The organism is Acetobacterium wieringae (genome assembly GCF_023700225.1).
In the GTDB taxonomy this organism is placed as follows: domain Bacteria; phylum Bacillota; class Clostridia; order Eubacteriales; family Eubacteriaceae; genus Acetobacterium; species Acetobacterium wieringae.
Map to the genome: position 1 here is coordinate 115,344 of NZ_CP097897.1, position 57,671 is coordinate 173,014.

49 protein-coding genes, 1 pseudogene and 3 riboswitches (2 of these 53 cut by a window edge) are annotated in these 57,671 nt (G+C 46.1%); of the genes and pseudogenes, 33 read left to right on the forward strand and 17 right to left on the reverse strand.

Annotated elements, in window-relative coordinates; translation table 11 throughout:
• The 4 genes and pseudogenes from fdhF to CHL1_RS00620 all read right to left on the reverse strand — a co-directional run.
• On the reverse strand, positions 1-1,396 hold the 5' portion of the coding sequence (gene fdhF / locus CHL1_RS00605) for a formate dehydrogenase subunit alpha (protein WP_250934339.1). The gene continues 1,298 nt to the left of window position 1, outside the view; the window shows 1,396 of its 2,694 coding nt (coding positions 1-1,396); the start codon lies at positions 1,394-1,396; its stop codon lies off the left edge, out of view.
• A gap of 26 nt (positions 1,397-1,422) precedes the next feature.
• Positions 1,423-3,231, reverse strand: a pseudogene (gene nuoF / locus CHL1_RS00610) (NADH-quinone oxidoreductase subunit NuoF); the annotation flags it as partial.
• A gap of 15 nt (positions 3,232-3,246) precedes the next feature.
• The gene (locus tag CHL1_RS00615) at positions 3,247-3,612 is read right to left on the reverse strand and encodes a (2Fe-2S) ferredoxin domain-containing protein (RefSeq protein ID WP_228877964.1); all 366 of its coding nucleotides are present in this window, start codon (positions 3,610-3,612) and stop codon (positions 3,247-3,249) included.
• The gene (locus CHL1_RS00620; protein WP_070371700.1) at positions 3,609-4,118 is read right to left on the reverse strand and encodes an NADH-quinone oxidoreductase subunit NuoE family protein; all 510 of its coding nucleotides are present in this window, start codon (positions 4,116-4,118) and stop codon (positions 3,609-3,611) included. The genes CHL1_RS00615 and CHL1_RS00620 overlap by 4 nt, the downstream gene beginning before the upstream one ends.
• A 172-nt stretch (positions 4,119-4,290) precedes the next feature.
• Positions 4,291-4,423: riboswitch (molybdenum cofactor riboswitch) on the reverse strand.
• 1,569 nt (positions 4,424-5,992) lie between these two features.
• On the opposite strand from CHL1_RS00620, the gene CHL1_RS00625 reads away from it, so the two are divergent.
• The 8 genes from CHL1_RS00625 to CHL1_RS00660 all read left to right on the forward strand — a co-directional run bounded on the left by CHL1_RS00625 (position 5,993) and on the right by CHL1_RS00660 (position 15,141).
• Positions 5,993-6,715, forward strand: coding sequence for a response regulator transcription factor (locus CHL1_RS00625; RefSeq protein WP_070371699.1), 723 nt, complete (start codon positions 5,993-5,995; stop codon positions 6,713-6,715).
• 49 nt (positions 6,716-6,764) lie between these two features.
• Positions 6,765-8,075 carry a HAMP domain-containing sensor histidine kinase gene (locus CHL1_RS00630; RefSeq protein WP_250934341.1) on the forward strand — a complete coding sequence of 437 codons (1,311 nt, stop codon included), beginning with the start codon at positions 6,765-6,767 and terminating at the stop codon, positions 8,073-8,075.
• A 156-nt stretch (positions 8,076-8,231) separates the two neighbouring features.
• Positions 8,232-8,990 (forward strand): ABC transporter ATP-binding protein, encoded by a 759-nt coding sequence (locus CHL1_RS00635; RefSeq protein ID WP_228877945.1) that lies wholly within the window; start codon positions 8,232-8,234, stop codon positions 8,988-8,990.
• A 1-nt stretch (position 8,991) separates the two neighbouring features.
• Positions 8,992-11,361, forward strand: a complete 2,370-nt coding sequence (locus tag CHL1_RS00640; protein WP_250934342.1) for an ABC transporter permease — start codon at positions 8,992-8,994, stop codon at positions 11,359-11,361.
• 182 nt (positions 11,362-11,543) lie between these two features.
• Positions 11,544-12,578 carry a macro domain-containing protein gene (locus CHL1_RS00645; protein ID WP_070371695.1) on the forward strand — a complete coding sequence of 345 codons (1,035 nt, stop codon included), beginning with the start codon at positions 11,544-11,546 and terminating at the stop codon, positions 12,576-12,578.
• Positions 12,579-12,654: 76 nt separating this feature from the next.
• Positions 12,655-13,314, forward strand: coding sequence for a vWA domain-containing protein (locus CHL1_RS00650; RefSeq protein WP_250934343.1), 660 nt, complete (start codon positions 12,655-12,657; stop codon positions 13,312-13,314).
• 25 nt (positions 13,315-13,339) lie between these two features.
• Positions 13,340-14,206, forward strand: a complete 867-nt coding sequence (locus CHL1_RS00655; protein ID WP_250934344.1) for an AraC family transcriptional regulator — start codon at positions 13,340-13,342, stop codon at positions 14,204-14,206.
• Between the two features lie 80 nt (positions 14,207-14,286).
• Entirely contained in the window at positions 14,287-15,141 is an 855-nt protein-coding gene (locus tag CHL1_RS00660; RefSeq protein WP_250934345.1) for an SDR family NAD(P)-dependent oxidoreductase, read from the forward strand.
• A 217-nt stretch (positions 15,142-15,358) separates the two neighbouring features.
• Here the strand turns inward: CHL1_RS00660 and lpdA are convergent, their stop codons facing one another.
• The 5 genes from lpdA to CHL1_RS00685 form a co-directional block, all read right to left on the reverse strand.
• Positions 15,359-16,741, reverse strand: a complete 1,383-nt coding sequence (gene lpdA / locus CHL1_RS00665) for a dihydrolipoyl dehydrogenase (RefSeq protein ID WP_250934346.1) — start codon at positions 16,739-16,741, stop codon at positions 15,359-15,361.
• 22 nt (positions 16,742-16,763) lie between these two features.
• Positions 16,764-18,074, reverse strand: coding sequence for a dihydrolipoamide acetyltransferase family protein (locus tag CHL1_RS00670; RefSeq protein WP_070371691.1), 1,311 nt, complete (start codon positions 18,072-18,074; stop codon positions 16,764-16,766).
• A 43-nt stretch (positions 18,075-18,117) separates the two neighbouring features.
• On the reverse strand, positions 18,118-19,092 hold the full coding sequence (locus CHL1_RS00675; protein ID WP_250934347.1) for an alpha-ketoacid dehydrogenase subunit beta: 975 nt from the start codon (positions 19,090-19,092) through the stop codon (positions 18,118-18,120).
• Complete coding sequence (locus CHL1_RS00680) at positions 19,089-20,075, reverse strand: thiamine pyrophosphate-dependent dehydrogenase E1 component subunit alpha (RefSeq protein ID WP_250934348.1); 987 nt, start codon at positions 20,073-20,075, stop codon at positions 19,089-19,091. Before CHL1_RS00680 ends, CHL1_RS00675 begins: the two co-directional genes overlap by 4 nt.
• Positions 20,076-20,295: 220 nt before the next feature.
• Positions 20,296-22,257 (reverse strand): sigma-54-dependent Fis family transcriptional regulator, encoded by a 1,962-nt coding sequence (locus CHL1_RS00685; protein ID WP_250934349.1) that lies wholly within the window; start codon positions 22,255-22,257, stop codon positions 20,296-20,298.
• A gap of 350 nt (positions 22,258-22,607) precedes the next feature.
• On the opposite strand from CHL1_RS00685, the gene CHL1_RS00690 reads away from it, so the two are divergent.
• Positions 22,608-23,093 carry a GNAT family N-acetyltransferase gene (locus CHL1_RS00690; RefSeq protein ID WP_250934350.1) on the forward strand — a complete coding sequence of 162 codons (486 nt, stop codon included), beginning with the start codon at positions 22,608-22,610 and terminating at the stop codon, positions 23,091-23,093.
• 33 nt (positions 23,094-23,126) lie between these two features.
• The gene (locus CHL1_RS00695) at positions 23,127-23,666 is read left to right on the forward strand and encodes a GNAT family N-acetyltransferase (RefSeq protein ID WP_250934351.1); all 540 of its coding nucleotides are present in this window, start codon (positions 23,127-23,129) and stop codon (positions 23,664-23,666) included.
• Positions 23,667-23,712: 46 nt separating this feature from the next.
• Here the strand turns inward: CHL1_RS00695 and CHL1_RS00700 are convergent, their stop codons facing one another.
• From CHL1_RS00700 to CHL1_RS00720, 5 genes are all read right to left on the reverse strand, one after another.
• Positions 23,713-25,140 (reverse strand): sensor domain-containing diguanylate cyclase, encoded by a 1,428-nt coding sequence (locus CHL1_RS00700; RefSeq protein WP_250934352.1) that lies wholly within the window; start codon positions 25,138-25,140, stop codon positions 23,713-23,715.
• A 118-nt stretch (positions 25,141-25,258) separates the two neighbouring features.
• Positions 25,259-25,585 (reverse strand): hypothetical protein, encoded by a 327-nt coding sequence (locus tag CHL1_RS00705; RefSeq protein WP_250934353.1) that lies wholly within the window; start codon positions 25,583-25,585, stop codon positions 25,259-25,261.
• Entirely contained in the window at positions 25,539-26,396 is an 858-nt protein-coding gene (locus CHL1_RS00710) for a hypothetical protein (RefSeq protein ID WP_250934354.1), read from the reverse strand. Before CHL1_RS00710 ends, CHL1_RS00705 begins: the two co-directional genes overlap by 47 nt.
• A 122-nt stretch (positions 26,397-26,518) precedes the next feature.
• On the reverse strand, positions 26,519-27,811 hold the full coding sequence (gene thiC / locus CHL1_RS00715; protein WP_250936199.1) for a phosphomethylpyrimidine synthase ThiC: 1,293 nt from the start codon (positions 27,809-27,811) through the stop codon (positions 26,519-26,521).
• A gap of 107 nt (positions 27,812-27,918) precedes the next feature.
• A riboswitch (TPP riboswitch) is annotated at positions 27,919-28,015 on the reverse strand.
• Between the two features lie 90 nt (positions 28,016-28,105).
• Positions 28,106-29,890, reverse strand: coding sequence for a putative bifunctional diguanylate cyclase/phosphodiesterase (locus tag CHL1_RS00720; protein ID WP_250934355.1), 1,785 nt, complete (start codon positions 29,888-29,890; stop codon positions 28,106-28,108).
• Positions 29,891-30,198: 308 nt separating this feature from the next.
• On the opposite strand from CHL1_RS00720, the gene CHL1_RS00725 reads away from it, so the two are divergent.
• The 17 genes from CHL1_RS00725 (at position 30,199) to CHL1_RS00805 (ending at position 45,436) form a co-directional block, all read left to right on the forward strand.
• Positions 30,199-32,682, forward strand: coding sequence for an HD domain-containing phosphohydrolase (locus CHL1_RS00725; protein ID WP_250934356.1), 2,484 nt, complete (start codon positions 30,199-30,201; stop codon positions 32,680-32,682).
• Between the two features lie 28 nt (positions 32,683-32,710).
• On the forward strand, positions 32,711-33,166 hold the full coding sequence (locus CHL1_RS00730; protein WP_228877897.1) for a redoxin domain-containing protein: 456 nt from the start codon (positions 32,711-32,713) through the stop codon (positions 33,164-33,166).
• Between the two features lie 156 nt (positions 33,167-33,322).
• Positions 33,323-33,640: a phytoene desaturase family protein gene (locus tag CHL1_RS00735; RefSeq protein ID WP_250934357.1), complete on the forward strand. Its 318-nt coding sequence runs from the start codon at positions 33,323-33,325 to the stop codon at positions 33,638-33,640.
• Positions 33,568-33,924, forward strand: coding sequence for a phytoene desaturase family protein (locus CHL1_RS00740; protein WP_250934358.1), 357 nt, complete (start codon positions 33,568-33,570; stop codon positions 33,922-33,924). The genes CHL1_RS00735 and CHL1_RS00740 overlap by 73 nt, the downstream gene beginning before the upstream one ends.
• A complete protein-coding gene (locus tag CHL1_RS00745; protein ID WP_250934359.1) occupies positions 33,854-34,825 on the forward strand; it encodes a phytoene desaturase family protein in 972 nt (323 codons plus the stop codon). The genes CHL1_RS00740 and CHL1_RS00745 overlap by 71 nt, the downstream gene beginning before the upstream one ends.
• Complete coding sequence (locus tag CHL1_RS00750) at positions 34,822-35,682, forward strand: phytoene/squalene synthase family protein (RefSeq protein WP_250934360.1); 861 nt, start codon at positions 34,822-34,824, stop codon at positions 35,680-35,682. The genes CHL1_RS00745 and CHL1_RS00750 overlap by 4 nt, the downstream gene beginning before the upstream one ends.
• A gap of 23 nt (positions 35,683-35,705) precedes the next feature.
• On the forward strand, positions 35,706-36,368 hold the full coding sequence (locus CHL1_RS00755; protein ID WP_228877890.1) for a diacylglycerol/polyprenol kinase family protein: 663 nt from the start codon (positions 35,706-35,708) through the stop codon (positions 36,366-36,368).
• A gap of 13 nt (positions 36,369-36,381) precedes the next feature.
• Positions 36,382-37,236, forward strand: coding sequence for a DUF92 domain-containing protein (locus tag CHL1_RS00760; RefSeq protein WP_250934361.1), 855 nt, complete (start codon positions 36,382-36,384; stop codon positions 37,234-37,236).
• 42 nt (positions 37,237-37,278) lie between these two features.
• The gene (locus tag CHL1_RS00765; protein WP_250934362.1) at positions 37,279-38,256 is read left to right on the forward strand and encodes a tocopherol cyclase family protein; all 978 of its coding nucleotides are present in this window, start codon (positions 37,279-37,281) and stop codon (positions 38,254-38,256) included.
• Between the two features lie 87 nt (positions 38,257-38,343).
• Positions 38,344-38,518: riboswitch (cobalamin riboswitch) on the forward strand.
• Between the two features lie 116 nt (positions 38,519-38,634).
• On the forward strand, positions 38,635-39,666 hold the full coding sequence (locus tag CHL1_RS00770) for an alcohol dehydrogenase catalytic domain-containing protein (RefSeq protein WP_250936201.1): 1,032 nt from the start codon (positions 38,635-38,637) through the stop codon (positions 39,664-39,666).
• Positions 39,667-39,740: 74 nt separating this feature from the next.
• Positions 39,741-40,853: an anthranilate phosphoribosyltransferase gene (trpD, locus tag CHL1_RS00775; protein WP_250934363.1), complete on the forward strand. Its 1,113-nt coding sequence runs from the start codon at positions 39,741-39,743 to the stop codon at positions 40,851-40,853.
• A gap of 9 nt (positions 40,854-40,862) precedes the next feature.
• On the forward strand, positions 40,863-41,069 hold the full coding sequence (locus CHL1_RS00780) for a hypothetical protein (RefSeq protein ID WP_228877883.1): 207 nt from the start codon (positions 40,863-40,865) through the stop codon (positions 41,067-41,069).
• A 325-nt stretch (positions 41,070-41,394) separates the two neighbouring features.
• On the forward strand, positions 41,395-42,300 hold the full coding sequence (locus CHL1_RS00785; protein ID WP_228877880.1) for a 5'-nucleotidase: 906 nt from the start codon (positions 41,395-41,397) through the stop codon (positions 42,298-42,300).
• A 351-nt stretch (positions 42,301-42,651) separates the two neighbouring features.
• A complete protein-coding gene (locus CHL1_RS00790; RefSeq protein WP_250934364.1) occupies positions 42,652-43,236 on the forward strand; it encodes a GTPase family protein in 585 nt (194 codons plus the stop codon).
• Positions 43,188-43,820: a YcjF family protein gene (locus CHL1_RS00795; RefSeq protein WP_250934365.1), complete on the forward strand. Its 633-nt coding sequence runs from the start codon at positions 43,188-43,190 to the stop codon at positions 43,818-43,820. The genes CHL1_RS00790 and CHL1_RS00795 overlap by 49 nt, the downstream gene beginning before the upstream one ends.
• Positions 43,813-44,937: a GTPase family protein gene (locus CHL1_RS00800; protein WP_250934366.1), complete on the forward strand. Its 1,125-nt coding sequence runs from the start codon at positions 43,813-43,815 to the stop codon at positions 44,935-44,937. The genes CHL1_RS00795 and CHL1_RS00800 overlap by 8 nt, the downstream gene beginning before the upstream one ends.
• Positions 44,938-44,998: 61 nt before the next feature.
• Positions 44,999-45,436: a flavodoxin domain-containing protein gene (locus tag CHL1_RS00805; protein ID WP_070371666.1), complete on the forward strand. Its 438-nt coding sequence runs from the start codon at positions 44,999-45,001 to the stop codon at positions 45,434-45,436.
• 184 nt (positions 45,437-45,620) lie between these two features.
• On the opposite strand, the gene CHL1_RS00810 is transcribed toward CHL1_RS00805, so the two are convergent.
• The 3 genes from CHL1_RS00810 to CHL1_RS00820 form a co-directional block, all read right to left on the reverse strand.
• Positions 45,621-46,889 (reverse strand): ammonium transporter, encoded by a 1,269-nt coding sequence (locus CHL1_RS00810; RefSeq protein WP_250934367.1) that lies wholly within the window; start codon positions 46,887-46,889, stop codon positions 45,621-45,623.
• 153 nt (positions 46,890-47,042) lie between these two features.
• Positions 47,043-47,384: a P-II family nitrogen regulator gene (locus tag CHL1_RS00815; RefSeq protein ID WP_070371664.1), complete on the reverse strand. Its 342-nt coding sequence runs from the start codon at positions 47,382-47,384 to the stop codon at positions 47,043-47,045.
• Positions 47,385-47,470: 86 nt separating this feature from the next.
• A complete protein-coding gene (locus CHL1_RS00820; RefSeq protein WP_250936203.1) occupies positions 47,471-49,504 on the reverse strand; it encodes a glutamine synthetase III family protein in 2,034 nt (677 codons plus the stop codon).
• Between the two features lie 548 nt (positions 49,505-50,052).
• On the opposite strand from CHL1_RS00820, the gene CHL1_RS00825 reads away from it, so the two are divergent.
• From CHL1_RS00825 to carB, 6 genes are all read left to right on the forward strand, one after another.
• Positions 50,053-50,280: a hypothetical protein gene (locus tag CHL1_RS00825; protein WP_070371663.1), complete on the forward strand. Its 228-nt coding sequence runs from the start codon at positions 50,053-50,055 to the stop codon at positions 50,278-50,280.
• A gap of 433 nt (positions 50,281-50,713) precedes the next feature.
• On the forward strand, positions 50,714-52,042 hold the full coding sequence (gene glnA, locus CHL1_RS00830) for a type I glutamate--ammonia ligase (protein WP_070371662.1): 1,329 nt from the start codon (positions 50,714-50,716) through the stop codon (positions 52,040-52,042).
• A gap of 35 nt (positions 52,043-52,077) precedes the next feature.
• Entirely contained in the window at positions 52,078-52,650 is a 573-nt protein-coding gene (locus CHL1_RS00835; RefSeq protein WP_026393392.1) for an ANTAR domain-containing response regulator, read from the forward strand.
• A 356-nt stretch (positions 52,651-53,006) separates the two neighbouring features.
• Positions 53,007-54,275 (forward strand): adenylosuccinate synthase, encoded by a 1,269-nt coding sequence (locus tag CHL1_RS00840; RefSeq protein WP_250934368.1) that lies wholly within the window; start codon positions 53,007-53,009, stop codon positions 54,273-54,275.
• 289 nt (positions 54,276-54,564) lie between these two features.
• Positions 54,565-55,683, forward strand: coding sequence for a glutamine-hydrolyzing carbamoyl-phosphate synthase small subunit (gene carA / locus CHL1_RS00845; protein ID WP_250934369.1), 1,119 nt, complete (start codon positions 54,565-54,567; stop codon positions 55,681-55,683).
• A protein-coding gene (gene carB, locus CHL1_RS00850; protein ID WP_250934370.1) for a carbamoyl-phosphate synthase large subunit crosses the window boundary here: on the forward strand, positions 55,674-57,671 show its 5' portion. It continues 1,203 nt past the right edge of the window; the window shows 1,998 of its 3,201 coding nt (coding positions 1-1,998); it begins with the start codon at positions 55,674-55,676; its stop codon lies beyond the right edge, outside the window. Before carA ends, carB begins: the two co-directional genes overlap by 10 nt.

Below are 57,671 nucleotides of genomic sequence, written 5' to 3' on the forward strand. Positions count from 1 at the left end.
CATCAAAATTATCACAGTGATCCTGGACAAAGTCTTTGTCATATAAATCTTCGGTGATTAATACATTCATCAAACCGTTGAGGAAGGCCACATCGGAACCGACTTTAATCTGGGCAAATTCATCAGCATAGTCAGCCAGTTTGGCTTTTCGGGGATCAACCACAATCAGTTTAGCGCCATTACGCTGACCATTTTTAACAAAGGTTGAGGCAATCGGATGGGCTTCTGTCATATTGCTGCCGATGACAAAGAGGCAATTGGTGTCGGCGAATTCTTCAATCGAGTTGGTCATCCCACCGGTACCGAAGGATTTAATTAAACCGGCAACCGTTGGAGCATGACAGACCCGGGCACAATGATCGATATTGGGGGATTTAAAGGCAGCCCGAAATAGTTTTTGCATCTGGTAGGAATCTTCGTTGATGCTGCGGGCGCAACTGATGCCGCCCACGGCATCGGGACCATCAGCAGCAATAATTTCTTTGAATTTATTGGCAACCAGATCCAGTGCTTCGTCCCAGGACGCTTCCCGGAATTTACCGTTTTCTTTAATCAGTGGTGAAGTCAATCGTTCAGGGGAATAGATAAAGTCATAACCATAGCGACCTTTAACGCAGAGACGGCCTTTGTTGGGATAAGCATCTTCGACGCCGGTTACTTTAACGATCTTGTCACCTTTTACGTGCAGGTTCAGCTGACAGCCAACACCGCAGTAGGGGCAGGTGGTACGGACTTTTTTAACTTCCCAGGAGCGGGCTTTGCCAATCGATTTTTTATCAGTTAAAGCACCGACCGGACAGGCTTGAACACATTGGCCACATTGCACACAGGATGAGGATCCCATGTCAATATTGTTATCGCAGATCACCGTGGTATCGCTGCCTCTAAAACCAAGTGATAAAACGTCGTTGCAGACAATATCATTACAGGCGGTCACACAGCGGCGGCAGAGGATACATTTGCGGTTATCGCGAACAATCATCACGGAAGAATCGTCCACGGTTGGTTTTTCGATGCTTTCCATGATAAATGGTGGCGCTTCGATGCCCAACTCATAGGCAATGCTCTGCAGGCTGCACTCGCCGCTTTTTTCGCAGGATAAACAATTGTGTTCACCGTTGGATAAGAGCAGATTGACGATGTTGCGACGGGCACTGAGGACACTTTCGGTAGCCGTGTTGACGACCATCCCATCAGCGACTTTGCCGGCACAGGCCGGAATCAGGGTTCTGGCACCGACTACCTCAACCACGCAAATTCGACAGGAAAAAGAATCATGGATGCCATCCATGTGACAGAGGGTGGGAATATGAATGCCGTTATCAGTTGCCACTTGCAGAATGGTTTGATCTGCTTCGGCTTGACATAGTTTATTATTAATTGTTACTGTAATCATTACTAACCTCCTTAATTCAATTCTTATTATTTTTTGATTGCTTCAAACGGACATTTTTCAAAACAGACACCACACTTGACACACACAGTCGGGTCGATGACAAAGGGGATTTTTTCTTTTTTGTTACCGCTAATGGCGTTAACTGGACAGTTTTTCGCACAAAGTCCGCAGCTCTTACAGTTATCTTCGATGATTTCATAGGATAATAACGCCTTACAGGAGCCAGCCGGACATTTTTTATCGCGGATATGGGCTTCATACTCATCCCGGAAATAATGCAGGGTACTTAAAACCGGGTTAGGAGCAGTTTGCCCCAGGGCGCACAAAGAAGATGCTTTGATATCCCGGGCCAGAGTTTCCAGTTCGTCAATATCACTCATGACACCTTTACCCTTGGTAATCTTTTCCAGAATATCTTTCATGCGTCGGGTTCCTAAGCGGCAGGGGGTACATTTTCCGCAGGATTCATCAACAGTAAATTCCAGGAAGAATTTGGCGATATCAACCATACAGGTGTCTTCATCCATAACAATCAGCCCACCGGAGCCCATCATCGCACCCAATTCGATTAACGATTCATAATCGATGGGGGTATCAATATGGCTGGCCGGAATACATCCACCAGAAGGTCCACCAGTTTGTGCGGCTTTAAATTGCTTGCCGCCAGGGATACCACCGCCGATTTCATAAACAACTTCCCGCAGGGTCGTGCCCATGGGGATTTCCACTAAACCAGTGTTATTGATTTTGCCACCAACGGCAAATACCTTGGTACCCTTGCTTCTTTCAGTACCCATGCTGGCAAACCAGTCGGCACCTTTTAATAAGATAACCGGAATATTGGCAAATGTTTCAACATTGTTCAGGATGGTCGGCTTTTGCCACAGTCCTTTAACCGCTGGGAATGGCGGTCGAACCCGTGGCTCGCCACGTTTGCCTTCAATGGAAGTCATCAGGGCGGTTTCTTCGCCACAGACGAATGCGCCAGCACCCAAGCGGATTTCCAGATCAAATTTAAAACCGGTATCTAAAATATTATCGCCTAATAAGCCATATTCACGGGCCTGATCAATGGCAATTTGCAGACGATGAACCGCAATCGGATATTCGGCCCGGACATAGACAAAACCATGAGTGGCACCGATGGCGTAGCCAGCAATGGTCATCGCTTCAATAACTGAGTGGGGATCGCCCTCTAAAACACTTCGATCCATAAAAGCCCCGGGATCGCCTTCATCGGCGTTACAGCAGACGTATTTTTCATCGTTAATCTGCTGGGCTGCAAAATCCCATTTAGTACCGGTGGGGAATCCAGCCGCCGCGGGACCTCGCAGACCAGAATCTTTGATGGTCTGGATAACCTCGCCAGGAGACATTTCAGTCAGGGCTTTGGTCAACGCCTTATAACCATCAAAGGCAATGTATTCATCAATTTCTTCAGGATTAATCCGGCCGCAATTTCTCAGGGCAACTCGTAATTGTTTTTTGAAGAAACTGGATTTTTCAATATCTTGTTCGTCTTCCTGAACCTGGCTGCTGGCTTCCAGCAAGCGGGTCACCAGACGGCCTTTTAAAAGATGTTCTTCGACGATTTCAGGGACATCTTTCACATCCACCCGGCAGTACATCGTACCTTCCGGGTAAATAACCATAATTGGGCCTTCTTCACACAGCCCAAAGCAGCCGGTTTGAACAACCTTCACTTCAGCATCAAGTTGATTTTTAACCAGCTTTTCATTTAATTCAGTCATTATTGCTTCAGAATTTGAAGAGGTACAACCTGTACCACCACAAACTAAAACATGGGAACGAAACAATTGCATGTAGTTTTCCTCCTCGTAAAATTTATATTATTGATTTTCTTTTAGGGTGTATTCTGAGCAAACCTTGCCGTTGGCCAGATGCTCCAAAACAACTTTGGCAACCTTTTCGGGTGTCATATTTACGTAGGTAACCTTATGACCTTCTTTATCGATGATATCAACAAGCGGTTCTAAACTGCAAACACCAATACAACCGGTAGCAGTGACCGTCACATTATGGATATCACGTTTTTGGGTTTCGGTTAGAAAAGCTTGCATGACTGGACGAGCGCCAGCGGCAATCCCACAGGTCGCCATGCCCACAACCACTCGGATTGAATCATTGTCAGTACGCATGCCCACTTCTTTTAACGTTTTTTCTCTGATGGCCTCTAGTTCGGCAATGGTTTTCATAGGACACTTCCTCCTTCAGTTTTACAGCCTTCAATAATTTCGGGAATATCGTCTTTAGTCAGACGACCAAAAACTTTTCCATTAATGGTCAAAACTGGTGCCAAGCCACAGGCACCCAAACAGCGACAGTCTTCAAGGGTAAATTCACCATCCTCGGTTGTTTCACCGACCCCAATTGCCAGAGTTTCTTTTAACTTGTCCAAAATCGGGCCAGAGCCTTTGACGTAACAGGCTGTTCCCATACAGATGGAAATCTTGTGCTTGCCCTTTGGATTCAAAGAAAAGAATGAGTAAAATGAAATTACCCCAAACACCTCTGAAATAGGGACATTCATTTCTTTGGCAATGGTTTCTTGGGCTTCTACTGGTAAATAGCCATATAGTTCCTGGACCTCATGTAAGATCGGGATTAGTGCTCCCTTTGAATTCTTGTGCTTGGCAACGATGTCGGTAACTAAATGAGTTCGTTCATCTTTTTCCATGCAACCACGTGCATTTGCGTTCATAAAACCGCCTCCTTAAAGTTTTTTGTTTAATGAATTATAAAAATTCAAAAAAATAAACTCTAATCTGTGGAGATTAGAGTTTAAAACTAATGTAAAGGATTGCATGCCGGGCAATCCAAATAAAACAGCAAAATACAAATATTAGGAGTTACAGAATACAAATATTTTGCCCTTTTATTTTATAGTTTCTCCTTTCCACAATGGGAGGCATTACCGTTTCCAGTAATACCCTACGGATCAATGGTTCATAGATCGCAAAACAACGCAAACCCTTAGACTCCATTGATTTGGAGTAAATTCAATATTTGGTCACATTATACATGGGTACATATTCTTTGTCTAGCAAAGGATAACACGGAAAATATCGTAAAAATATAATATGTACGAAAATAAGAAAATAATACGAGGACTTTTTTGCGTCAGAAAGATTTTAGAATTGCTCAAAAAATGGTCGTAAATATGGGTTTTTAAATAAAAATATGCCAAAATAAGATTGAGTACGATCATTTTTGGAGATTGGTGATTTTCGTGATCAGCTAGAATCTCAAATCGGCGAGGCGCTTACAAGAGCTATAGACACGAAAACAGAAAAGCTTTAAAATCGATATTAATGAAATAAAGTGCAATGAGTTATTTTACTCGTTTTTTTTCCTAATTTTAGAATTCCAGAATTTAGAGGAAAATTTTTCCAGATTTCGAAGAACTGCAAATGATAATTTAATTTTTTTACACGGACTAATAAAATTTTTTAAACTTCCCATTTTTGAATCCCAAATTCTTCAAAGTGGAGGATGACGAACGGACACAAAACAAGATGGTCGAAAATTAAATTAAATAGTCGGAATAGATTTCACCTGAGAAAAGAGAGCGACACCCATAATTATTAAAGGTTGAAATAGTATTTTAAAGCCATTTGTCAGATAATGATCAGGAAATAAAAAGCTGTTTGTTACATAACAAACAATATTTTGGCGAAAAATATCGTTATCGATGAATTTAAGTAATCCAAATAATTCCTTGTTAAACATTTGACAAAAAAAGTGCTTTAATTTTAATTGCAAATTCATGCTACATTCGATATAGTTATTTATAGTTACGTTTTATATTGTATTACTTTGAATGAAATGTTATTGTCATTTTGTTGCTGTGAGATTGTTAATTTTAAGCCAAAGTACAAAAAAATCCTGATGGGGTAAAATTTCAATGGTTTTGGGGTGACGGCGATGTTATTTCTGATAAAAAATTTGACAGTTACGGACATCGAGTTTATAATTCAAAAGTTAAAAAGGCGAACGATAACATCGTTAAATAAATAATTAACAATGTTTAAATTTTGATATTTTGTTAAGTTTCTTTTGTCTGACAATTAACAAACAAATTATTGTTGGAGATAAAAAAATTCTCGATAGGTAATCATAATTATGAATGATGGTGTAAAATTTAGTAATCACTGCCTCCAATAAATGCGGAAAGTTTCAACAAATACCCTGATATTATGTCGCTTTTTAAGCAATATAACTTAAGAAACTTTAAGTAAAGTCGAAAAATACATAAAAATTAGGGTATTTTTGAATGAAATCACACGTACTGGGAATAAGATTTCCCTGAATAATCGTAAAAATCAAATTGTTAAATATCGGGTTTATTCAGATTAGAAAGATCCAGAGAATAATATTAAATGCATTTAATGTTATGGAGCAATGCCGTTCGAAAAAAATTTTTTGGAAAAAAGCAGTGTTTCATTAGCAGAATTCAATTCTAAAGAAAGCTGATAGGGATGCAATTATAACGGAACAATGGTATGATTTATTTAGAATGATCGGATAATCAAAGCGAATGACTTTCTCGACTCAGTCGAGAGGATGGGAGTACGTGTGAACTGGGATTGTTTAATTGTCGATGATGAAGTGGAACTGGCGAAAGCAACCTGTGAATATTTTGAAATGTTTGGCCTGAGCTGTGCTGTTGTAACGAATTCTGATGATTGCGTTATGTTCATGGAAAATAATCAGGTTAAACTGATTTTGCTGGATATCAATCTGGGAAATGACAGCGGTTTTGAATTGTGCAAAGCACTTCGAAAAAATACCGACGTGCCAATTCTTTTTATCAGCGCCCGACAGAGTGATGATGACGTTCTGATTGCCCTGAATATCGGTGGGGATGACTATATCAAAAAGCCTTATTCTCTGAGCGTTTTGCTGGCCAAGGTAAAGGTCATCATCAAACGCTATGATGGGGTGGGGCAAAAAAACTGGAGCAGTGATGAGTTCAGCTTGCAATCAGACGGGCCGGATCGTTGCGGCAACCTGAGAATTGATAAGGACGCCATGAAGGTCTATCGCAATGAAGAAGATGTCGGTTTTAAAACCAAGGAATTCAAGCTGTTTTTATACCTTTATGAAAATAAAAACCGGGTGATCGCCAAAGATGAGTTGTTTGCCAAAATTTGGGGGGATGCATTTTTCAGTGACGGTACCCTGAATGTCCATATCCGCAAAATTCGCGAGAAAATTGAAGAAAATCCCAACCAGCCGCAGTTGATTAAAACTATCTGGGGGATCGGATATATGTTCGAGACTCAGGAAAACCAATAGCACTGGTTGCGCTTTTTACATAAAAGAGAATATTCAGTCGAGGAAATGTATGAAAATAAGAAATATGGTGATTCTGTTTACGGTGATAATAGTTGGCGCTTATCTAGTCGCAATCACCACCATCAATACCAGCCAGATCAATCAAGTGGATATTACCGAGATTAACCAGGTCACTAAAACCATTGAGCAGGACTGGAACGCTGGCGATACAAAAAAATCCGGTACGAAGGGGGAACTGGCCTACCAGATCGCCCTGGTGACGGAAGAAACCTATCAGGCTGTCTTATTTGACGCTATTAAGAATCATCAGACGATCATCGATTTGACCAAAACTGCAGCAGATGGCCAGCAAGAAATGCTGGGAAAGATCATCTTTTTGACTGACGGCAGTGAAGAAGCAACCATGAAAAAAAATCTGACGATCCTGATTACCCTTACCTTTGGGCTGGTCATGATCATGGTTTATCTGCTTTTGGGGCGGGTGCATATATCAATTCTTAAGCCCTTTGGGGTAATGAAAGAGTTTGCCCAAAAAATTGCCGACGGCGATCTGGAGTTCCGGCTGCCGATGGACCGGGGCAATTATTTTGGGGCTTTCACCGAAAGTTTTGATCTGATGCGGGAAGAACTGAGAAAGGCCCGGCAGGGCGAATATCAGGCCAATATCAGCAAGAAAGAGCTGGTGGCGGAACTGTCCCATGACATTAAAACCCCGGTGGCTACCATTAAAGCCATCTGTGAGCTGCTTGAGATCAAGCTGGCAACCGTGAAAAAAGAGGATTTGCCGGGGTCAACGGCAACAACGACCCTCACCGAAAGTCTTGAAAAAATTGCGGTGATCGATGCCAAAGCAGATATCATTGATGCGCTGATCAGTAATCTGTTTCATGCCACCCTGGAAGAACTGGAAATGCTGAAGGTCAATGTCAGCGAGCAACCCAGCACCGTGATTATTAAAATGTTCAAGGAAATGGATCATTTCGGGAAAATCCGCTTTAAAAATGACTTGGCGGAGTGTCTGATTTTTTGTGATCCGCTACGGCTGGGTCAGGTGATTGACAATGTCCTCAGCAACTCCTATAAGTATGCCAATACCGATATCGATATCTGGTTCGATCTGGACAAAACAGACAAAAACCTGACCATAAAGATCAAAGATTACGGGGCGGGAGTGGAGCCCGATGAATGTCCGCTGGTATGTGAAAAGTTTTTTCGGGGGTCCGGGGAAACGGTCCAGAATACCCCCGGTTCCGGGCTGGGCCTCTATCTGGCCAGGCAGTTTATGGCCGCCATGGGTGGTAGCATCCGCTGCTATAATGAGGAGGGCTTCACGGTGGAACTGGACATCAGGGTGGTGTAAGAATCTTCCCAGTTAAGAAATAGATAAGGATTTAATAAGAGTTGGCAAAAGACCGATTAAGAACATATGAAATATAATTAGGCCATGGAAAGCAACAGCCGACCATGGTCTTTTATCTTTGGGATAAAGATCCAATCAATCAATCGGGAGGAAGATATGTCAAACACCATTTTAAAAGCAGAAATGCTCAGTAAAACCTATTCAAACGGCAGCATCATGCAGCACGTTTTAAAAAATCTCAACATTGAAATCAAAGCCGGTGACTTTACTGTCATCATGGGGAGCTCGGGTTCGGGAAAATCGACCCTGCTTTATGCCCTGTCGGGGATGGACAAGCCGACCCTGGGAACCATCGATTTTAAAGGCGAAGCGATTTCCAACTATTCCAATGATCAACTGGCGGTGTTTCGTAGAAAGCATTGCGGCTTTGTGTTTCAGCAGATCTATCTCAATGATACCATGACGGTGCTCGATAATATTATGATTTCGGGCTTGCTGGTCAGTCGCAACAAAAAGGCCGTCGCCGCCCGGGCTAAGGAACTCCTCCAGCAGGTGGGGTTAAGTGATGCCAGCTATCATAAATATCCCTCCCAGCTTTCCGGCGGCGAAGCCCAGCGGGTGGCGATTGTCCGGGCGCTGATCAATGCCCCGGAAATTGTCTTTGCCGATGAACCCACCGGGGCGCTCAATTCGACCAATGCCATCAACGTACTGGATGTGATGACTGAGGTCAATGCCGCCGGTCAAAGCATTATCATGGTGACCCATGATATTAAAACGGCCCGCCGGGCCAACCGCATTCTGTATTTAAAAGATGGGGTCATCATCGACGAGCTGAGTCTGGGAACCTATCGCAAGGATGATCCGGATCGCCATCAAATCCTCCGGGAATTTCTGGAAAGGATGGGTTGGTAAGATGAGCATTCTGATGATTGCAACCAACAATATCAAAAAGGCCAAGGTGGCCACGGCCACCCTGATCATCCTGATTGCCATTGCTACTATCTTTCTCTATGTGGGAATCTCGGTGCTGGCCAATATGGATCGCTTTATTGATCAGAAAAATGCCCAAACCAATGGTGCTCACCAGGTTTTTATTACTGATGGTGTCCATGATCAGAAAATTCAGGAAATTTATCAGTCCATTGGGGGCTACTCCTATAGCGAACGGGAAGAGGGGATGATATCGATGTCTTCCTCATTTCAGAATATTAACACGGGGGAAGAGGCCAACAGTATTCCGGCGGTCTTTTTAAATCTGGATACCGCCCGGAAAATATCTCAGGTTAAGATCATTGATCAGGCCGAGAATATGCCCCCTAATGGAGTCATTGCGCCATATGTTTTAAAAGCAGCTAACGGTTATCAAACCGGCGATACCCTGAAAATGACGGTGGATGAAGTCAGTACTGAGCTTGAGATCGCCGGTTTCTATGAAGATTTGATGTTTGCCAGTCCTTCCAATGTCAGTATGTATAAATTATATGTAAGCGAACAGCAGTTGAAGGAGTTTTTGGCGCAGCCTCAGTATGGCTCAAAATGCAGCTACTTCGCAGTAATGACCACTGACATCAATAACACCGAAGCCTTTGAATCGGAATATGTCAAAGAAACAAAAAACAGATTACCTGATGGGACGGGTAGTTACATCTCCATTTGTTATGGAACAACGAAAACCGGCGTAGCCATTTTTATCAATATCATTATGGCTGTGCTGGTATCCTTCTCGATTATCATTCTGGCGATTGCCGCCATCGTCATCAAGTTTTCCACCACCACTCACATTGAAAACAACATTAAAAATATCGGCACTTTGGAAGCCATGGGCTATACAACCCGGCAGATTCTCAACTCGATTTTGGTGGAATATCTGTTGATGACTGCTGTTGGATTTATGGTGGGGCTAGGCGCCGCATTGTTAATTTCGCCGGTGATTACCAATGTGGTGTCATCCTCAATCGGGCTGCGTTGGGCCACCGGACTTTATCCCCAGGCGGTGTTGGCAAGTCTGTGCGTGATTACGATGGCGGTATTGGGAATTTCCTATTTCAGTGCCGCAAAAATCAAAAAAATCACCCCCTTAACCGCCCTGCGCAGCGGCATCGAAACCCATCATTTTGGGAAAAACCGCATCCCCCTAGATCAGACTAGGTTGAGCCTTAATACGGCTATGGGTTTTAAGTCACTGATTTTTAATAAACGGCAGAATCTCATCGCCGGGCTGATCATCATGCTGCTGAGTCTGGTAACCGTCTTTGCGCTGGCGTCTTACTATAATTTTTCGGTCGATAAAACCGCCATGATCAAACTAATCGGACTGGAAACCGCTGAAGTTGAAGTGAATGCCGTAGATGATGAAGAAACAATCTTTGCAGAAATTGCCGCAATGCCGGAGGTCGAAGATACTATCCGGTTAATTTCCTTTGATGGCGTGATTAAATTTAAAGATAAGGAAAGCAGTGCCATGACTCGAGTCACCGAAGATTACAGCCGCCTGAAAGTTGATACCTGTGTAAAGGGGCGGATGCCGGTGTATGATAATGAAATTGCCATCACCAGTATTGTACTGGGTAAGCTGGGTGCTCAGATGGGTGATACGGTATCGATCGATTACAACGGTATTAACTGCGAATTCCTGGTGGTAGGAGTCATTCAACAGTTTAATGCGTTGGGAAAAGCCACAGCCATCACCACCGCCGGAATGAAAAAACTGCTGCCGTCCTATCGGGAACAAAACCTGATGGTATATCTGGCTGAGGGTCAGGATACCGAAAAATTCATCACCAAAATAAATAATCAATATGGATCCGAGAAAATAAAAACCAACAGCTATTTTGAGTCCGTCGAGATGATGTTGGATTCCTTTGAAGCGTCGATAAAAATTATCGTCACTGGTTGTTTAGGGATAATTGTTGTGATTATTGTGTTCGTTCTGTTTCTGGTGATCCGGGTGCGGATCTTGCGGGAGCGGACCCGACTGGGGGTGTCCAAGGCTCTTGGTTTTACCGCCAATCAGCTGATTGGTCAGATCTTAATCAGTCAGATGCCGGTTATTATCGGGGCTGCGGTGGTCGGAGCCATTGCTGGCTATTTTGCCACTAATCCGTTGCTGGCCCTGATGCTTTCGGCCAATGGGATTCTCAATTGCGATTTTTATGTGGACCCCGGCCTGGTGCTGTTTACGGCAATTGGCATCAGTCTGCTGGGGCTGGCAACGGTGTTGATTGTTGCCGGTAAGATTAGAAAGATCAGCCCCTGCCAGATGTTTGAAGAAGGGGTGGATTAAGACTGATGCCGGAGCTCGGAAATAGCTAGCGTCAGAAAATCGCTGGCTGCGCCGGAACTGTTCTCAAGAGAAGCATGATCCACTATTGAAAAAAGGTGACGCAACTGGTATGATGAGAAAAATGCCCGTTCAGAATCAGGCAGTATGAGGAAGCCGGATTGGAACAGAGAGGATTGTGACCCATGCCATTTGAAATCATCCGCAACGATATTACTAAAATGACGGTGGACGTCATCGTCAATGCCGCCAACAGTGGCTTGAAAATGGGCGGCGGGGTTTGTGGGGCGATCTTTGCCGCTGCCGGGGCCGAGGCGCTCCAGGCCGAGTGTGACCAGATTGGTGGCTGCCCAGTGGGCGAAGCCGTGATCACTGACGGTTACCAGTTGCCGGCAAAAAAGATCATCCATACCGTCGGGCCGGTTTGGCAGGGCGGTGGTGCCGACGAGGCCCGGCTGCTGCACCGGGCCTATACCCGTTCGCTAGAGTTGGCCCTGAAACATCATTGTAAGAGCATTGCTTTTCCCTTGATATCGTCGGGCATCTATGGCTATCCCAAGGATCAGGCCTTGAAGATTGCGGTAGCGGCCATCACAGAATTTTTGCTGGAACATGAGATGTTTATTTATCTGGTGGTTTTTGATAAGAAAGCCTTTGCTTTCAGTGAAAAGCTATTTACCGATATCGAAAAATTTATTGATGATCATTATGTGGATGAACATCCGATTTATGAACGCAATATGGAATTCGAGCCGGAGTTGCCCAGCTATAATCGCAGCCAAATGCGGGCTCAAGTCGAAAAATTGGCCGAAACCCGGCCCTTTATGCCAGCTCCGGCGGTATCAGTCAAACGAAGTCTGGCCGATGTGCTGGGCCAATTGGATGAGTCCTTTTCAGAGATGCTGTTGCGGCTGATTGATGAAAAGGGCATGACCGATGTCGAGACTTATAAAAAAGCCAATATCGACCGGAAACTGTTTTCCAAGATCCGTAGCAAGAAAGATTATAATCCCAGCAAGGCCACTGCCATCGCCTTTGCCATTGCCCTGGAGCTAAGCCTTGACGAGACCCATGATCTGCTGGGGCGGGCGGGCTATGCCCTGTCCCACAGCCATATCTTTGATCTGATCATTGAATATTTTATCAGTGCCGAAAATTATAACATCTATGAAATCAACGAAGCCCTCTTTGCCTTTGATCAGGCATTGCTGGGGGCCTGATTGTCGTTTTAAAAGCGACCACCAGCCAGACCAACCGTGTTATTCTCTACGTATCAAAGAAACGGAGGATAATATCATGAAAACAAACAAAGCAATTAAAACGGAACTGGTCTTTATTCTGGATAAAAGCGGCTCGATGTCAGGATTGGAAAGCGACACCATCGGCGGTTATAATGCCATGCTTAAAAAACAGCAACAGGCGCCCGGCGAGGCTCGGGTTACGACCATACTTTTTGATGATGGTTACGAAGTGCTTCATGACCGGATTGATATTCATGGGGTTGCCCCGATTACTGAAAACGACTATTATGTCGGCGGCTGCACCGCCCTGTTGGATGCGATCGGAAAAACCATTCACAAGATTGCCAATGCCCAGCGTCATACTCAGCCGGAGCATCGCTCCGATCAGGTCATTTTTGTGATCACCACCGATGGCCTGGAAAACGCCAGCCGGGAATATTCCTATGAAAAAATTAAGCGTCTGATTGAACTGGAGAAAACCCAGTATCAGTGGGAATTTATTTTCCTGGGGGCCAATATTGATGCCATCGAAACCGCCGCCCGGTTTGGGATCGGTGCTGATCGAGCCGCTAATTATCATGCCGATGGTCAGGGAACCCAACTGAACTATCGGGTGGTCAGTGAGGTGGTCAGTGAAATGCGGGCCTGCAACCCGATTCCGGCCAACTGGAAGGCTGAAATTGATGAGGATTACAAACGGCGGGGAAAAAATTAGAAGCGGGAGAGATTAGCAAGCAACTATGAACAGGTATGTCAGTCTTATCAATGAAACCGTTGATTATATTGAAAAAAACATCACCCGAGCCCTTACACTGGAAGAGCTGGCGGAACATTTCTATGTCTCGGCCTTTCACTTCAATCGGATCTTTAAGATCGTGGTTGTGATCAGTTTAAAGCAATACATCCTGGGACGTAAGCTGACCCAGTCATTGGAGCGGCTGGATCACAGGGATGCAGCTGTGATTGATGTCGCCTATGACTTTGGCTTTGAATACCCGGAGGTATATAGTCGGGCCTTTAAAAAGCAGTTTGGGATCTCACCTTCTGTTTATAAAAAAGAAAAAAATGCCGGCGTTCGGGTGGAAAAAATCGCTGTGGTGGAACGGGATATTATTAATTACAAAGGGACACTGGTACTAAAAGAAAGTTTTGTCTATCGCCAAGCCATCCCGTTACAGGGGCGAAGTATTGAAGTCAACCGCGGGGATGAAAGCTTTGCGGTTGATCTCAATCGCTTTGGCAGTCAATTTTTGACCGAAACCGGCCAATATGAAGGGCTTGATCACAATTGTTTTTTCACGATTGTCAATTGTCATGGCAGCGAAGATGAGGGCTATACCGTATTTTATGGAAAACAGACCGAAAGTAACAATTTTGATCAGCGCTTGACAGTGCGGATCATTCCTGAGGGCTGGTATATGAGCTTTACGTATCGTGGTGATATGTTTAATATTGGCGAAACCTTTGAAGAAGATCTGTACCGGCTGATTATGATTAAAGAAATTGAAATTAAACCCATTGGCATCGGCATGATCAACATTTACCGGGCGGACTATTTTCAGACCAATGCTGTTGAAATCCTCATCCCAGTCAAAAAGCGGCTTTAAATAGCAAGAAATGTCATGAAAAATACTCCGAAAAGATTTAGGATGGTAGTGACCAACTAAATGATGATAAGGAGTGGAGCATGATGTTTGATTTAAGAGGAAAAGTTGCCGTTGTTACCGGAGCCAGCCGAGGTGTGGGGCGAGGTATCGCCCTTGGATTGGGTGAAGCAGGTGCCACCGTTTATGTGACCGGCCGGGAAAAACGGGAATATCCCTTACCGGAATTTTTGAATCGGTCGACCTTGGCGGACACCGCAGCGGCCATCAATCAACTGGGGGGAGAGGGGATTGTTCACTATTGTGATCATTGCGATGACGAAGCGGTGAAGACCCTCTTTGAACGTATCACAAAGGAACAGGGCCGATTGGATATTCTGGTAAATAATGCTTGGGGCGGAGGCATTCATGCCATGAGCGATTACTTTTTCAATACCCCGTTTTGGGAACAGCCGGTTGCCTTATGGGATGATCATTACCAGGTGGGCGTACGTTCAAATTATGTCGCCGGCAAATATGCGGCAGCGCAGATGGTCAAGCAGAACAGTGGTTTGATCGTGAACATATCGTTTTATGGCGGTCAGCGGTATTTCAATAATGTTGCCTATGGCGTCTGTAAAGCCACTATCGACAGGATGTCAGAAGATATGGCCCATGAACTGAAACCCTATGGCGTGACGGTCATCTCCCTTTATCCCGGGAATGTGAGCACCGAAGGGATGGTTGAATTGGCCAAATATAATGAAGCGGTTGAGCTGTCAAAAATGGAAAGTCCCCAGTTTGTTGGGCGGAGTATTGCGGCCCTTGCCCAGGATGAACAAAGGCTGCGTGAGACCGGAAAAATCCTGATTACGGCAGAATTAGCCGATTACTACGGTTTTACCGATATAAACGGCAATCACCCGGAGTCTCTGAGAAGCCTATTATGGGAGGACTAATAAAATATGGCTAAAAAAATGAGATCCGGGCATTGATATGTTTATCAACTTCCGGATCTCTGATTATGTACAGTGAGTTAGAATTTTTCAGTTTTTCAAGTGTTCTTTAATCAGTATTCAGGGCTACCTCTTTGATTGCTTCATCGATGGTGGCGTGGGCCAGGAGGTAGCCGTTTTGGTTCGCACGTTTTGAATTCTCATTTCACACGCATGCGGTTTATTTCCAGTGAATCGCCCGGTTTTCCGTCGCCAGGGCCGCTTCTTTAATTGCTTCCCCGACCGTGGGGTGAGCATGGATGGTAGAGATGATTTCTTCCACCGTGGATTCCAGCCGCAGCGCCAGGGCGCCTTCGACAATCAGGTCGGTGGCCCGGGGGCCCAGAATATGAACGCCTACCACTTCTTTATATTTTTTATCAGAGATGATTTTGATCATTCCCTCGGTAGACCCCATAATCAGTGACTTGCCATTGGCGGCCAGCGGAAAGCGGCCGATGGAATAGTCTTTTTCCCGACCCCGGATATCTTCTTGAGTCAGACCCACACTGGCGAATTCGGGGTTGGTGTAGACACAGGAGGGGTTGGTTTTTTCGTCATAGATAGCCTCATGGCCCAAGGCGTTTTCGGCGGCAACTTCCCCCTGCTGCGAGGCCACATGGGCCAACATTGTTTTCCCCAGACAATCGCCGATGGCGTAAATATTGGGGGCGTTGGTCTGCATTTTCGGATTAACAAGAATGCCTTTTTTATCGGTTTTAATGCTTGTGTTATCCAGTCCCAGTGTTGATAATTCGGCTTTTCGGCCAATTGCCACCAATACCTTTTCGCCGATGATGGCACTGTTGTTGCCATCCTTGTTGATGTTAACAGTCACCTTATTGTCATTGTCGTCAATCGACACTACCTGGGTACCGGTTAAAATCTCAATCCCATCCCGCATCAGTTTTTTTCGTAGCATTTCTCCCAGTTCGCCATCCATCAGCGGCAGAATCCCCGGCTGCATTTCGACAATCGTTACCTTGGAGCCAAACTGATTATAAACCGACGCCATTTCCACACCAATGACGCCCCCGATAATGACCAGACTTTCCGGAACTTGAGCCAGTGACAGTGCCCCGGTGGAATCGATGCAATCGGGATGGTTGATCCCGGGAATCGGTGGCAGGGCAGGGATTGATCCGCTGGCAATGATAATTTTATCCGGCCGCAGTTCGTCCGTTTTTCCCGATGGTTCCGTGACCAGCAAGATTTCATCGCTTAAAAATTGGGCGGTGCCAGTGATGATCTTAACGCCGTTGGCTTTTAGCAGCCCCTTAACGCCGCCTGACAACTTGGTACTGATCTGTTCCTTGTGTTTTTGAATTTTCGTCCAGTCAAAACCTGCTTCAGGGATGATTAGGCCAATTTGGGCAGAATTTTTGGCTTCGGTCAGCACCTCGGCAGAATGGAGCAGGGCCTTGGTGGGGATACACCCCACATTTAAACAGGTGCCCCCCAGCTTGTCTTTTTCGATCAGGGTAACCTGGGCGCCCAGCTGGGCTGCCCGAATGGCCGCCACATATCCTCCGGGGCCACCGCCGATGATTGCTAGATGTGTCATAGTTTTACCTTCTTTCACAGTCTTAAACCAGCAGTAGCGAGGGGTTTTCAAGATATTCCCCGATCCGCTGCAGGAACTGAGCAGCCAGCATGCCGTCGATGATGCGATGGTCAGCGGTGAGGCTCAGATTCATCATTGGCCGGATGGTGATTTGACCACCAATAACCACCGGTGTATCAACCATCGCATCAATCCCTAAAATTGCCAGCTCCGGTTGATTGATAATCGGTGAAAAGGAAGTGATCCCATAAGCCCCCAGGTTAGTCAGGGTAAAGGTGCCGCCGACCAGGTCATCCATTTGGGTGCAACCGGCTTTGGCATCGGCAATCAGCTTTTCAGTTTCAGCAGCGATTTGAGAAAGCGGCTTGCTGTCGCAGTTTTTCACATTGGGTACCAACAATCCCGAATCCAGACCGATGGCCAGACCGATATGGGCGTGAGGATGAAGGACCAGGTTATCATCAACCAGGCTGCCGTTAATATGCGGATACTCCAGCAAGGCCTGGGCGCAGACCTTCATGATAATATGATTAAAGGTCAGCTTGAGCCCCCGTTTATCAAATTCCGGCTTTAGTTTAGCACGGAATTCCTTCATGGCAGTGGCATCGACTGGCCGGGTATAGGTGACCCGGGGCGAGATACTCCAGCTTTCGCTCATCCGTTTGGCAATGGTTTTACGCATACCTTTAAGCAGGATGGTTTCTGGGGCTGCTTCGATTGTTGACGATTCAGTTAACCGGGCTTCCACATCTTTTTTCATAATCCGACCATCGCCAGTCACGGTGCTAAGATCAAGTCCCGACGTCTCAGCCATTTTTTTAGCAACCGGGGATACAGAAATTTTCAGGTCAGCTTCGGCTACCGGGGTATAATTGTTGACATCGTCCACGGTGATGCTGCCCTTGGCACCGGTGCCGGTGATTAAGGAAAGATCAATGCCCTTTTCTTTAGCCAGTTTTTTAGCCAGCGGGGACGCATTGATCCGCCCGCCAGCGGTTTTGACCGGCGTTTCACTGCGAACAGTAACCTCGATGGGCGCTGCTTCCTCAGCCGCCTGGGGAGTTGTACCGCCGGATAAGCCGGAAATATCTTCATTGGCTTCACCAATGATGGCAATCGGTTCCAGACAGGTAACGGTGGCACCGTCACCCTCGATGATTTTTAGCAGTACCCCGGCTTTGGGGGATTCAAATTCATTGGTCAATTTATCGGTTTCGATTTCGCAGAGAATATCGCCTTCAGCAATGGTGTCGCCAACAGCTACATTCCAGCTGCCAATGGTGCCTTCTGTCATTGTCAGCCCAAACTTGGGCATGACGATTAATTGTGCCATAATAACCTCCGTAATTTTTTGATTTCATGGATAACCTTAAAAATTAAGCCATCACTTCCTTGACGGCATTGTAGATGTCGACGTCGTTGGGCAGGACAAAGTTTTCCAGGTTGGGCGCAAAGGGAACTGGGGTATCCAGGGCGTTGACCCGTTTGATCGGGGCATCCAGATTAAAGAAGCAGGCTTCGGAAATCAATGCCGCCAGTTCCCCGGCAAAGCTGCCCCGTTTGACTTCTTCAGTGGCAATAACCACCCGGGTCGTTTTTTCAATGGAGTTAAAAATCATCTGTTTATCCAGCGGATAGAGGGTGCGGGGATCGATGACTTCGACAGAAATCCCTTCCTGTTCCAGCTTGGTAGCGGCTTTTAAGGCCTCATGAACCATTTTGCCAGTGGCCACCACGGTAACATCGGTGCCGGCCCGTTTGATGTCGCCGACCCCCAGTTTAATCGGAACGATCACATCATCAACGTCCCCTTTCATTCCATACATCGCCTTATGTTCGACGAACATAACCGGATCTTCATCATCGATGGCGCCAAGCATCAGACCCAGGGCGTCCTGTGGGGTGGAGGGATAAACGACTTTTAATCCGGGAACATGTGTCAACCAGGCTTCTAATGACTGAGAATGCTGAGCGGCAGCACTGACACCACCGCCACCGGGTAAACGGACAACCATCGGCACGGAAATATTACCACCGAACATATAGCGCATTTTCGCAGCCTGATTGACCAGCTGATCCATCCCGACAGTTAAGAAGTCAATAAACATCAGCTCGGCAATGGGGCGCAGGCCGGTGGCAGCTGAACCAACGGCACAGCCGATGATAACCCCTTCCGAAATCGGAGTATCGCGAACCCGCTTATCACCAAATTCGTCGAAAAGTCCGGCCGTGACACCGAAACAGCCACCAAAAGCCCCGACATCTTCGCCGAAAATACATACATTTTCATCTTCCAGCATGCGAATCCGCATGCCCTCACGAATGGCTTCGCCATAAGTCATTTTTTTCATCTTGAACGAACCTCCTCAACAATATCAAAATAAATATCTTTAACCGCACTGGATAATTCCGGATAAGCACTGGCATTGGCGAATTCAATCGCTTCGGCAATTTCTTTGACGACAGAGTCCTGAAGGTCGGTCAGTTCTTCGGCCGTGAAAAGGTCGCTGTCGACCATGTATTTTTCAATCCGTGGCATCGGATCTTTTTTCATCCACATTTCCTGCTCTTCGGTGGGTTTGTATTTACCGGCATCGCCTTCGAAATGCCCCCGTTGACGGTAGGTTTTACACTCGATCAGGGTTGGACCCTGGCCGTTGCGAGCCCGTTTAACGGCTTCAACAGCGGCTTCGTGCACGGCAATTACGTCATTGCCATCGACTGAAATGCCGGGAATACCATAAGCGGTACCACGGTCAGCGATATCTTTAATGGCTTGATGACGGGCTTGGCTCATCGAAATGCCATAACCGTTGTTTTCGCAGACAAAGATAACCGGCAGTTTCCAGATACTGGCCAGATTCATCGATTCATGGAAGGTTCCCTGATTAGTGGAGGCATCGCCAAAAAAGCAGACGCAGACTTGATCCGTGCCCCGGTATTGAGCGCTGAAACCGGCGCCAACAGCCAGATTATGGCCTGCGCCGACGATACCATTGGCACCTAAAATACCCTTGGTGGCATCGGCAATGTGCATCGAACCGCCCTTGCCCTTGCAATAGCCGGTTTCTTTTCCGTAGAGTTCCGCCATCATATATTTCAGATCGCCGCCTTTAGCAATGATATGACCATGACCGCGGTGGGTACTGGTGATGTAGTCGGCATCGTTAAGGGCTTGGCAGACGCCGGTGGCAACGGCTTCTTCACCCAAATAGAGGTGCACAAAACCGGGGATCGCCCCTTCGGCAAAAAGGTTCATGGCCTTTGTTTCAAATTCCCTGATCCGTTTCATGCGGATGTACATGTCTTTGATAATTGCTTTATCAAGTTTCATAAATTCAATAGTCTCCTTTTTTGTATTATCCAAAGATTTTAGATGACTTAACTAATAACAAGAACCGTGCCAACTTTTAAATTCAGCGGGAATTTTTTGAAATGGCTTTAAAATAGGGTTTGATTTGAGAATGGGATTTTTTTGAACAAAAAAAGATACGCCAGATTGATCAGGCGTATCTCATATTTGCGAATCGATTGTCGCAAAAATGAGAAAAATCTCACATTTGCGACAGATAACGGAAATCCTTGATATCGATCTTGTATTTTTTTATTTTGCGGTACAGCGAAGCCCGGCTCAGACCCATCATTTCAGCGGAGGCTTCCACACAGCCATGGGTTTCTTTGAGGATTTTCTCCAGATTGGCCTTGACCAGGTCATCCAGGGTCGGGCCGGTGGCCATTGGCAGGACACTGGTTTCGACGAACTGACGGGGGGGCGGGGTCGGCAGGTAATCGCTGGAGATAATCGGCTCGGGACAGAGGTAAAAGGTTCGTTCGATGTAATTCTGCAGTTCTCTGACATTGCCCGGCCAGGGATGCAGCTTCAGACCTTCCAGAAATTCTTTGGACAAGCTTTTATTATGCTCCGGATATTCCCGATTGAGGCGATCGAGGAAGTGGGAAGCGGCCCAGACAATATCATCGCCCCGCACCCGCAGCGGTGGAATGTGCAGATAAATCACATTGAGACGGAAATAGAGATCTTCCCGGAAGCTCTTGTTTTTAACTTCCTGCTCCAGATTGCGGTTGGTGGCAGCGATAATGCGGATATTCAGCTTGCGTTCGGTTTGGCTACCGATCCGGGAAACGGTACAGGTTTCCACCACCCGGAGCAGTTTGGCTTGAACTTCCAGAGGCATTTCACCGATTTCATCGAGAAAAATGGTGCCACCTTCAGCCAGTTCAAATTTTCCCGGCTTGCCTTCGTTAAGCGCCCCGGTAAATGCGCCCTTGCAATAGCCAAACAGTTCGCTTTCGACCAGATCCCGGGGCAGGCAGGCGCAGTTGACGACAATAAAGGGGCCCTGGGAAAAGGCACTGACCCGGTGAATGGCATGGGCAAACATTTCTTTACCAGTACCGCTTTCCCCTTCGATCAGGATACACTTTTTAAAACGGGCCATTTTTTCAGCCGTTTTGATAATCATCCGCATTTGAGGGTTCTGGGTGATGATGTCGGAAAAGGTATAGATGGCAACATTGCCGCTGACCCGGTTGACGGCGCTGTGAAGATGTTTGATCTCGCGGATGCCGATGGAGTAGCCCTGAATCTGATCGTTTTCCAGAATTCTTGAAATATTGGCGCTGCACTGAATTTTCTGGCTGCCGATATGGGCGGTGACATCAGTATAGTAATGGGTCGTTTCATCGCTGTTCCAGATTTCACCGTCGACATCCATTTTTTTAAAGATTTTTTTAAAACCGATGTCATTGAATTCGTCCATATTAATCCGGAGGACCTTCTGGGCACCGACGTTCATCCATTGGAGATTGAGGTTTTCATCGGTGACCAGAATCCCATCTTCAGTGCTGTCCAGCGAGGCTGACATCGACCGGTAGGTATGGGATAGCGCCAGTTCATTCTCGATGCTGTAGGCCGCCGCCACCACGATCCCCAAGGTATGGGAGTGCAGCTTATGGCTTTCCCCGGACATATTGAGGACGCCGATGATCTCGCCTTTGACATTGTGAATGGTGGTGGCGGAACAGGTCCAGGTATGATGGGAAACACAGTAGTGCTCAGCTCCGACCACATGAACGGGGCCGTCTTCGTCCAGGGCGATGCCGATGGCGTTGGAGCCCACCGCCTCGTTAGTCCAGACGGTGCCTTTTAAGAAACGCAGCTCGGAAGCCCGCATACTGACCACCTCATCACCGATGGTGTCCAGGAGCACACCGTTTTTGTCAGTTAAAACCAGCACAAAATGGGAAGATAAAACGATTTCATAAAGATTCTGCATGATCGGCTGGGCGATTTTGATCAGTTCCCGGTTTTGGGCCAGGACCTGGGCTAACTGGCAGGCGTCAATGCTTTCGCCCTTACCACCGTTCACATCAAGCTTGATTTTTTGACAATACTCCCAGGAACGTTTAATAATTGGCCGGGTATTGTTATCAAGAATGCCATGTGCAACAAAGTTTGTCCAGTTATCTTTTAGTTTATTCAGATCAGGTTCCATCTTAGTTAATCCTTTCTGGAAAGAATACGGCAAAACAGCGGAAGAATGGTATGATCGCAGAGAATCCGATTGGCGGCAAGAAGGCAACGGCAGCGTTAATGTGCAGATAAAGCCGATTCACGGCGTCAGACGATGTTCTTGCTGCTCTTATTGACTCACATTATAGCGGAGTTTTTAAAATAAATCAAAAATAATTGTAAAAAATAATAGAAACTGTAATTTATTGAGCAGGTTTTACAATACCGTCAGATCGTATGGGGTTGGTGAAAATGCCGATTTATGCTATATTAATGAAGTGAAACGAATTAATCAGTAGTGTTTAAAAATAAATGATCGTTTAGGAGGTGCTTATGAACATCGAAATGAGACCATTAAGTCAGGCCGATTTAAAGCAGGCCGCTGCAATATGGAATTTTATTGTTGAGGAAGCCAATAGTTTTCCCGGTGATCAGGTTCTTTGTGAAGCTGAAGCAGGGCTGATGTTTGCCCAGCAGACCGCCACGGTGTGTGCTTTCCAGGACAATGAAGTTGTTGGAATCTATATCCTGCATCCCAATAATATTGGCCGCTGCGGGCATATTGCCAATGCCTCATTTGGGGTTAAACCGGCCTATCGGGGGAAGGGCATCGGACGCCAGCTGGTGGAAGACTGCCTTAAGCGTAGCCAGGATAAGGGTTTTAAGGGGCTTCAGTTTAATGCCGTGGTATCCACCAATTATCCGGCCATCACCCTGTACTTAAAGCTGGGCTTTAAAATCATCGGTACGATTAAAGATGGCTACCGCCTAAAAGATAATCGTTACGTGGATACCCTAATTTTTCTTAAAAGCTGGTAAGTGGGTTGTGGCGAAAAATATAGCAGAAAGGGTGTGGAACGAATCGAACTGTTAAAATTGGCAGAAAAGGACTTTGAAAAAGTATATGCGCTGATGGAGGAAGCTTTTCCCGTGGAGGAAGTCAGGCCGCCGAAAAATGCAAAAGCTCAGCTGCGAGATCCCCGATACAGCATTTTGATTTCAAAAAATGAAGCAGATCAAATGCTTGGTTTTATTGCCCGGTGGGATTTGGGAACCCGTATTTTTGTGGAACATTTTGCGGTGGATTTAAGACTTCGGGGTGGTGGCATCGGTTCTGGGATGATGCGGGCGTTCTTATCCCAGGCGGAAAAACCGGTGGTCATTGAAGTGGAAGATGAAAAAACAGAAACCAATTTAAGACGCATTCATTTCTATCAGCGGCTGGGCTTTCATTTATCTCAATATGGTTATGACCAGCCAGTTTATCGGGGCGATATGAGTAAAAAAATTCCCCTGAAGCTGATGACCTATCCAACCCCCCTCACAGCAGCCGGTTTTGAGACATTTAAAAAGCAGGTCTTTACCCAAATCTACAAGATTATCAAAACGTAACAAATAAAAAGGATGAATCGCCTGATTCATCCTTTTATCGTTATTTTTAGAGCAGCATCACCTGGTTTTTGCCACTACTTTTGGACTCATAAAGGGCTTTATCGGCGCGACGGAGGATGGTATCTTCGGTATCAATATCGATCGCCTGGGTTATTCCGATGCTGACGGTGATATTGAATTCGGAAAGCATGGGATCATTGACAATTTCAAACCGCAACGCCTCCATTTTTTCAGCCGCCAAAACCCCAGCAAGGTAAATGATGCCGCTGAATTCGTCACCACCCCAACGGGTGATCAGATGATCACTGAGGGCGGACTTGCACAGGTTCATCACATGGATTAAAATCTTGTCCCCCTGTAAATGGCCGTAGGTATCGTTAACGTCTTTAAAATGATCCAGATCCATTAAGAAAACGGACCAGGCACCCCGGGTCTCATCGCTTTGGGCCAGGGTGGCTGTTAAATGCTGATCAAAATCCTTGCGATTGGAGAGGATCCCCAGATTATCCAGTAGCGCCAGCTTTTTCATTTGGTCATCATTTTTGTTAATGATTCGCTGAACAATGATTAGCACTGAGGCCAGGACGAGAATAACAACAAAGAGGTCATAATACAATTGTTGATTAAAAGACTGGGCCAGTTCCGAGGTATCTTTTCGGACAATTAGATACCAGCCCAGTTCTTCAATATAGTGACTGATGATATATTGCTGATTATATAAGTCTTCGTCGTTAAAGACGTTGATGGCATCCGCTTTATTATAGAGATCCGGTCCGATGGCAGCATAGATGTCGAGATCATTGATATTCTGATTTTCAATTAAATCGGGATTGGTGTGGGCCTGGATCAACCCCGTTTCATCAACCAGAAAGGCTTCCAGGTCATAGTCCCGTTCAAAATTTTCCAGCAGTTCCTGAACATAGGTCATTTCAATGCCAACCCCGGCCACCCCCATCAAGTTGCCCTGTTCGTCAAGGATTTTGCAATTGATAAAGATGGTAAGGCGCTGGTTATCGACCTGATCCTGATCCACGTCCAATACATAAAGCTTATCCTGATTGATAAAATCATAGTACCATTGATCATGGTCATCCTGGGGTGAAATGGTTTTAAACAAGCCGTTGTAACGAAAATAATTCAGCGATTGGGCAGAAATCAGAAAGACGGAATGATAATTATATTTGCTTCGGATACCTTCCAGATAATCAATGATTTCTGGATTGCGTTGCGGGTCTTCCTGGGCTAGCCACTGTTTGACAAAGCTGTCATTAGCCATGGTCAGGCTGACAAAAATCGGTTTGGTCAGTTCGTTATTGATTTCCGAATAAATATTGGTGGAGGTGAGTTTGGAAATATTCAGCACATCATCTTTAATGATTTTGCTGTAGGTGGCAAAGCTGAAGAACACAATCGCCACAATACCAATGAGGATAATCAGTGAGATGAGCAGTCCGACTTTATTACGTTGTTTCATAATGGCCTCATCAGTTCAATTTTATTTTAATTTTTAACATTGAAAAGCGGTTTTGTCAATCATAATTAACAAAACCGCTGATTATTGGGTCTGGCCATGATTGGACGCATCGCAGGTGTCAGATCGTCAGATCGATATGCTGGATGGTTCCGGCCGAACCATTTTCGTTTAAATAGATCCCGGTGCGCTGGAGTTGGCCGTTAGTCTGATTGTTGGCGCCTTTAAGGGCAAAGCTGGTATTGACGTTACCCAGATAAATGGCACCGATCCCTTTTTGGCCCAGAGCCATCAAAACATCTTTACCAGCAGCATCTTTGGACCAGATTTGCAATTTGTCATAAATAGCATCATTTTCATCGATCCAGTTATTGCCATCGGTATCGTACTTAGCCAGATCGTCAAAACCGTTGCCGCTTTGCGGTACTGAAGAGTTCGCTGCCGTCATTAATAGTGCCGTCTTCATTGAGATCCAGGGCCAGAAAGCCGCTGCCGGGACCGACAAAAGAAATTTGATCGAGGCTGCCGTTGGCATCAATATCAAAGGCATATTTTTGCTCAGAGAGTGAGGCACTGCCAGTTCCGAAATTGATGACCAGCGGGTCGACTTGAACGGGTTCATTGCCAGCTTTGATATCCAGATTGGACTGGGAGATGAATTCCCGACTGAGATTTAATTGCAGATCGATATTGATCTGTCGGCCATCGGCAGTTGTGACGGCTGCCTGGGCCTGAAATGACGTGCTCTGGGCTTCATAGTGGGTGACACTCTGATGGTATTCAAAGCCACCACTGGCAGGAACGCTGTTGCGGGGTTGTGCACCGGCTAAACCCTGAGCCCATCCGGCGGCAGCACTCAGCAGTGAACTCCGGGTGGAATAGGCACTTTGGATCGCCTGACTCATTTTCGGGTCTTCCAGAGTGGCTTTTTTGGGCACCACAAATCTGATTTTTTTCTTGGTCAGTGCCTCAATCATCCGTTTTAGCAGGGTCAGCTGTTGTTCTTCCTTACTGGTCAGGGAGGAGGTTTCCTCCTCTTCGGCTGGGGCCGCCGATAGTGGCGCCGGGTTGTTTAACTGCAGATTTTTAGCCGCTTCTGATATTTCAAGGGTATCCATTCCCTTTGCTGAAGAAATGGTTGTGGTTGTCGTTTTAGAGTTGCCCTGAGCATCCCAGCTACGCAAGGATTCGACCGTTTTGGTGGCTTCCATATAACTGCTTTGGCTGGCCATTGTAACGTTTGAACTTTCGATTTTCATAAATCCACCTCCATGTTTTTACGAAATGATTACGCCAGAAATAGACGCAATCCGCTAACATGGATATCGGCTGATTAAGAAAAAAGATAAGCTGAAATTGATCAAAAAACGAATAAAGTTGATTAATTCTCAGCGTGCAGGGACACGGTTTGACCATCCAGAATCATATTGGTGGTGCGCACGGCACACATTTTCCCGCACATCGAACAGCTGTGTTTTTCTTCGGTGGGGGTGCTCTCATAATAGGCCTGGGCTTTTTCGCCATCGATGGCCAGCGCAAACATGGTTTCCCAGTCAATCTGGCGCCGGGCATCGGACATTTTATTATCCCAGTCCCGGGCCTGGGGAATGCCTTTGGCAATGTCGGCGGCATGAGCGGCAATCTTGGTTGCGATGATGCCGTCCTTGACGTCATTGATATCGGGCAACCGTAAATGTTCGGCTGGCGTCACATAACAAAGAAAATCGGCGCCGTTGGCCGCAGCGATGGCACCGCCAATGGCGGCGGTAATATGATCATAGCCTGGAGCCACATCGGTGACCAGCGGACCGAGGACATAGAAGGGGGCATTGTGACACAGCCTTTTTTGAATAACCATATTGGCGGCAATCTCGTTGATGCCCATATGGCCCGGGCCTTCAACCATTACCTGAACGTCTTTAGCCCAGGCCCGTTTGGTCAGATGACCCAGTTCAATCAGTTCGCTGAGCTGGGAAGCATCAGAGCTGTCGTCAATACAGCCCGGGCGCAGGGCATCCCCCAAGCTGATGGTGACATCAAACTCCCGGAGGATTTCTAAAAACTCGTCGTAATATTCATAAAAGGGATTTTCGTTGCCGGTCATTTCCATCCAGGCAAAGATCAGTGAGCCACCCCGGGAGACAATATTGGTGCGTCGACCCGACCGCTTAAAGGCTTCCACCGCCCGCTTATTGATTCCGGCGTGGATGGTCATAAAGTCCACCCCTTCTTCGGCGTGGGCCCGAACCACCCGCATGAAATCCTGGGCGGTAATCGCCTGCAGATCTTTTTCCAGGTAGCCGATGGCATCATACATCGGAACCGTACCGATCATTGCCGGCGACAGTTCAAGCAGCTGCTTTCTAAAGGTATTGGTTTTTCCATAATTACTTAAATCCATAATCGCTTCGGCCCCAAATTTCAGGGATAGTTTGACCTTTTCCAGCTCCAGACTATAATCGTTACAATCCCCCGAGACCCCCAGGTTGACATTGATTTTGGTTTTCAGACCAGTACCGATGCCTTCCGGCGAAAGCGAATGATGTCGGACATTGGCCGGGATGGCAACCTGGCCACAGGCGACCAAAGCCATCAGTTTGGTCACATCAAGGCCTTCTTTTTGGGCCACGGTTTTCATTTCCGGGGTGATAATCCCCTTTTTTGCCGCCTCCATTTGGGTTTGGTAATTTTTCACAAGCGTTTCCTTTCTGATTTAAAATCTGGGGTAATAAAAAAGTGCCTTCCACAATAGGAAAGCACCAAACGTACGTATTAGAAATTAAGCTAAAACGCCTTGCCTCCCTACGTTAGTATTAACTAACAGGTTCAAAGGGTCAGGTTTTAACCTTCTCAACAATAAGTCCCCCCGCAAAAAATATTTAATTGTCAGCATTATATCATGGAAAATGAAAATGTCAAGATCAAAGACCGATCGGGTAGTTTGCGAAACAAATGAAAAACCCGGGGACTATACCGGCAGCGTTTCCAATAACTGCGAAAAGCCAGGATCATCCAGGGGGTCACTCCACCAAGGCCCCTGAAGATAATCGCATTGGTATTGCTGCAAATAGTCAACCTGGGCATGGGTGTGCACACCTTTAGCAAAAACGGCAAGATTCAATTGGTGGCCCAATAAAACCATGGCAGCAAGAGGATGGTTAGTGCCGTTACCACCATCAATGGCATCGACATAGCTTTGGGCAAGTTTAATCGTATCAATGGGAAATGTCTGAAGTTCATTGACATAGGCCATGGTTTCGCCAAAATCATCCAGTGCAATAAGAATACCAGCTGAACGGAGTTCATTGATCACCTCGGACAGTTGCGGGGAGGCAGCCAGAAACGTTGATTCACGGATTTCAAATTCCAGGTTGCTGCCGATCATACCAGCTTTGGCTAGGGTCGTTTTTACCATCGGAACAAAGCCCGGATCGAGAATTTCAACATCAGAAATATTAATTGACATAATCAGCGGCGCAGTGTAAATTTTTTTAAATTTTTGGTATCTTTCGCAGGCTTCATCAAGAATCCACTGTCCCAACAATGGCATCAGACCATTGTTTTCGGCAATTGGCAAAAAAACCTCGGGACTGACGTTACCAAGGACAGCAGAGTTCCACTGCGGCAGAACGTCAAAGCCCCGCAATTGCTTGGAGTCAGAAGTGAATTGAGGTTGAAAGACCAGATAAAATTCATTGTTTTCCAGAGCCAGGTTGAAGTAATGGTCGTAATCCAGCTTCGCAGATGGTGCAGCGCTTTTTGGATGATTAAAAAATTCGATGCCAGCGGTCTTGTGGATTTTTGCCCGGTACATAGCGTGATCGGCGGATTTTAAAAGTTCGGCAGAGGTACTGCCATCTTCTGGGTAGCGTGACAAACCAAAGCTGGCCCGGATTGGTAGGGGCTTATTTTCAATGATCAGATCATCGATGAGTTGTTGTCGTAGATTTTCAATATAGGCATAAAGGGCATCATCAGTCAGGGGGCGTTTAATAATTAAGGCAAACTCATCACCACCCAATCGACCCAGCATGTCATCGCCATGGATGGCATCCTTTAATTTGGCAGAAACCGCCTGGAGCAATAAGTCTCCCACATGGTGCCCTAAAGTGTCATTGACTTGCTTGAAGTCATCCAGATCGATAAAGGCAAGGGCAAAATGAAGATCAGGTTCCTCAATCGAGGTGATCAGTTGATCGATTCGACTGATCAGCATTTTACGGTTCGGTAGCTCGGTGAGCATGTCAATAAAGGCCATATGGCTTAATTTTTCTTCATTCGCTTTAATAATTTGATTGTAGGCTGTCAGCAGATCGTTCTGTTCAGCCATTTTTTGATTTTTAACGGTAATCTCATCGATTTTCCGATGATAATTGATAATGAACAAATAAATAATAGAGATGATGAATATGGTGGAGATGGGAATGATAATCATCGGTTTGCCATGCATAGCCGGTTGATTCAAGCCGGAGATAGTAAGGCTGAGAATCAGAAGCAGGTTTAATAGGACGGATAGGATATAACCCCATTTTTTTATCCGAATCGTTAGAAAGATTGAAATAAAAACTTGAATTTGCGAAAGAATAACGCCGATATCGGCAACGGTCTTTAATTGAGAATCCAGAAAGCCGAGTATGATAAAAAATGCAGTACAAAATGCGGCAGTAATCCATTGGATGATTACATTACCTGAAAGGTAGGCTTCAGTATCAAAGATGCGGCTAATGGGACCGGACTTCTTTTTTTCTGACATAAGGGATACTCCTTTCTGAGAGGGGATCGGATTAAATATTATGGTTAAAATAATAAATAGGGTCTGTCATTTTTGTTTAATTATTGATATGATAGGATAAGATCGACACGTTATTTCAATTATAATACCCCTGACGGATTGAGGCAATCAGAGAACGAGGAAGAATATAGCTGAAATAATTAATAGCAGCAGCCGAAGGGATTAATAAATTGAAACGGATTTATTCTAAAATAATTTAGATCTGTCAATGATATGAAAACGATCGACAAATAAAAATAGGTCATGGAAGAAGACCGAGATGGTGTCAGATGAAATTGAAATACAAAATAATTATAATCGCCCTTTGCAGTGCTGCAGTGCTTCTGGGGGTAACCTACGGAATTTTTTATTGGGTTTTTTACGGTTATGTTGACGATGCCCAGAAAAATCAGATGGATAAAGATTTTGAAATGGTTGAGACGATTATTGACAACGAAAAAGAAAACTTTAATAGCATTTTGAAGGATTGGGCCTATTGGGATGATACCTATAATTTTATCAATGATCATAATCCGGATTATGTGACCGTCAATCTGAATGACGAGACCATGGAAAACCTGAGTTTAAACATGATGCTCTTTGTCAACCAAAGCGGTGTGGTGGTTGGCGCTGACGATTTTGACCTGACCGCAGAACAGACGACGGCCCTGATTGAAAAAATTACCCGAAATAACTTTTATACCGGACTGTTGACGGATAATGCAGATGTCACAACGCATTTGATGATGCTGGAAGGACAGGCCTATTTGATCGCCACCGGGCGGGTTAACAATTCCAATCATAATGCGGTCAGTAATGGTAGTCTGGTGATGGTCAGAACCTTTGATGACGAAATGACGGCTTACATTGAATCCTTAACAGGCGTCAATGTGGAATTGAGAGAAGCAGAAGCGGCGACCACCATTCTCAAAAATCAAATTAGCAAAAGAGAATTTGATGGCAAGCCCTATCTCACCGCCAGTCGGCTCTTCCCGGATGGCAGTGGCGAAGAAAATCTTGTCATGACGATTTCCCGGATGGAAGAAAACTATAGCTTTGTCAAGCACCAATTTAACCTCTTTATGGTCAGTTTTATTGTCTTATTGTTACTGGTGCTGGGGATTGATTATTTAATCGTGAATCGCTATTTTCTTAAAAGAATCGAAAAACTGATCGCCTTTACCAAAGAAGTGGGGATAAAACGCGATACTACACTATCGATCAGCATGGAAGGGCGGGACGAGCTTAAAACCCTGGCGGTTTCCACCAATCAGATGCTTCAGGAAATTGATCAGGCAAATCAGCAGATTAAAATGATGGATGAACGCTATCGTCTGATCATGGAAGCTACCAATGACGGGTATCTGGATGTCTGGCTACAAAAAAAAGAAGCGTATATCAGCCCTGAGTGGAAGCGGTTAATCGGCTATCGGGGGAAAGATGGCCGTCAGCTTTATGAGGATTATTTTTTAAAAATACATGGGGATTGCAAAAACCGGTTGGAAAGCAGTTTTATGGATATGCTCAGTGGTAAGGTGGACTACTTTGAAGGAGAATACCGGGTAATGTCGGAGCATTATGGCGTGATCTGGGTGTCCCATCGTGGTAAGGTGGTTCAGCGTGATCAGAACAATGAGCCGATTCGTTTTATCAGTACCCTGTCGGATATCACCAGAAGAAAGATCAATGAGGAAGAAATTCTCTTTTTGAGTTATTCAGATCCCCTGACTCGGCTCAAAAACCGGGCTTACATGAAAAAACAGTTTGAGGTTCTCAGTCAGCAACAAAATCCCCACTATTTTATTATCATGTGTGATATCAACGGTCTCAAGCTGACCAACGATGCCTTTGGTCATCAGGAGGGGGATCAGGTCATGGTGGCAGTGAGTAATGTGCTAAGGCGGATCTGTCGACCCACCGATTTTATTTCCCGATGGCCAGGTGATGAGTTTGTCATTTTACTTAAGGACATCGATCAGGAAGGTGTCTGTCAGCTGATCCGGGAGATCACCGATGAAACGGATAAAATCCGGGATTTTCACTTAAATGTCAGTTTAGCCATGGGTTATGCAGAAAGCAATGTGGATCTGAAAAGGCCGGAAGATGTGTTGAATTTGGCTGAAAATCGGATGTATCGCAATAAGCTGATGGAAAGCAGCAGTTCCCGGAATGCCACAATCCGATCGCTGGCCCGCACTCTCCATGAAAAAAGCACCGAAACCGAAGCCCATACCATGCGGATTACCCAGTTGAGCAAGGCCCTGGGCAGCCGTTTAAATCTCCGCAAGGATCAGCTGGACGAACTGGAGCTGTTATCGCTGCTCCATGATATCGGCAAAATCGGGATTCCGGAATATATTCTTGATAAACCGTCTAAACTTAGTAAGGAAGAATGGGAAATCATTAAAACCCATCCGGAAATCGGCTATCGGATTGCCAAGTCAACCCCCGCACTGGAACATATTGCCGAGGATATTCTGGCTCACCATGAAAAATATGACGGCAGCGGCTATCCCAATGGGTTAAAAGGCCAAACGATTCCCTACCTGGGTCGGATCATCAACGTGATTGATTCCTTTGATGTCATGACCCACAGCCGCAGTTATAAAAAGGCTAATGATCTGTCCTACGCCATCAGTGAGCTAAAAGGTTGTTCTGGCACTCAGTTTGACCCGGAAATCGTCAGAGTCTTTCTTAACATGATCGCCGATGAAGGTTTGCCGGTACAACTGGAAATCGTAGTGTCAAGCAATAATCAGGAAAATAAAAGTTAACAATAATAAATTTAAGGAGGAATCAGATATGACAGAGATCATTCAATTAGGGGCCATGGCGCCAGATTTTGCGTTGGTGGATCAAAATGGGGAGCTGGTCACCCTGAGTCAGTTTAAAGGGAAAAAGGTGCTTTTATCCTGGCATCCTTTGGCCTGGACCTCGGTATGCACCGATCAGATGCGTTCCCTTGATCGCAATGCCGATCGTTTTGCCGAAAAGAACACCGTGGTATTGGGTCTCAGTGTTGATCCCCAGCCATGCAAATCAGTATGGGCCCGGGCCTTATGTCTAAAACAGCTCAAGATCCTCTCGGATTTTAATCCCCTGGGGGCGGTTGCCCGGTCCTATGGGATCTTCAGCACCGAACATGGCGCTTCCAAACGGGCCAATATCCTGATCAATGAAGTGGGGATGGTGATCTGGGTTAAAAAATATGAAATCCGAACCTTGCCGGATGTGGAAGAAGTATTGGGAAAACTGTAATAAACCAGTCGCTTTTGATACAGCGTTGCCCCAGTCCCCTGGATCAAGAAACTGTTTGGTAAAGTTTTCAGCCGGTCAATACCCTGGGCAACCAGGGTGTTTTTTGAATTGTTTCGGGTATAAAAACAAGCAGATTTGAAATGAAGGGATGAATATATGAGCAGAAAGAAAATCATCGTCATCGGAGCTGGGGTCAGTGGCCTTGCCAGCGCCCTGCGGTTGTTAAATGAGGGCTTTGAAGTTGAGCTATATGAGAAAAATGACCAGGTCGGAGGACGGATGGGCGTTATTTCCGGAGACGGTTTTACCTTTGATCTGGGCCCGACGATTCTGATGATGCCTCAGATTTATGAAGAGGTGTTCAGCTGCTGCGGTACCGCAACCCGGCTGATTATCTCCAGATGGAACGGCTGGACCCCATTTACAAGGTATATTTTGACGATGGCACCACCCATGAGGCGTCTTCAGAACTGAGCAGCTTGATTAAAACCCTGGAGTCGGTGGGTGAAGCAGAAACCCAGGGTTATCTGGCCTATCTGGCCGATGTCTATCAACGCTACCTGGTGGCCAAGGAACATTTTATTGAGCGTTCGTTCCGCAGCGCCAGTGATTTTTATAATCCGAAAACCCTATTGGCGGGGCTACGGCTGCGCACCTTTGACAATGCCTTTGACTCGGTCGGGAAGTTTGTCAAGGATCAAAAAAATCAAGGAGCTGCTGAGCTTTCAGACCCTTTACATTGGCATCTCACCCTTTAATGGGCCTTCGATTTATACGATTATTCCAATGATCGAACTGACCTATGGTGTCTGGTTTTTAAAAGGGGGAATGCGGGCCATGGCTCTGGCGATGGAAAAACTGTTTTTGGAAATGGGCGGTAAGCTGGTTCTTAATGCCCCGGTAGAGCGGATTAATTGTGATGGCAACCGGGTTCGCAGCATCACTGTTGCGGGCCAGGAGCAAACCGCTGATGCGGTAGTCTGTTCAGCGGATTTTCCCTATGCCATGAAAGCCCTGCTACCGGACAATTTCAAGCACAAAAAATATCAACCTGACAAGGTCGAGGCGCTGGACTATTCTTGTTCAGCCTACATGCTCTATCTGGGTCTTGACAAGCGGGATTTTCCCGGCCTCAACGTTCACAATCTGGTTTTTTCACAAAATTTTAAAGGCAATCTTGACGATATCTTTGCTGGACGTTTTCCGGCGGACCCGTCCATCTATGTTTATGCGCCAGCGTTGCTGGATGAGAGCCTGGCTCCTCCGGGGCAACTGGGCCTTTATGTCCTGGTGCCGGTACCCAATTTAAAAGATGGCCCACTGGACTGGAACGATCAGCAGGTCGTGGCTGGCTACCGTCAACAGGCCATGGATAAAATTCGCCAGATCAAGCCGCTGGCTGATTTTGAAGCCCATATTATTTTTGAAAAAAACTATACCCCCCTTGATTTCCGGGATGACTTCAATGCTCTGTTTGGAGCGACCTTTGGGCTGCGGCCAACCCTTTTGCAGAGCAATTACTGGCGGCCCCAGCCCAAGGCGATGAAGTATCAAAACCTGTATTTTACCGGTTCCAGCGCCCATCCCGGGGCGGGTGTGCCGATTGTATTGACCTCGGCCAAGATTACCGTGGCCGAAGTGGTGAGGGATTTAAAATGATCGAAGATGCGATTCAAAAGGATTTAAACTGGTGCGAAACCCTGATTCAAAAGAATTCCAGCAGTTTTTACCGGGCTTTCCGCAAATTGCAGAAAGAACAGGCCCAGGCAGTCTTTGCCATTTATGCCTTCTGCCGGATTGCCGATGACGCCATTGATGTCGATAACAATCCGGAGGTGGTTAAAGCGATGGCGGTAAAGCTGGCAGCATTTGAGGCCGGAGTAACCCCTGATGAACCGATGTGGCGGGCATTGGGCTGGGCCTTTGACCATTTTCCGCTAAAGATCCGACCTTTTCAGGAAATGCTGATTGGTCAGCTTCAGGATGTTGAATTTAAACAGCCGGAGACCTTTAATCATCTGCTTGACTATTGCTACCTGGTGGCGGGTACAGTAGGTTTAATGCTTTGTCCGCTGTTGGCGGAGCCGGTAACCATGGAAGCAGAGGCCTTGTCGGTGGAACTGGGGATTGCCATGCAGCTGACCAATATTTTGCGTGATGTGGGCACCGACTATCGCTTGCAGCGAATTTATCTGCCCGAGGATTTAATGAGCGCCTGGGGCGTTAGTCCCGAGGATTTGGCTGGACCGGAGCCAAGCTCGGAGTTGATCCAGCTATGGGAGTACCTTGCCACTGAAGCGGAAAGCCGCTATCAAAAAATCACAACAAATCTGGCGGTGTTTGATAAAAAAGCCCGGTTGCCAGTGTTATTGTCGTTACTTTATTACAGTAAAATTTTAAAACGGTGTCGGCAAGCCCGGTATCACTTATTGGATCGGCGGATTTATGTGCCCAAATGGGAAAAGGCCTTGCTCTATATTTCGGCCAACAAACAGCTGACATCTTTTGGGCAATAAGTGACAGAGAAGGGAGGCATAAAATGGAAAATATCTGGAATAATATTCTGGGAATCGTCGTTTCGTTTATCTATGTGTTTGGTGTGATTTTTCTGGCAAAATTTTTGGAGCGCTTCGGCAAGGAAGCCAGCCGCAAGGCGGTTCATATTCTGGTTTGTAACTGGTGGCTGCTGGCGATGGTCTTTTTTGACAGCCCCTTTTGGGCAGCGGTGGTACCGGCTTGTTTTGTGATCCTGAATTATCTGTCCTATCGTTTTCAGATCTTTTCGTCAATGGAACGGGGGGGCGGAAAGGGTGATTTGGGTACGGTCTACTATGCCATTTCACTATTGCTGCTGGCCCTGATTACCTTTGGGCCTCTTAATAACCCGGTGGTTGGCGGCGTGGGGATTCTGATTATGGGTTACGGCGATGGTCTGGCTGCCGTGGTGGGAACCCGGTGGCCAAAGTGGCCGTATCAAATTCTCGGTTCTGAAAAAACGTTGTCGGGCAGTCTGACCATGCTGGGCGCTTCGTTTCTGGTGACGACACTCCTGCTGGCAGCAACTGGTCAGCCTCAGGTACTGATCCCAGCCATTACCCTAGCGCTGCTGGCAACCGTGCTGGAAGCCGCAACCCCGTTGGGGCTCGATAATCTGACTGTGCCTCTGGTCAGTGCCGGAGCCTATTATTTTTTATTTGTCTGATTGGAGGTGCAAAGTGGAAAATTTAACACAGTATAGTCTGGCAGCTCAGACCGGATCGACCCTGGAACACGTGATATATATTTTTTTGTCGCTGGCGGTTTCTGTTTTTGCCTTAAGGCGCAATGCCTTAACCCTATCGGCGGCACTGGGAGCCTTTTTTCTGGCCGTGGCCCTGTATCTGGCTGGCGGGCCGCTGTTTTTTATCCTTTTGATGGTATTTTTTTTCAGCTCCACCTTTTTATCGCATTTCAAAGCCAGCTTGAAAGATCCCATTGAGGTTCGGATGCATGCCAAGTCCGGCCCCCGGGATCTGGTTCAAGTGGGCGCCAATGGTGGGGCCGCACTGATTATGGCGATTCCCTTTGCCTTATCGCAAAACCCCGCCTATCTGGTGGCAGTGGCGGCATCCTTTGCGGCCTGCAATGCCGATACCTGGGCTTCGGAAATCGGGATTCTCAGTAAGAAGGCCCCGGTTTCGTTACTTACCTTAAAACCGGTCAGCCCCGGACTTTCCGGGGGAGTCAGTCCGCTGGGTTTTTTGGCTTCGCTGGGTGGGTCGGCCGTGGTAGCCTTGACCTATGGTCTTTACCAGTTGGCGGCAGGCAACAGTGGGGTGCTTTTATTAATGCAAATCCTGATGATTACCTTTGGCGGGCTGCTGGGATCAGTACTGGATAGCTTTATGGGTGCTGCTTTCCAGGCCAAATATATCAGCCATGAAACCGGTGAGCTGACCGAAAAACCGGTGGATAATAATAAGCCCAATCAGCTTTATAGTGGGCTGGCCTTTGTCAACAATGACTTTGTTAATTTTGCCAGTTCATTGCTGGCCGCCAGCCTGGTACTGTTTTTTGTCCAGCTGCAGTAACGGCCGGGATGGGGCAATCGTTTTGAGGAAAGGAGAAAACGGATGATTAAGCAGGCTTATTTTCAGGGAAAAAACAAAAAACGCCGCTATTTTGAAGGCTGGTATTTTAAATGCATCAGCGCCGATCGCAAACATGCCATTGCCATTATTCCGGGAATGGCCATCGATCCTCAGGGGAACCGGCAGGCTTTTATCCAGGTCATCAATGCTGTCACCGGAAAAACCTGGTATCATCATTTTCCCTATCCCGAGTTCAATGCCAGAACGGATCGGTTTGATGTGGAGATTGAGAATAATAGTTTTAACGCCCAGGGCCTATCGCTGAATGTCGATACGGCGGAAGGCAGTATCAAAGGGCGGTTGACCTTTCACAATAGCCATCCCTTTCCCAAGGGTTTAAAGCACCCGGGGATCATGGGGCCTTTTGGACTAGTGCCCTTTATGGAATGCTACCACGCTATTATTCATTTGTATCATGAAATAAAGGGTGAGATTGATCTGGATGGGGAGTTGATGGATTTTAATGGCGGAGTCGGTTACATTGAAAAAGACTATGGCCGATCCTTTCCTAAGACCTATCTCTGGTTACAGGCCAGCCATTTTGAGGCTGGCGATGCTTCATTTGTCTTTTCACGGGCGAATATTCCTTTTTTAGGGATGGAATTTCCCGGTTTCTTTGCTTACTTCACTGATTTTAGCGGGATTACCCGCCGTTTTGCGACTTATAATTTTTCCCGGTTGGAGAAATGGGAAGTTGATACCACAAAGGGAACCTGCGCTGGGGAACTTGAAGGTCCGAATGGGGCCCTCGCTTTTAAAGCACAGATGGCCAGTGGCGGACGGCTGCGGGCGCCGGTGGACGGACTGATGGATCGCGAGATTGTCGAGAGTATCACGGCTAAGGTTTGGCTGCGTTTAACAAACAATCAGGGCAATATCATCTTTGAGAGCATCAGTAGCGAAGCGGGGATGGAGATTTGTCTGGAGGAAGGGGTTGCAGTGAAGCAAGAATCCGAATAAATAAAACCCATTGTCAGGCAGAATCATTTATTGAAGTTGCCAAAAAGGTGTTTTATTGGGGATTGCAAGTATGATATAATAAGCCAAATTAAATAATCATTTTCAGGTGCCCCTCGGGGAGAATAGGAAAATAAGTGAGAAGCTTATACGGGCCCGCCGCTGTAAATTGGGAATTGCTGTCTGGATGCCACTGTTAAAAAATGGGAAGGCGACAGCGATGAGGATCATGAGTCAGAAGACCTGCCGGAGAATTAGATGATGAGAGATGTGGAAAGTCTACGCTTTGTTGGCGTAGCTTTTTTTTGTTTAAAAAGGATTTAAAGGCTTTGTAAACAGTGACCAGAGAATAAAAAATAAGCGAGGGACGAATTGAAAGCAGTGGTATTGGAAAAACCGGGAGAATTGGTGATAAAAGATAAGGACATGCCTGTCTGTGGTGATGGCGAGATGCTTGTTAAGGTCAGAGCCTGCAATATATGCCGAACTGATTTAAAATGTGCCACCATGGGGCAAAGGGATCTGGTTTACCCTCGGGTATTGGGACATGAAATTGCCGGCGAGATCATTGCCAGAGGCAAAAATGTAAATGGTTATCCGGTAGGTCAACGGGTGTCTATTCATCCGGGGATTTCCTGTGGGGTTTGCGACTATTGTAAAAGTGGTCAGGATAATCTTTGTGATCAGATTAAGATTATGGGCTTTAATTTTGATGGTGGTTTTCAGGAAGTGATCAAAATTGATAAGCAGGCGATCAAATCCAAGATTGTCAATCTGATTCGGAATGATGATCTGGCTTATGAAGAAATATCGTTTATTGAACCACTGGCCTGTTGTGTCAACATTCAGGATCGCCTTCAGTTGAACCGGAAAGCGGCGCTGGTCATTATCGGTGGCGGCCGTTTGGGCCTGCTTAACCTGTTTGTGGCGAAAGCGGAAGGAATCCAAAATGTGATCCTGATCGAAGCCAATGAAGAGCGTCGTGACCGTGGCAAAGCCTTGGGATTTGATGCCGTTTTTAGCGGCGATGAGCCAGATCTGCTCGATCAGTTAAAGAGTTGCAGCAATGGTCATGGAGTCGACGGAGTAATCCCCTGCTGTCCAGGGCCAGAGGCCTTTGATCTGGCCCTGGAAATCCTCAGAAAACAGGGAACGTTCGGTTATTTCAGTGGACTAAGCCGCAATGAAGACTTCCAACTGGACATCAACCGGATTCACTACAAGGAAATTACCGTAGTCGGATCTTATGGCTGCAGTGTTAAGCATAGTCAAAAGGCCAAAACCCTGCTTGAATCAAGAAAAATTGATGTCCGGCCACTTATTTCTCATCGGGTCAAACTGGAAGAACTGGAACGGGGAATGGACTATATTAGAAACAGCGATGGTTATTCAACCATTGTGGTGATGAAGTGATGGCCGTCTGTCAAAGTGAGATCGAAGCAGTAGTGAATTAATAAATAAGAAAGAAAAATTAAAGGAGCAATTAAATGGAAAAAACAATCAGCATGAAAGATTATGGTCAGGTGATTACCCAGCTGATCAATAAGGAAAACCTGTCAAAAGATGATTCCAAAGAAATGTTCATGGAAATATTAAGTGATAAGCAAACAGCCATGCAACAGGGCGCTTTTTTAGCGGCCCTCAGTGCGAAAGGGGCAACCCCGGCAGAAGTGGCCGGAAGTTTTGAAGCGATTTATGAAGTGGATACCTTTAAGGTGGAACCGGTCACTGAGTTTCCGATTGTGGATAACTGCGGCACCGGGATGGATAGTTTTAAAACCTTTAATATCAGCACCGTGGCATCGATTATTGCCGCTGCTGCCGGAATCCCCATGGCTAAACACGGTTCCCGGGCCTTGACCTCGGTCTGTGGTACCATCGATGTGCTGGAAGCCCTGGGTATCGATATGGATTCTAATGTCGATCTGGTTAAAGAAAGCATCGAAAAGGCCGGGATTGGTATTTTTAATGGGATAAGCCCGGAGGTTCATCCGGTAGCTCTGGGGCGGGTTTTATCGCAAATTTCATTTGGCAGTGTGCTGAATATTTCGGCATCGCTGGCAAACCCGGCGCTGCCGCAATATGGGGTCAGAGGGGTCTACTCCAAAGAAATGCTGGATTTTGTGCCCCAGATCATGGCGGAGATCGGTTATAAACGGGCCATTGTGGTTTTTGGCGAGGTTGGCGACCAGGCCATTGATGAGGCTTCAACCCTCGGTACTACCCATATTGCTGAGCTGAAAGAAGATGGTAGTGTGGAAAAATATACATTTAATCCACAAGATATGTTGATAACTCCTGGAATTGTGGATGAAATCCGCACCTTTAATTCGGTTGAAGAATCGGCGCTATGTATTGTCCGATTGTTAAAAGGCAAAGAAACCAAGACCCGGGAAGATATTGTTGCCTTAAATGCCGGACTGATTCTGTATTTACGGGACAAGGCGCCCAGTATTCGGGAAGGTTATGAAATGGCCCTGGAACTGATTCATAATGGGGCGGCCTGGGAAAAACTCAAGACCTGGGTCAACTATCAGAATCGTGATGGTGTTAAGGGCCTGAAGATTTTGTCAGCGCTTGAAAAAAAGGTTCAGGGTTAGGCAGCGTTGATGATTCTTTATGCGTTAAAAGCGGCCGAAGGTTATCTGAAAATGGCTGAAAATGGCGGATTTACCCTGGTTGGCATCAACAAGGCCAGCGTTTATCCGGAGAACGAACTAAATCAATTGATCGCCACAAAAAATGACCTGGGTGATGAACTGACCGAGCTTCGGATTGTCAAGTTGACCCTGGAGGAAACTGATTTTTTTGCTTGAATGGTCGCTAAATCAGTAAAGTTATATTTACGGATTTCGATATCAATGGTATGATAAAAACAGAATAAATGGGTGACACCATAAAATTAAAAGAACCTTTTTCTTCGAAAAAGGTTCTTTTAATTTCTTAAAACGTCTCTAAACGCTAAAGCTCGATGAAGTTATCCAGGGATATCAATTGTGGATAACTTTTAACCAGGTGTCTGTCTGAGGGAGGAAGAATGGCCTTTTTATCCACATTATGCCGGATTTACCGGGATAATGTGGATAAGTTGTGTGAATAAGGTTGGAATGTCGATAAGTTTGGGAAAGAAGGGGGAAAAGGATGCATAAATTTGAAAATTGTCTGGTAGTGGGAATCTCTTCCCGGGCGCTTTTTGATCTGGAGGAAGAAAACCGGATCTTTGATGAAGCAGGGGTGGAAGCCTACACCCAATACCAGATTGAACATGAAAACGATATTTTAAAGCCAGGAACCGGTTTTGCCCTGATTAAGGCACTGCTGAAGCTTAATGAGATCGGTTCGGAAGAGCGAAAAACCGAAATCATCGTGATGTCCCGCAATAATGCCGATAGTAGTCTGCGGATTTTTAATTCGATCAGGCATTACCAATTGGATATCACCCGGGCGGCACTGGTTAGCGGGGCCATGCTGGCGCCCTATCTGGAAGCCTTTAACACCGATCTTTTTCTTTCGGCCAATGAGGAGGATGTTCAGGAGGCCATTAATGCCGGAGTCGCTGCGGGGATTATTTATACCCAACACTTGACCTATGAAGAAATAAAAGAAATCGATCAGATCCGGATCGCCTTTGATGGCGATGCGGTGCTTTTCTCGGATGAGTCTGAGCGGATCTATAAAAGCCAGGGCATTGAGGCCTTTCAGGCTAATGAAACAAAAAATGCCCGTAAGCCTCTGCCCGAAGGGCCTTTTGCCCGGTTTTTAAAAACCCTGTCAGCGATTCAGAAAGAGTTTGATAAAAACCGGGCTCCCATTCGCACGGCCTTGGTGACCGCCAGAAATGCGCCAGCTCACGAGCGGGTGATCCGGACCCTACGGGCCTGGGATGTGCGGATCGATGAAGCCTTTTTCCTCGGCGGCATGAGCAAACAGGAAGTGCTCAAGGCCTTTGGGGCCCATATTTATTTTGATGACCAGGCCATCCACACCGATGCGACGGCGGAATTTGTCCCCTCTGCCCGGGTACCGTATAAGAATAATGAGGAATAGCAATTACTGAGAGCAAAAAGAGTCGGTAACGAATCAATTAGAGGTTAGATCAAAAAAGAACCCTCTAAATAAAGAGGATTCTTTTTTGTGAGAAAGGAGTTCATGAAAAGAAAATCTATGTTAAACCAGAGGATTATTGAGGGATAATCCTCTGGTGAAAACCCGGCAAAAAGATGGTAGCGGTGTATCGTGCAGTCTTAGTTTACCGCCAGTCTGTGGTCGGGTCTTGATTATTTTGTGATAGTTAGGTGAAGATTTAATTAAATTGAAATTAACAATGTGCTGGTATAATTTTAGAAACTGGCCGCCTAGTTATGAACGACCAGGCAGAAACAAAGAAAGAGGGAGCCAATGAAAGACTATCGACCCGATGATTTTGATTTTAATAAAACCCTTGGCGAAATCAGTGCCGGGATCAAAAAACCAAACATTCTAATTTGCGGCGCTACCGGTGCCGGAAAAAGTTCGGTGGTGAATTATGTGTTTAGTGAGAATCTGGCCCAAATTGGCCATGGCGTTCCAGTGACCCGGGGGATTACCCGGTACCAACGGGAGGATGCCGGGGTAGTGCTTTATGACACCGAAGGCTATGAAATCGGAACCGAGAAAATTTCCCAATACCAGGCCAATGTGGAAGGCTGGGTCAATGCGTTTCGCAACGCAGCCATTAACTCAGTAAAAAAAGAAGAGGGCAATCAGGAACTGAATAACCAGATCCACGAGGTCTGGTATTGTATTTCGGCCGGAAATAAACGGGTTACCGATATGGATATCGATGTAATCCAGATGCTTAAAGCTAAGAAGCTACCGGTGGCAGTGGTATTGACTCAAATTGACAGCCTCGATGCCGAAGAACTCGAGGCGATGGAAGCTACCATCAGAGAGCATTGCCAGGTGGATTTTTTCGGACCAGTGCATCCGCTGATCCGGACGTGATTGCCGCCTTGCAGGATTATCTGCAATGGGAGGAACTGATTGGTTGGGCCATTGATCATCTCGATGAGTCCTTGCGGGAAGGGTTTATCAGTGCCCTCAAAGGAAATCTGGCGGCTAAAAAAAGACTGATCAATCACAAGATTATTCCCCTCTATACCAGTGGTGCAGCCGGGGTCGCCTTAACGCCAATCCCTTTTTCGGATGCGGCGCTGCTGGTGCCGATCCAGATTAAGATGTCGCTGCACATCATGAAAACCTATGGACTGGATCAGAAGCTGGGAAATCTATCGTCATTGGTGGGCTCGGTGGTGGTTTCGGAATCCGGCCGGTTATTGGCCCAAACTCTCAGTACCAATCTCTTTAAATTGATTCCCGGGGTCGGAACGGCCATCGGGACCACCGTTAACACGGTAGTAGCCTCCAGCTTTACCGCCGCCATGGGTTATGCTATTTCGGAGATTTGCTTTCGCTGTGCCACCGCAGTGTTTGAAGAAGGCAAAGAAATTGTCTGGGCCGATTATTTCAATGGCGAAAATATTGCGACTTTAATGAACGAATGGTTCAAGGTTTCCCGGCATGGCTAAACGCTGCGAAACTAATGTCCTGATACTCGGAAAAACCGGGGTCGGGAAAACGTCGCTGTGTAATTATATTTTTGGCGCTGAAGTGATGAAAACTGGTGCCGGACGGCCGGTCACCGGGATGGGGATTTTTTGCGAAACGATCCCGTTGAGCCCCGAGCTGGTTCTTCATCTATATGACTCCTGGGGCCTGGAAGCCAATAAATCAGAACGCTGGAAAGCCCTGATTCAGGAGGTGCTGGATCAGCATGATGTCCGGGAAATCAAGGACTGGTTCCACACCATTATTTATTGCCTATCGGCCAAATCTGCCCGGGTGGAAGATTTTGATCTGGACATGATCAAGGCCCTGGGCAAGGATGGCAACCCGGTGCTGGTGGTACTGACTCATTGCGATGTGATGAATGTGGAAACCGCAATTGCAGCGATGCGAACAGCGATCACAACCAAAACGGGAGTACGGAATCAGGATATCGTCGAGGTATCCAGCCACGCCAAAACGCTGCTCAGCGGCAAGACGACTCAGGTCTTTGGAAAAGAAAAAATTATCCATCGGATCAAGGTCAATCTGCTCAATTCCATTTCCGGTAAAATGCCGCAGATATTGGCAGCCATCGGCCAGGAGAAAATAAATAATTGGTTTAAAGATTGTCAGGAAGTGGTCCAGAAGCAGGTCAGTTTTTTAAACCCGACCTCCGGAAAAAAAGAAGTCAGCCGCAATGAATATTTCGATATCTACGCCCAGGAGATTTTTGATGAGATTGGCCGGGAATCGGATGCGCTTTTTAATGAAGCCTATGAATTCTATACTGTCTTCAGCCGCCAGTTTTCCGGCAATGCTCTGGTGGAAGTGACGGATCAACAGCGCATGCCCCAGATTACCCATTTTCAGATTAAAAAAAGCGACAAAATTGGAACTTCAATCGCCGGGGCGGTATTATTGGCCATCCCGGTGGTGGGACTGCTGGGCAAATTTGCCATCCAGGAAAAAACCCGGGCCTATTATCGGGAAGGGTTGCGGCACAACAAGGCCTTGTTGGAAGACCATCTGCAAGTCTGCGTTGAGATCTTGGCCCAGGAATTAAAAAAAATAAACTCCGGATTAAAACGTGAAGAATAATCATCGGGTTTTGGGGTATATAATTAGACAACGTAAATTTTCATAAGAAGGAGAAGCAGAAATGGAACTGGTAGATAAAATTGGTGTGATCTATTGGAGTTATAAAGAAAGCACGGAGATTATGGCTGAAAAAATTTCCAATGGTATTGACGAAGCTGGTGCAAAAGCGATTTTAGTCAACGTGGTTGACTTTGATATTAATACGATTGACAGCTATTATAAAATTGCCCTGGGGTGCCCGGCAATGGAAGGGGAAGCTCTGGAGAAAAGTGAGTTTGAACCGTTTTTTAAAGCTATATCCGGTCATCTCAAGGGAAAAAAGGTCGCTCTGTTTGGCTCCCACGGATGGGGTGCAGGCGAGTGGATGCAGATCTGGGAGAACCAGGTGAAAGATTTGGGAGCCCTTCTATTCGATCATGGTCTGACCATCCTGGGAGAACCCGATAAAGCCGGCCGCCGCCGTTGTGTCGAGTTTGGCAAGGCTTTTGCTGAATTTTAAACGAGCATACAAAAGCATTGAATTATAGTAGAAAGCCCGGGAAGTTTTACTTCCCGGGCTTTTGTCACAACATATGCTTTTATAAGAATTTATTAGATCCGGCGGATAATGGAACAAGGGGGGGGGTTCCGCTATCCACCGGATGACTGATGTGGTTTAGTGGGATAAAGAGCGAATGGAGGTCTTAGTTCATCCGGCTGACAAAGTCAGAGTATGCTTCAATGCCGTGTTCATGAACGTCAAGGCCTTCAATTTCAACCACTTTTTCAACCCGGAGGCCAACTGTTTTCTTAAGGCCATAGAACAGCAGGAAGGAAGTTCCTAAGGTCCAGGCAGCAACCGACACGACACCGATAGCCTGAACAGTTAACAGATCGATTCCACCACCGTATAATAATCCCAGAATGGCATCTTCAGTGCCTGGCAGGTAGTTGGCAAATAAACCAACCAGCAAGGTACCGGCTACACCGTTCATACAGTGAACGCCAACAGCACCGACTGGATCATCAATTTTAAGCTTCTGATCGATGAACGGAATCCCAAAGGTGATAATCACACCGGCAATAATGCCAATGACAATCGCGCCCCAGAGGGTTACAACCAGACAACCCGCGGTGATGGCAACCAGACCACCTAGCACACCATTAAGGGTCATGGAGATATCTGGTTTTTTGTAACGAGCCCAAGTGAGAAACATGACCGTTAATCCACCAGCAGCGGCTACCAGATTAGTGGTCATGGCAATATGGCCAATATCCAGGTTGACTGCCAGGGTACTACCACAGTTAAATCCGAACCAGGCAAACCAGAGGATAAAGACGCCCAATGCACCTAGGGTTAAACTGTGACCGGGTATGGCATTGGCTTTACCGTCTTTGTTGTATTTGCCAATTCGGGGTCCGACAATGATGGCACCCATCAGTGCTGTCCAGCCACCAACCGAGTGAACAACGGTTGAACCGGCAAAGTCAACAAATCCCATGGAGCCGAGGAATCCGCCGCCCCAGGCCCAGTGTCCGACGACCGGATAAATAATCAGGCTAACAAAGGCGGAGATTATACAGTAAACCGAGAATTTCGTTCGACCGGCGACTGCCCCGGATACAATGGTGGCAGCAGTGGCGCAAAAGACCGTCTGGAAAAAGATAAACAGCTCTGGTGTGACCGCTTCAAAAGCCGATACATTGGTCAGGTTTTCGGGGTTAAAGAAACCACCCATGCCGATAAGTCCACCGACATCTGGACCAAACATAAACGCAAAACCAAAACAGAAGAATAAGATGGAGCCGATCATAAAATCGACAAAGTTTTTCATGATGATGTTCCCAGCATTTTTGGCCCGGGTAAAGCCCGTTTCGACCATGGCAAAGCCCGCTTGCATAAAGAAGACCAGAACTGCTGCCAAAAACACCCAGACAATATCGATGTATTGTTGTAATTCTAATAATTCCATAGTAATAACCTCTCTTACTTGAATTGAAACAGACAAATATAAGCACGTAAATAGAAACAAAATAATCTAATAGGGTATAAAAAAAGGAGACAGCTTTAATAGTTCATTAAAACCTATCTCCTTTGATAGTTTTGTTTCGCTTCTCTATTCATCTTATATTGCATCAACACCGTGATCACCGGTACGGATCCGGACAACATCGGCAACATCGTAGACAAAAATCTTTCCGCCGCCGATTTCGTCATCTGCTGCGAGTCGGTCTTTGATGATTTTAATGATAATCCCGGCGGTTTCAGCATCAGTTACGGTTTCTACTTTAATTTTAGGTAGAAAGTTAACGGTGTAAGCAGTGCCTCGATAGGATTTTTGATAACCCTTCTGGTTTCCATAACCCATTATATTGGTAATCATCATCCCCTGAACATCACAAGTGTTTAAGATTTCTTTCAAATCTTCCAACCGTTCAGGTTTAATGACTATTTCAAGCTTTTTCATGTGAACCTCCTTATCGTTAAACATAAATGGATAATTGGGGAAGGGGAAAAACCCCAACCCCAACTATTGTACTATTGGGAATTTATTTATACGTAGAATAAAATATCTTCGTAGGTTGGGAATGGCCAGTATTTTTCAGCCACAATTTCTTCTAACGAATCAGCAGCGGTGCGCAGAGCGCCCATCGCAGGGATTACTTCAGCACAGAAGTAATTGGCTTCAGCCTGTTCCCCTTCGCATTTTTCGGCGGCTGCCAGCGTTGTTTCCAGGGTGTCGATAGCTGTGATAAAGGTACCAAAAAGAGTGGACAATTTTTCAGCCAAGGCGGTTTCTGCACTTAAATCGATGGAACCAATGGCTTTTTTAGCGGTAAGGGTATCAACCACTTCTTTGGTATAGGTAACAATGGCTGGGGAAATTTCCCGTTTAGCCAGGCTCAGCATGGTTAAAGCTTCGATGTTGATGGTTTTGATGTATTCTTCCAGCAGGATTGTCTGACGAGAATCCATTTCGGCAGGAGTGAAAATATTATGTCGTCCGAATAAGGCCACATTTTTTTCGGAAGTAAATTCGGCCAGGGCTTCGGGGGTTGTTTTTAAGTTTGGCAGACCACGTCGGGCAGCTTCCTCAACCCATTCATCCGAGTAGTTATTGCCATTAAAGACAACATTCTTATTTTCTTTAACTGATTTTTGAAGTAGCGCATCAACAGCAGCATCAAAATCATCGGCTTTTTCCAGAATGTCAGCATAATCAGAAAGGACATCAGCAACAATGGTATTTAAGGTGATGTTTGGACCGGCGATGGATTGGTTTGAACCAAGCATTCTAAACTCAAACTTATTACCAGTAAAGGCAAAAGGAGAGGTTCGGTTTCGGTCGGTAGCATCGATAATGAATTTTGGTAAGCTCTTAACGCCAAGCTGCATGACCAGGTCTTTGGCTTCAGTTACGGGTTCGCCTGTTTCGATGGATTTTAACACGGCAGTTAACTGCTCGCCCAGGAAAACAGAAACGATGGCGGGAGGGGCTTCATTGGCACCTAATCGATGGTCATTACCGGCAGTTGCCACAGAGATCCGCAACATTTCGCTGTATTTATAGACCGCTTCGATTGTGGCACAAAGGAAAACTAGGAATTGTTTATTTTCTGATGGATTATCGCCAGGGTTTAACAAGTTTTCACCAGTATCGGTTGACATCGAGAAGTTATTGTGTTTACCGGAACCGTTAACCCCATCAAATGGTTTTTCGTGTAATAAACAGGCCAGATCATGACGGTAGGCAACCCGTTGCATGAACTCCATAATGAGTTGATTATTATCGGTGGCGACATTGGTGTTGGTGAAAATAGGGGCCAGTTCATGCTGGGCTGGCGCAACTTCGTTATGACGGGTTTTGGAAGCAATCCCCAAGCTCCATAATTCACGATCCAGCTCTGCCATATAGTTGGCAACACGGCCACGGATACGGCCAAAGTAGTGTGTTTCCATTTCTTGACCTTTTGGTGGTTTGGCACCAAACAAAGTCCGGCCAGTCAGGATTAAATCTTTACGTTGTTTGAACATGTCCCGTTCAACCAGGAAGTATTCCTGTTCTGCACCGATGGTGGTGGTTACCTTCTTGACATCTTTACCGAACAGCTTTAGGATTCGTTTGGCATTTTCATTGAGGGTTTCCATGGAGCGTAACAGCGGTGTTTTTTTATCAAGCACTTCTCCGGAGTAAGAACAGAAAATAGTCGGGATATAAAGGGTGGTTCCCTTAATAAAGGCATAAGAGGTGGGATCCCAGGCGGTATAACCACGGGCTTCAAAGGTGGCCCGTAATCCGCCGGAAGGGAAGGATGAGGCATCCGGCTCGCCCTTGATCAGTTCTTTACCGGAGAATTCCATAATCACCTTGCCATCTTCAGTGGGGTTGATAAATGCATCATGCTTTTCAGCAGTGATACCAGTCATTGGTTGGAACCAATGGGTATAATGAGTGGCACCCAGTTCTAGCGCCCAATCTTTCATGGCATTTGCCACGACTTCAGCAACGTTTTCTTCCAGAGGTAAATCCTCTTTCATTGTTTTTAACAGAGAAGCGTAAATGTGCTTTGGTAAGCGCTTGCGCATCACTCCAGCATTAAAAACCTTTGATCCGAAAAGATCAGATACATTTTCATTATTTGGCACGAGCGTGTCCTCCTAAAATATAATTTGTATAATTATAACATAACTGTCACCATTGTCAGATATGTTACAATAAAAGCTAATTAAAATCAAATCGAAGGTCGGGAGTTAATTAACTCACTTCGTTTTGACACGGGATTGCTTTTCAGTTGGTGGATCTGAAAAGGTCAATAATTGCCCCAGCAAAAAGTGATTAAAAAAAAGCGCCTTAGAAAGTGTTCTTACACTCTCAAAGCACCATTGCTATCGTCACTCTCGTGGCAGTTACTACTATTTAATTTAAGCTTATTATAGACGATGGATGAACGCTTGTAAAGAAAAATTTGCAAAAAATTACATGTAATGGTTATCAACTTGGAAAGACTTCAGGAATGATTTACAAAAACAAAGGCCTACTATATAATAGAGCTAAATAATACATGATAACAAAGAGAAGTGTCTGCTATTTTTGTCGGCACAGGCTGATGATTAAAAAGGAAAGGAAATTTAAAATGAGTATCGAGTTTAAAATGGATGAAGAAAAGCACATTAAGGTGCTGGATGCTTTATTGGGTGATCCAGATCTGATGATGGCTTTAAATGCTGCTGAAGACTTCGAAGCTGGCTATCGTCTGGTGGCGGAACGAGTGCCCGGTTTAAGTCTGGAAGAATTTGCCGGATCGATGGAAATGATGCGACAAATTGTTCTGGCCCAAATGGAAAAAGGTCCGGTTCAGTAAGCAATGACCGGAAGTTTGCCAAAAGCCTATTGACAGCAGGTTGGTGGGCTTTTGGCAGTAACCTGCAAACCTTGTCAGTGAAAATAAAGCAAAAAAAAATTGAAACCGTAGAGAAAATATGGTTTAATGAGAGAACCACTCACTGAAGTACATTGTATACAAAAATAGAATAAGAAGTGTGCAAAGAACAAAGGCGTTCGATCCTCCTGAAATTTTTATGGCAGAGGGGATCATTTAGCATGTTCTTTTTTTGTTTGTTGGTCGATGGCAGAAAACCTGTGGATTCAGGGGACAAGTGGGTAAAAATACAGAAAACGACGCAAATGCCCAATCGTGGGGCGGTTTGATCTAAAGAAGCCGCAGGAAAATAGGTTAATATATAAATAATGATATGGAAGCAATCGGGTTTTTAAAATAATTTGGAGGTTTTAGAATGAGCTTAGCAAAAAATATAATTGAAGCGATGAAATTTATTGAAGCGAATGATGTGAAATTTATTCGGCTTCAGTTTTGCGATCTCTTTGGGCAAAATCGTAATATTGCGATAACGGCGATGCAAATCGAACGGGCCTTGGCTAATGGGATTCCCTTTGATGCCTCGTTGGTAGTGGGTTTTTCAGAGTCCCGGTATACGGATTTGATTCTGCATCCGGATATCAGCACCATGCAACTGCTGCCCTGGCGGCCACAACAGGGGAAGGTAGCCAGAATTCTCTGTGATATCCGTTATCCCAATGGGGACATTTTTGAGGCGGACAGTCGCTATATTTTAAAAGAGACCATTAAACGGGCCCGAGATCTGGGCTATCAGTTCAATACCAGCGCTGAATGCGAGTTTTATCTCTTCAAGCAGGATGAGAACGGCGATCCGACCACCATTCCCACCGACCAGGCCGGTTATTTTGATCTGGCGCCCTATGATCGGGGGGAAAACACCCGCCGGGAAATTTGCCTGACCCTGGAAGATATGGGTTTTGAAATTGAAAGCTCCCGCCACGAAGCTGGCCGGGGCCAGCATGAAATTGACTTTAAGCACGATGACGCTTTGTCGGCCGCCGATAAAATCATGACTTTTAAAACGGTGGTCAAAACGGTCGCTCAGCGCAATGGGGTTCACGCCTCATTTTTACCGAAACCACTGATGGAAGAACCCGGCAGCGGAATGCACATCCATGTGTCGCTTTTAAAAAATGGCCAGGATATTTTTGAAAACCGGGATGGCGTTCTGAGTACCGAAGCCAAATACTTTATGGCTGGCGTGCTGGCGCATGTTAAAGGGATGACGGCCATTGCCAATCCTCTGGTCAACAGCTATAAACGGTTGACCGGCGGTAAAGAAGCGCCCCGTCATATCGGCTGGGGCTTTGGTAACCGCTCCCCACTGATCCGGATTCCGCTGGAGGCAGATGAGTATTATCGGTTTGAACTGCGGGGGCCGGATCCCACCTGTAATCCGTACTTGACCTTTGCCATTATTCTGGCGGCTGGTCTGGAAGGAATCGATAAACAGCTGGTCTTGATGGATGAGTTAAAACTCGACGAAGAGGAAATAACCAGAGACCCGCTGGCCATTAAAAACATTCAGGAGCTGCCGATCACCTTAATGGAAGCCCTGACGGAGATGGATGCCGATCCATTAATTAAAAATGTGCTGGGAGAAAACCTGGCGGCTAAATACATTGAGCTTAAAACCGCTGAATGGATGGATTATATTAAAACCGTTCATCCCTGGGAAATTGAACGCTACCTCTTAACTTATTAATCTGAAAAAAACCAAACCGGCAGGAGGTGAAGGGGATGAGCAGCGTATTATTAGTATGTAAGCAAGATGACGTAATTCGTGGCCTGGCTGATATTCTTCGGCCGATGAATTTTCAACTGATCGATTCGGCCAATTCAGCCGCCGAAGGTCGACGCAGACTGCAGGAAATTGAATATGATCTGGTGATCGTGAACACCCCCTTAGGGGATGAGTTCGGGGTTGATTTTGCCGTTGATATTCTGGAAAAATTCATGGTCGGGGTGATTTTGATCGTCAAAAGCGAACTGGTCGATCATGTCGAAGAAAAACTGACCGATACAGCGGCTTTTGTCGTCCCCAAACCGCTCAACCGACAACTGCTGGTTCAGAATGTTCGCTTTGTCTGCCAGTCCCGGGAAAAAATCCAGAAGCTGCAAAGTCAGAACCAGGCCTTGAAAGCTAAAATTGACGATCTCGGGGTTGTCTATCGGGGTAAACTGTTTTTGATGGGTCATCTCGATATGACCGAAGATCAGGCGCACCGCTACATTCAAAAAAAGGCCATGGATATGCGAACATCCCCCCGAAAGGTAGCGGAACAGATTATCAAAACCTATGATAAAAAATAACGTAGTCGTTAATATAAAAATATGATCAAGCTTCCTGATGAGATAAACTCTTGTTATGAAGCTTTTTACGTGTTAAGCTTTAAGATAAGCGGATTATTTTAAGTGTTTGTCAGCTGAAAAAAGCGAAATATAAAAATGTAAACAATATCATCAAAAAACTGAAAAAATTGTGGAACAAATACCATGGCTTTATGTTATAATACTGTGGGAAAAAATGATCCCATAAATAGTAAAATAGATAATCATTAAGATGCTTAAGTAAGTGGTGTTCGATCAAGGTGCGCAAAACAAATGGAAGTCATTCCAGGTGGACAGCTGTACTTATGGTCTGAGGTTGATGGAAGGAATGAGAATAGATGTCGATTTCTGTATTAGTTGGCGCCCAGTGGGGCGATGAAGGCAAAGGCAAAATGGTGGATTATTTCGCCAAACAGTCTGATTTAATTGTTCGGTTTCAGGGGGGCGATAACGCTGGTCATACGGTTATTAATGATTACGGTGTGTTCAAACTTCATTTAATTCCCTGCGGTGTGTTTAATAAAGACTGCCAATGTTTAATCGGAACCGGGGTGGTGGTTAATCCGGATGTCTTGCTTGAAGAAATGCAACAGATTATCGAAGCAAAGGTCAGCCTGGACGGACTTAAAATTTCGGCCAAAGCACATATTCTCATGCCCTATCACCAAAAACTGGACGAACTGATGGAAGCCAGTGGTGGTATTGGTACCACCAAGCGGGGCATCGGTCAGGCCTATGCTTATAAAGCAATGCGAAAAAGTTTGCGATTTGAAGATTTACTGAATCTTGATAATGCCAAAAAGAAACTGGAAACCATTGTCCCGGTGGTTAACGATCAAATGGCTTCCTATAAAATAGAACCCTATACGGTTGAAGCCCTGTTTGCCAAATGCGAAGCCTGGGCTAAAACTTTTGGTCACATGATTGTCAATCCGGTTGGATTTTTGCATGACATGATTGATGCCGATAAAAATATTCTGTTTGAAGGCCAGTTAGGCGCCATGAAGGACATTGATCTGGGGATCTTCCCCTATGTTACCTCGTCCAACCCGATTGCGGCTTATGCAGCCGTCAGTGGTGGCTTTCCAGCCAAGAAAATTGACAAGGTTATTGGCGTAGCTAAGGCCTTTTCCAGTGCCGTCGGCGCCGGTCCCTTTCCGACTGAAGAATTTGGTGGCACCATTGATATCCTCCGCGGTACCGGTGAAAAACCGGATGATGAGTTTGGGGCCCGAACCGGTCGCTCCCGTCGCCTGGGCTGGATTGATATTCCGGTGCTGAAATATACCCATGCCATCAATGGCTTTGATGAATTGGCCCTATGTAAAATTGATAAGCTCGATGATCTGCCGGAGATTAAAATCTGTGTTGATTATAAACTCGATGGCGAATTGATCAAAGATTTCCCCAATACGGAAGATTTAGAGCGGGTTGAACCGGTTTACATCACCCTTCCTGGTTGGCTCAGTGATACTACTGGTATCCGACGACTGGAAGATTTACCAGAGAATGCAAAAAAATACATTAAAACAATTGAAGACTTGGTTGGAACGACCATTGCCTATGTAGGTGTTGGCCCGAACCGAGAGGACTTAGCAATTCGATAAATGTGCTAAATTGAAATACCTGGTTGCGTGCAATCAGGTATTTTTTGGAAATATTCTGGCGGTTAAAGTCAGTGTCGGGAGCTTCGCTGCTCATATACACCAAACACCAGAAGAAATCGCAATGCGAATTTCTTCGAGGTCGCGGGCGTTCGCCAATTACAAGCGAGCTTGTGATTGGCTCATTGCCTACACGTTACAAAATTCTTTGTGTATATGAACATCAAAGCAAATAACGGTAGCGTTTTAAATGGCCATGTTAAATAGAGATACTAGAAAATGGAGGTAAACAATGTCTTATTACAAACGAGATAAGCGGGCCTGGCTGGTGCTGTCGGATGGCAGTGTGTTTGAGGGCTATAATTTTGGGTGCGAAGGCACCACCATTGGCGAAATCGTCTTTACGACCGGGATGACTGGTTATCAGGAGGTGCTCACCGATCCGTCTTATTATGGACAGATTGTGCTGCAGACCTATCCTTTAATTGGGAACTATGGCATTAACGCCGATGATATGGAATCAGAGCGGAGCTGGATCAATGGTTATATCACCAAAGAATGGTGTGAAGAGCCATCCAACTTTAGAAATACCCACAACATCAATGAGTTCATGATTGAGCAGGATAAGATTGGGATCTGGGATGTCGATACCCGGGCGATTACCCGGGTGATCCGGGAACACGGTACGATGAACGGTGCCATCACCACCGAAGACATTGCCACCACCAAGGAAGCCCTGCTGGAAAAAATCCGCAACTTCAAAGTCGTCAATCCGGTTCAGGCGGTCACCCGCAAAAACAAGGGCTGGTATTATAGTCAGGTCAACCGGGCCAACCATGTTGCCCTGATTGATTATGGTTATAAGCACAACATTTTGCGGATGCTATTGCGTCTGGGCTGCAATGTCACTGTGATGCCAGCCAATACCACCATTGAAGAAATCCGCAATCTCAATCCCGATGGCATCATGTTGTCCAATGGCCCTGGCGATCCGGCCGAAAATACTGAAATCATTGAAAACCTCAAGGACTTTGTCAAGTACGGCAAGCCGATTTTTGGGATCTGTCTGGGTCATCAGCTGCTGGCACTGGCCATGGGCGGGGAAACCTTCAAGCTGAAATACGGCCATCGGGGGATGAACCAGCCAGTCAAAGATGTCACCCGGGATCGGGTTTTTATCACCAGCCAGAACCATGGCTATGCCGTGGTGCCGGAAAGCATTCCGGCTGAAGTGGGCAAGGTGACCCATTTTAACTTAAACGACGGTACCTGCGAAGGAGTTGAATATCCCGATATTCATGCCTTTACGGTGCAGTTTCACCCGGAAGCCAGTGCTGGCCCCAACGATACCGGCTATTTATTTGAACAATTCACAGATCTGATGGAAAGGGGGCAACAAGGATGCCTTTAAGAAGCGATATTAAACGAGTCCTGGTGATTGGCTCCGGTCCCATTGTGATCGGCCAGGCGACCGAATTTGACTATGCTGGCACCCAGGCCTGTAAGGCCTTAAAAAATGTCGGCTTGGAAGTGATCCTGATTAACTCCAACCCAGCGACGATCATGACCGATAAAGCGATGGCCGATAAAATCTACATTGAACCGCTGACGCTGGAAGTTATTAGGCGGATTATTCTGATTGAAAAACCGGACAGTATCCTCTCGACCCTGGGCGGTCAAACGGGCTTAACCTTGTCGATGCAGCTGGCTAAAGAAGGATTTTTGGATGCCCACGGCGTCAAGCTGCTCGGCGCCAATCTGGAAACCATTGAAAAAGCCGAAGACCGTCAGGCCTTTAAGGATATGATGCGGGAAATTGGTGAACCCTGTATTCCCTCTGAAGTGGTGGTTACGGTGGAAGATGCGGTTCGTTTTGCGTCGTCCATCGGTTATCCGGTAATCGTCCGACCCGCCTTTACCCTGGGTGGTACCGGCGGCGGGATTGCAGCTAACCAGCAGGAGCTGGAAGAAATTGCCACCCACGGCATCCGGCTTTCGCCAATCAATCAGATTCTGGTTGAAAAAGGGATTGCCGGCTGGAAAGAAATTGAGTTTGAAGTAATGCGGGATGCCAAGGGCAACGTGATCACCGTTTGTAGTATGGAAAACTTTGACCCGGTGGGGATTCACACCGGCGATTCGATTGTCGTGGCCCCCTGTCAAACCCTTAGTGATAAGGAATTTCAGATGCTTCGGACTTCGGCCCTCAAAATTATTTCCGCCCTGAAGGTTGAAGGGGGCTGTAACTGTCAGTTTGCCCTGAACCCGGAAAACTTTAATTACGCCGTCATTGAGGTAAACCCCCGGGTTTCCCGTTCATCGGCGTTAGCCTCAAAAGCCACCGGCTATCCGATCGCCAAGGTCGCCAGCCAGATTGCCATTGGCTTCTCGCTGGATGAAATCATCAATGAGGTTACCGGAACCACCACCGCCTGTTTCGAACCAGCCCTGGATTACATTGTCGTCAAGTTCCCGCGTTGGCCCTTTGATAAATTTGTCTATGCCAAACGAACCCTGGGCACCCAGATGAAGGCCACCGGCGAAATCATGTCGATTGGCTCGAGCTTTGAACACGCCATGATGAAGGCTGTCCGCTCGATTGAATTAGGTCTCGAAACCCTGACCATTGAGCGACTGGTGGAAGCCAGTGATGAGGACATCATGAGGATGCTGGCCGCTTCCGACGATGAACGTTCCTTTGTGGTCTATGAAGCCATCAAACGGGGTGTCTCGATGGATACGATCACCCAGATTACCCGGATTGACAAGTGGTTCCTTGATAAACTGCGCCATCTGGCGGTGATGGAAAAGGACTTAAAAACCCTGGGATTAACCGACGAGCGGGTTCGGGTGGCCCGGGAGCTTGGGTTCCTCGATAAAACCATTGAAGAATTGTCCGGCCAGAAAATTGCCGAAGTCAAAAAAAGTTACGCCTCCTTTAAAATGGTTGACACCTGCGCTGGCGAATTTGCCGCCCAGACCCCCTATTTTTATTCCACCCGGGATAAAGAAAATGAAGCGGCCCTCTTTATTGCCGATCATCCGACGGGCAAAGAAAGGGTGCTGGTGCTGGGGTCCGGCCCGATCCGGATCGGCCAGGGGATTGAGTTTGACTATTGCTCCGTGCACTGCGCCTGGGCCCTGCGGGAAAAAGGCTACGAAGCGATCTTTATCAACAACAACCCGGAAACCGTGTCGACTGACTTTGATACTTCGGATCGTCTTTATTTTGAGCCGCTGACCAAAGAAGACGTTCGTTCGGTGGTGGAAACTGAAAAGCCGATTGGGGCCATTGTCCAGTTTGGCGACCAGACGGCCATTAAGTTGACCCGCTATTTAGAGGAAATGGGTGTGCCGGTACTGGGTACCTCGCCAGCTAATATCGATGCTGCCGAAGAC

Excerpts from the sequence above, each read along its gene's own strand:
- glnA (WP_070371662.1), top strand. The coding sequence starts at position 50,714 with ATGAGCTTAGCAAAAAATATAATTGAAGCGATGAAATTTATTGAAGCG.
- CHL1_RS00755 (WP_228877890.1), top strand. The coding sequence starts at position 35,706 with ATGGAAAATATCTGGAATAATATTCTGGGAATCGTCGTTTCGTTTATC.
- CHL1_RS00630 (WP_250934341.1), top strand. The coding sequence starts at position 6,765 with ATGAAAATAAGAAATATGGTGATTCTGTTTACGGTGATAATAGTTGGC.
- CHL1_RS00705 (WP_250934353.1), bottom strand. The coding sequence starts at position 25,585 with ATGACGGCAGCGAACTCTTCAGTACCGCAAAGCGGCAACGGTTTTGAC.
- CHL1_RS00780 (WP_228877883.1), top strand. The coding sequence starts at position 40,863 with ATGATTCTTTATGCGTTAAAAGCGGCCGAAGGTTATCTGAAAATGGCT.
- CHL1_RS00645 (WP_070371695.1), top strand. The coding sequence starts at position 11,544 with ATGCCATTTGAAATCATCCGCAACGATATTACTAAAATGACGGTGGAC.
- CHL1_RS00815 (WP_070371664.1), bottom strand. The coding sequence starts at position 47,384 with ATGAAAAAGCTTGAAATAGTCATTAAACCTGAACGGTTGGAAGATTTG.
- CHL1_RS00805 (WP_070371666.1), top strand. The coding sequence starts at position 44,999 with ATGGAACTGGTAGATAAAATTGGTGTGATCTATTGGAGTTATAAAGAA.
- CHL1_RS00640 (WP_250934342.1), top strand. The coding sequence starts at position 8,992 with ATGAGCATTCTGATGATTGCAACCAACAATATCAAAAAGGCCAAGGTG.
- CHL1_RS00680 (WP_250934348.1), bottom strand. The coding sequence starts at position 20,075 with ATGAAACTTGATAAAGCAATTATCAAAGACATGTACATCCGCATGAAA.
- CHL1_RS00730 (WP_228877897.1), top strand. The coding sequence starts at position 32,711 with ATGACAGAGATCATTCAATTAGGGGCCATGGCGCCAGATTTTGCGTTG.
- CHL1_RS00615 (WP_228877964.1), bottom strand. The coding sequence starts at position 3,612 with ATGAAAACCATTGCCGAACTAGAGGCCATCAGAGAAAAAACGTTAAAA.
- CHL1_RS00670 (WP_070371691.1), bottom strand. The coding sequence starts at position 18,074 with ATGGCACAATTAATCGTCATGCCCAAGTTTGGGCTGACAATGACAGAA.
- CHL1_RS00725 (WP_250934356.1), top strand. The coding sequence starts at position 30,199 with ATGAAATTGAAATACAAAATAATTATAATCGCCCTTTGCAGTGCTGCA.
- CHL1_RS00635 (WP_228877945.1), top strand. The coding sequence starts at position 8,232 with ATGTCAAACACCATTTTAAAAGCAGAAATGCTCAGTAAAACCTATTCA.
- CHL1_RS00720 (WP_250934355.1), bottom strand. The coding sequence starts at position 29,890 with ATGTCAGAAAAAAAGAAGTCCGGTCCCATTAGCCGCATCTTTGATACT.
- CHL1_RS00810 (WP_250934367.1), bottom strand. The coding sequence starts at position 46,889 with ATGGAATTATTAGAATTACAACAATACATCGATATTGTCTGGGTGTTT.
- CHL1_RS00675 (WP_250934347.1), bottom strand. The coding sequence starts at position 19,092 with ATGAAAAAAATGACTTATGGCGAAGCCATTCGTGAGGGCATGCGGATT.
- CHL1_RS00650 (WP_250934343.1), top strand. The coding sequence starts at position 12,655 with ATGAAAACAAACAAAGCAATTAAAACGGAACTGGTCTTTATTCTGGAT.
- CHL1_RS00690 (WP_250934350.1), top strand. The coding sequence starts at position 22,608 with ATGAACATCGAAATGAGACCATTAAGTCAGGCCGATTTAAAGCAGGCC.
- CHL1_RS00735 (WP_250934357.1), top strand. The coding sequence starts at position 33,323 with ATGAGCAGAAAGAAAATCATCGTCATCGGAGCTGGGGTCAGTGGCCTT.
- carA (WP_250934369.1), top strand. The coding sequence starts at position 54,565 with ATGTCTTATTACAAACGAGATAAGCGGGCCTGGCTGGTGCTGTCGGAT.
- CHL1_RS00790 (WP_250934364.1), top strand. The coding sequence starts at position 42,652 with ATGAAAGACTATCGACCCGATGATTTTGATTTTAATAAAACCCTTGGC.
- trpD (WP_250934363.1), top strand. The coding sequence starts at position 39,741 with ATGGAAAAAACAATCAGCATGAAAGATTATGGTCAGGTGATTACCCAG.
- CHL1_RS00750 (WP_250934360.1), top strand. The coding sequence starts at position 34,822 with ATGATCGAAGATGCGATTCAAAAGGATTTAAACTGGTGCGAAACCCTG.
- CHL1_RS00740 (WP_250934358.1), top strand. The coding sequence starts at position 33,568 with ATGGAACGGCTGGACCCCATTTACAAGGTATATTTTGACGATGGCACC.
- lpdA (WP_250934346.1), bottom strand. The coding sequence starts at position 16,741 with ATGACACATCTAGCAATCATCGGCGGTGGCCCCGGAGGATATGTGGCG.
- CHL1_RS00620 (WP_070371700.1), bottom strand. The coding sequence starts at position 4,118 with ATGAACGCAAATGCACGTGGTTGCATGGAAAAAGATGAACGAACTCAT.
- CHL1_RS00835 (WP_026393392.1), top strand. The coding sequence starts at position 52,078 with ATGAGCAGCGTATTATTAGTATGTAAGCAAGATGACGTAATTCGTGGC.
- CHL1_RS00840 (WP_250934368.1), top strand. The coding sequence starts at position 53,007 with ATGTCGATTTCTGTATTAGTTGGCGCCCAGTGGGGCGATGAAGGCAAA.
- CHL1_RS00685 (WP_250934349.1), bottom strand. The coding sequence starts at position 22,257 with ATGGAACCTGATCTGAATAAACTAAAAGATAACTGGACAAACTTTGTT.
- CHL1_RS00820 (WP_250936203.1), bottom strand. The coding sequence starts at position 49,504 with ATGCGCAAGCGCTTACCAAAGCACATTTACGCTTCTCTGTTAAAAACA.
- CHL1_RS00765 (WP_250934362.1), top strand. The coding sequence starts at position 37,279 with ATGATTAAGCAGGCTTATTTTCAGGGAAAAAACAAAAAACGCCGCTAT.
- CHL1_RS00700 (WP_250934352.1), bottom strand. The coding sequence starts at position 25,140 with ATGAAACAACGTAATAAAGTCGGACTGCTCATCTCACTGATTATCCTC.
- CHL1_RS00655 (WP_250934344.1), top strand. The coding sequence starts at position 13,340 with ATGAACAGGTATGTCAGTCTTATCAATGAAACCGTTGATTATATTGAA.
- CHL1_RS00785 (WP_228877880.1), top strand. The coding sequence starts at position 41,395 with ATGCATAAATTTGAAAATTGTCTGGTAGTGGGAATCTCTTCCCGGGCG.
- CHL1_RS00660 (WP_250934345.1), top strand. The coding sequence starts at position 14,287 with ATGATGTTTGATTTAAGAGGAAAAGTTGCCGTTGTTACCGGAGCCAGC.
- CHL1_RS00800 (WP_250934366.1), top strand. The coding sequence starts at position 43,813 with ATGGCTAAACGCTGCGAAACTAATGTCCTGATACTCGGAAAAACCGGG.
- CHL1_RS00710 (WP_250934354.1), bottom strand. The coding sequence starts at position 26,396 with ATGAAAATCGAAAGTTCAAACGTTACAATGGCCAGCCAAAGCAGTTAT.
- thiC (WP_250936199.1), bottom strand. The coding sequence starts at position 27,811 with ATGGAGGCGGCAAAAAAGGGGATTATCACCCCGGAAATGAAAACCGTG.
- CHL1_RS00825 (WP_070371663.1), top strand. The coding sequence starts at position 50,053 with ATGAGTATCGAGTTTAAAATGGATGAAGAAAAGCACATTAAGGTGCTG.